This window comes from Pseudobacillus badius (assembly GCF_002189605.1).
GTDB classification, from domain to species: domain Bacteria; phylum Bacillota; class Bacilli; order Bacillales; family Domibacillaceae; genus Pseudobacillus; species Pseudobacillus badius.
Window position 1 is genome coordinate 1 of sequence record NZ_MWMM01000015.1, and the last position, 56,074, is coordinate 56,074.

At 39.8% G+C, this 56,074-nt stretch carries 73 protein-coding genes and 1 tRNA gene (1 of these 74 cut by a window edge); 61 read left to right on the forward strand and 13 right to left on the reverse strand.

Annotated features, from left to right (window positions below):
* The 3 genes from B1A98_RS20805 to B1A98_RS16685 form a co-directional block, all read left to right on the forward strand.
* Positions 1-90: hypothetical protein (locus tag B1A98_RS20805; RefSeq protein ID WP_231557211.1), on the forward strand; the 90-nt coding region annotated here is incomplete at its 5' end.
* A gap of 74 nt (positions 91-164) precedes the next feature.
* Complete coding sequence (locus B1A98_RS16680; protein WP_063385329.1) at positions 165-1,379, forward strand: ornithine--oxo-acid transaminase; 1,215 nt, start codon at positions 165-167, stop codon at positions 1,377-1,379.
* A gap of 31 nt (positions 1,380-1,410) precedes the next feature.
* Positions 1,411-2,655: a Glu/Leu/Phe/Val family dehydrogenase gene (locus B1A98_RS16685; protein WP_063385328.1), complete on the forward strand. Its 1,245-nt coding sequence runs from the start codon at positions 1,411-1,413 to the stop codon at positions 2,653-2,655.
* A 94-nt stretch (positions 2,656-2,749) separates the two neighbouring features.
* Here the strand turns inward: B1A98_RS16685 and B1A98_RS16690 are convergent, their stop codons facing one another.
* On the reverse strand, positions 2,750-2,983 hold the full coding sequence (locus B1A98_RS16690; RefSeq protein WP_041101964.1) for a DUF378 domain-containing protein: 234 nt from the start codon (positions 2,981-2,983) through the stop codon (positions 2,750-2,752).
* Positions 2,984-3,345: 362 nt separating this feature from the next.
* Between B1A98_RS16690 and B1A98_RS16695 the strand changes: the two genes are divergently transcribed.
* Together B1A98_RS16695 and B1A98_RS16700 are read left to right on the forward strand one after the other, a co-directional pair.
* A complete protein-coding gene (locus B1A98_RS16695; RefSeq protein ID WP_063385334.1) occupies positions 3,346-4,509 on the forward strand; it encodes an iron-containing alcohol dehydrogenase in 1,164 nt (387 codons plus the stop codon).
* An 85-nt stretch (positions 4,510-4,594) separates the two neighbouring features.
* A complete protein-coding gene (locus B1A98_RS16700) occupies positions 4,595-5,002 on the forward strand; it encodes a YugN-like family protein (RefSeq protein ID WP_041101966.1) in 408 nt (135 codons plus the stop codon).
* On the opposite strand, the gene B1A98_RS16705 is transcribed toward B1A98_RS16700, so the two are convergent.
* Positions 4,989-5,981 (reverse strand): potassium channel family protein, encoded by a 993-nt coding sequence (locus B1A98_RS16705; protein ID WP_063385327.1) that lies wholly within the window; start codon positions 5,979-5,981, stop codon positions 4,989-4,991. The two genes, B1A98_RS16700 and B1A98_RS16705, sit on opposite strands and share 14 nt — an antisense overlap.
* A gap of 97 nt (positions 5,982-6,078) precedes the next feature.
* On the opposite strand from B1A98_RS16705, the gene B1A98_RS16710 reads away from it, so the two are divergent.
* Positions 6,079-6,151 (forward strand) — tRNA-Ala (locus B1A98_RS16710).
* A gap of 97 nt (positions 6,152-6,248) precedes the next feature.
* On the opposite strand, the gene B1A98_RS16715 is transcribed toward B1A98_RS16710, so the two are convergent.
* From B1A98_RS16715 to B1A98_RS16750, 8 genes are all read right to left on the reverse strand, one after another.
* Positions 6,249-7,421: a tyrosine-type recombinase/integrase gene (locus B1A98_RS16715; protein ID WP_041101971.1), complete on the reverse strand. Its 1,173-nt coding sequence runs from the start codon at positions 7,419-7,421 to the stop codon at positions 6,249-6,251.
* 164 nt (positions 7,422-7,585) lie between these two features.
* The gene (locus B1A98_RS16720) at positions 7,586-7,792 is read right to left on the reverse strand and encodes a hypothetical protein (protein WP_041101973.1); all 207 of its coding nucleotides are present in this window, start codon (positions 7,790-7,792) and stop codon (positions 7,586-7,588) included.
* Between the two features lie 4 nt (positions 7,793-7,796).
* On the reverse strand, positions 7,797-8,180 hold the full coding sequence (locus B1A98_RS16725; protein WP_052475350.1) for a helix-turn-helix domain-containing protein: 384 nt from the start codon (positions 8,178-8,180) through the stop codon (positions 7,797-7,799).
* 176 nt (positions 8,181-8,356) lie between these two features.
* Positions 8,357-8,734, reverse strand: a complete 378-nt coding sequence (locus tag B1A98_RS16730) for an ImmA/IrrE family metallo-endopeptidase (protein WP_052475351.1) — start codon at positions 8,732-8,734, stop codon at positions 8,357-8,359.
* 101 nt (positions 8,735-8,835) lie between these two features.
* Complete coding sequence (locus B1A98_RS16735) at positions 8,836-9,699, reverse strand: DNA adenine methylase (RefSeq protein ID WP_041101975.1); 864 nt, start codon at positions 9,697-9,699, stop codon at positions 8,836-8,838.
* A gap of 52 nt (positions 9,700-9,751) precedes the next feature.
* On the reverse strand, positions 9,752-11,428 hold the full coding sequence (locus B1A98_RS16740; protein ID WP_041101977.1) for an AAA family ATPase: 1,677 nt from the start codon (positions 11,426-11,428) through the stop codon (positions 9,752-9,754).
* A 329-nt stretch (positions 11,429-11,757) separates the two neighbouring features.
* Positions 11,758-12,264 carry an ImmA/IrrE family metallo-endopeptidase gene (locus B1A98_RS16745; RefSeq protein ID WP_063385326.1) on the reverse strand — a complete coding sequence of 169 codons (507 nt, stop codon included), beginning with the start codon at positions 12,262-12,264 and terminating at the stop codon, positions 11,758-11,760.
* Positions 12,265-12,284: 20 nt separating this feature from the next.
* Positions 12,285-12,686, reverse strand: a complete 402-nt coding sequence (locus tag B1A98_RS16750; protein WP_063385325.1) for a helix-turn-helix domain-containing protein — start codon at positions 12,684-12,686, stop codon at positions 12,285-12,287.
* A gap of 162 nt (positions 12,687-12,848) precedes the next feature.
* On the opposite strand from B1A98_RS16750, the gene B1A98_RS16755 reads away from it, so the two are divergent.
* The 3 genes from B1A98_RS16755 to B1A98_RS20550 are packed head-to-tail and all read left to right on the forward strand — an operon-like array spanning position 12,849 to position 13,949.
* Complete coding sequence (locus B1A98_RS16755) at positions 12,849-13,091, forward strand: helix-turn-helix domain-containing protein (RefSeq protein ID WP_063385324.1); 243 nt, start codon at positions 12,849-12,851, stop codon at positions 13,089-13,091.
* Between the two features lie 12 nt (positions 13,092-13,103).
* Positions 13,104-13,781: a Rha family transcriptional regulator gene (locus B1A98_RS16760; protein WP_063385323.1), complete on the forward strand. Its 678-nt coding sequence runs from the start codon at positions 13,104-13,106 to the stop codon at positions 13,779-13,781.
* Positions 13,782-13,949 (forward strand): hypothetical protein, encoded by a 168-nt coding sequence (locus B1A98_RS20550; RefSeq protein ID WP_169713117.1) that lies wholly within the window; start codon positions 13,782-13,784, stop codon positions 13,947-13,949.
* Here B1A98_RS20550 and B1A98_RS16765 read toward each other — a convergent pair.
* Positions 13,946-14,578: a hypothetical protein gene (locus B1A98_RS16765; RefSeq protein WP_082821775.1), complete on the reverse strand. Its 633-nt coding sequence runs from the start codon at positions 14,576-14,578 to the stop codon at positions 13,946-13,948. The genes B1A98_RS20550 and B1A98_RS16765 overlap by 4 nt on opposite strands.
* Positions 14,579-14,644: 66 nt before the next feature.
* Here B1A98_RS16765 and B1A98_RS16770 point away from each other — a divergent pair, with 66 nt between their 5' ends.
* From B1A98_RS16770 to B1A98_RS16850, 24 genes are all read left to right on the forward strand, one after another.
* On the forward strand, positions 14,645-14,830 hold the full coding sequence (locus tag B1A98_RS16770; RefSeq protein ID WP_063385322.1) for a helix-turn-helix domain-containing protein: 186 nt from the start codon (positions 14,645-14,647) through the stop codon (positions 14,828-14,830).
* Positions 14,831-14,895: 65 nt separating this feature from the next.
* On the forward strand, positions 14,896-15,435 hold the full coding sequence (locus tag B1A98_RS16775) for a hypothetical protein (protein ID WP_063385321.1): 540 nt from the start codon (positions 14,896-14,898) through the stop codon (positions 15,433-15,435).
* Between the two features lie 121 nt (positions 15,436-15,556).
* Positions 15,557-15,709 (forward strand): hypothetical protein, encoded by a 153-nt coding sequence (locus B1A98_RS20555; protein ID WP_169713118.1) that lies wholly within the window; start codon positions 15,557-15,559, stop codon positions 15,707-15,709.
* A 178-nt stretch (positions 15,710-15,887) separates the two neighbouring features.
* Positions 15,888-16,028: a hypothetical protein gene (locus B1A98_RS20560; RefSeq protein WP_158286038.1), complete on the forward strand. Its 141-nt coding sequence runs from the start codon at positions 15,888-15,890 to the stop codon at positions 16,026-16,028.
* 97 nt (positions 16,029-16,125) lie between these two features.
* Entirely contained in the window at positions 16,126-16,320 is a 195-nt protein-coding gene (locus B1A98_RS20235) for a hypothetical protein (RefSeq protein ID WP_125474367.1), read from the forward strand.
* On the forward strand, positions 16,321-16,494 hold the full coding sequence (locus B1A98_RS20565) for a hypothetical protein (protein ID WP_158286039.1): 174 nt from the start codon (positions 16,321-16,323) through the stop codon (positions 16,492-16,494).
* Complete coding sequence (locus B1A98_RS16780) at positions 16,491-17,417, forward strand: hypothetical protein (protein WP_082821774.1); 927 nt, start codon at positions 16,491-16,493, stop codon at positions 17,415-17,417. Before B1A98_RS20565 ends, B1A98_RS16780 begins: the two co-directional genes overlap by 4 nt.
* The gene (locus B1A98_RS16785) at positions 17,359-18,168 is read left to right on the forward strand and encodes a PD-(D/E)XK nuclease-like domain-containing protein (RefSeq protein ID WP_082821773.1); all 810 of its coding nucleotides are present in this window, start codon (positions 17,359-17,361) and stop codon (positions 18,166-18,168) included. The genes B1A98_RS16780 and B1A98_RS16785 overlap by 59 nt, the downstream gene beginning before the upstream one ends.
* Before the next feature lie 32 nt (positions 18,169-18,200).
* Positions 18,201-18,971: a DnaD domain protein gene (locus B1A98_RS16790; protein ID WP_063385319.1), complete on the forward strand. Its 771-nt coding sequence runs from the start codon at positions 18,201-18,203 to the stop codon at positions 18,969-18,971.
* Entirely contained in the window at positions 18,856-19,761 is a 906-nt protein-coding gene (locus tag B1A98_RS16795) for an ATP-binding protein (protein WP_240492483.1), read from the forward strand. The genes B1A98_RS16790 and B1A98_RS16795 overlap by 116 nt, the downstream gene beginning before the upstream one ends.
* The gene (locus tag B1A98_RS20570) at positions 19,761-19,937 is read left to right on the forward strand and encodes a hypothetical protein (protein ID WP_158286040.1); all 177 of its coding nucleotides are present in this window, start codon (positions 19,761-19,763) and stop codon (positions 19,935-19,937) included. Before B1A98_RS16795 ends, B1A98_RS20570 begins: the two co-directional genes overlap by 1 nt.
* Positions 19,937-20,389, forward strand: a complete 453-nt coding sequence (locus B1A98_RS16800; protein ID WP_063385318.1) for a DUF1064 domain-containing protein — start codon at positions 19,937-19,939, stop codon at positions 20,387-20,389. The genes B1A98_RS20570 and B1A98_RS16800 overlap by 1 nt, the downstream gene beginning before the upstream one ends.
* Entirely contained in the window at positions 20,367-20,840 is a 474-nt protein-coding gene (locus B1A98_RS16805) for a hypothetical protein (RefSeq protein ID WP_063385317.1), read from the forward strand. Before B1A98_RS16800 ends, B1A98_RS16805 begins: the two co-directional genes overlap by 23 nt.
* Before the next feature lie 51 nt (positions 20,841-20,891).
* Positions 20,892-21,287 carry a hypothetical protein gene (locus B1A98_RS16810; protein WP_063385316.1) on the forward strand — a complete coding sequence of 132 codons (396 nt, stop codon included), beginning with the start codon at positions 20,892-20,894 and terminating at the stop codon, positions 21,285-21,287.
* 36 nt (positions 21,288-21,323) lie between these two features.
* Positions 21,324-21,512 (forward strand): hypothetical protein, encoded by a 189-nt coding sequence (locus tag B1A98_RS16815; protein ID WP_063385315.1) that lies wholly within the window; start codon positions 21,324-21,326, stop codon positions 21,510-21,512.
* Positions 21,493-21,630, forward strand: a complete 138-nt coding sequence (locus tag B1A98_RS20575) for a hypothetical protein (protein ID WP_169713119.1) — start codon at positions 21,493-21,495, stop codon at positions 21,628-21,630. The genes B1A98_RS16815 and B1A98_RS20575 overlap by 20 nt, the downstream gene beginning before the upstream one ends.
* A gap of 12 nt (positions 21,631-21,642) precedes the next feature.
* Positions 21,643-22,050 (forward strand): YopX family protein, encoded by a 408-nt coding sequence (locus tag B1A98_RS16820; protein ID WP_063385314.1) that lies wholly within the window; start codon positions 21,643-21,645, stop codon positions 22,048-22,050.
* 495 nt (positions 22,051-22,545) lie between these two features.
* Positions 22,546-22,797 carry a DUF3850 domain-containing protein gene (locus B1A98_RS16825; RefSeq protein ID WP_063385313.1) on the forward strand — a complete coding sequence of 84 codons (252 nt, stop codon included), beginning with the start codon at positions 22,546-22,548 and terminating at the stop codon, positions 22,795-22,797.
* Positions 22,798-22,877: 80 nt separating this feature from the next.
* Positions 22,878-23,060: a hypothetical protein gene (locus B1A98_RS16830; protein WP_041102005.1), complete on the forward strand. Its 183-nt coding sequence runs from the start codon at positions 22,878-22,880 to the stop codon at positions 23,058-23,060.
* A gap of 1 nt (position 23,061) precedes the next feature.
* Positions 23,062-23,229, forward strand: a complete 168-nt coding sequence (locus B1A98_RS20580; RefSeq protein WP_156136679.1) for a hypothetical protein — start codon at positions 23,062-23,064, stop codon at positions 23,227-23,229.
* Between the two features lie 464 nt (positions 23,230-23,693).
* Positions 23,694-23,888, forward strand: a complete 195-nt coding sequence (locus tag B1A98_RS16835) for an XtrA/YqaO family protein (protein WP_063385312.1) — start codon at positions 23,694-23,696, stop codon at positions 23,886-23,888.
* Positions 23,889-24,239, forward strand: a complete 351-nt coding sequence (locus B1A98_RS16840) for a hypothetical protein (RefSeq protein ID WP_063385311.1) — start codon at positions 23,889-23,891, stop codon at positions 24,237-24,239.
* A gap of 106 nt (positions 24,240-24,345) precedes the next feature.
* Positions 24,346-24,561 carry a hypothetical protein gene (locus B1A98_RS16845; RefSeq protein WP_041102010.1) on the forward strand — a complete coding sequence of 72 codons (216 nt, stop codon included), beginning with the start codon at positions 24,346-24,348 and terminating at the stop codon, positions 24,559-24,561.
* An 11-nt stretch (positions 24,562-24,572) separates the two neighbouring features.
* Positions 24,573-25,064: a sigma-70 family RNA polymerase sigma factor gene (locus B1A98_RS16850; RefSeq protein WP_041102012.1), complete on the forward strand. Its 492-nt coding sequence runs from the start codon at positions 24,573-24,575 to the stop codon at positions 25,062-25,064.
* Positions 25,065-25,474: 410 nt separating this feature from the next.
* Here B1A98_RS16850 and B1A98_RS21065 read toward each other — a convergent pair whose 3' ends face one another.
* Both B1A98_RS21065 and B1A98_RS16855 read right to left on the reverse strand, forming a co-directional pair.
* Positions 25,475-25,561, reverse strand: coding sequence for a DUF8096 family protein (locus B1A98_RS21065; RefSeq protein ID WP_478212336.1), 87 nt, complete (start codon positions 25,559-25,561; stop codon positions 25,475-25,477).
* 19 nt (positions 25,562-25,580) lie between these two features.
* Entirely contained in the window at positions 25,581-26,321 is a 741-nt protein-coding gene (locus tag B1A98_RS16855) for a MerR family transcriptional regulator (protein ID WP_041102014.1), read from the reverse strand.
* A gap of 88 nt (positions 26,322-26,409) precedes the next feature.
* Here B1A98_RS16855 and B1A98_RS16860 point away from each other — a divergent pair, with 88 nt between their 5' ends.
* From B1A98_RS16860 to B1A98_RS16995, 28 genes are all read left to right on the forward strand, one after another.
* Entirely contained in the window at positions 26,410-27,114 is a 705-nt protein-coding gene (locus B1A98_RS16860; RefSeq protein WP_063385310.1) for a CPBP family intramembrane glutamic endopeptidase, read from the forward strand.
* 246 nt (positions 27,115-27,360) lie between these two features.
* Positions 27,361-27,717, forward strand: coding sequence for a hypothetical protein (locus tag B1A98_RS16865; RefSeq protein WP_041102018.1), 357 nt, complete (start codon positions 27,361-27,363; stop codon positions 27,715-27,717).
* Between the two features lie 359 nt (positions 27,718-28,076).
* Positions 28,077-28,283 (forward strand): carbon storage regulator, encoded by a 207-nt coding sequence (locus B1A98_RS16870; protein ID WP_063385309.1) that lies wholly within the window; start codon positions 28,077-28,079, stop codon positions 28,281-28,283.
* A gap of 6 nt (positions 28,284-28,289) precedes the next feature.
* Entirely contained in the window at positions 28,290-29,486 is a 1,197-nt protein-coding gene (locus B1A98_RS16875) for a flagellin N-terminal helical domain-containing protein (protein ID WP_063385308.1), read from the forward strand.
* An 87-nt stretch (positions 29,487-29,573) separates the two neighbouring features.
* Positions 29,574-30,461 carry a terminase small subunit gene (locus B1A98_RS20935; RefSeq protein WP_063385307.1) on the forward strand — a complete coding sequence of 296 codons (888 nt, stop codon included), beginning with the start codon at positions 29,574-29,576 and terminating at the stop codon, positions 30,459-30,461.
* Complete coding sequence (locus B1A98_RS16885) at positions 30,433-31,803, forward strand: PBSX family phage terminase large subunit (protein WP_082821772.1); 1,371 nt, start codon at positions 30,433-30,435, stop codon at positions 31,801-31,803. Before B1A98_RS20935 ends, B1A98_RS16885 begins: the two co-directional genes overlap by 29 nt.
* 77 nt (positions 31,804-31,880) lie before the next feature.
* Positions 31,881-33,884 (forward strand): phage portal protein, encoded by a 2,004-nt coding sequence (locus B1A98_RS16890; protein ID WP_256682630.1) that lies wholly within the window; start codon positions 31,881-31,883, stop codon positions 33,882-33,884.
* Between the two features lie 14 nt (positions 33,885-33,898).
* Positions 33,899-34,651, forward strand: coding sequence for an HK97 family phage prohead protease (locus tag B1A98_RS16895; protein ID WP_063385305.1), 753 nt, complete (start codon positions 33,899-33,901; stop codon positions 34,649-34,651).
* A gap of 96 nt (positions 34,652-34,747) precedes the next feature.
* Positions 34,748-35,998, forward strand: coding sequence for a phage major capsid protein (locus B1A98_RS16900; RefSeq protein ID WP_052475357.1), 1,251 nt, complete (start codon positions 34,748-34,750; stop codon positions 35,996-35,998).
* Between the two features lie 46 nt (positions 35,999-36,044).
* Entirely contained in the window at positions 36,045-36,284 is a 240-nt protein-coding gene (locus tag B1A98_RS16905; RefSeq protein WP_125474366.1) for a hypothetical protein, read from the forward strand.
* Positions 36,285-36,313: 29 nt separating this feature from the next.
* Positions 36,314-36,883, forward strand: coding sequence for a hypothetical protein (locus tag B1A98_RS16910; RefSeq protein WP_063385303.1), 570 nt, complete (start codon positions 36,314-36,316; stop codon positions 36,881-36,883).
* On the forward strand, positions 36,880-37,341 hold the full coding sequence (locus B1A98_RS16915) for a hypothetical protein (protein WP_063385302.1): 462 nt from the start codon (positions 36,880-36,882) through the stop codon (positions 37,339-37,341). The genes B1A98_RS16910 and B1A98_RS16915 overlap by 4 nt, the downstream gene beginning before the upstream one ends.
* A gap of 85 nt (positions 37,342-37,426) precedes the next feature.
* The gene (locus B1A98_RS16920) at positions 37,427-37,846 is read left to right on the forward strand and encodes a hypothetical protein (RefSeq protein ID WP_125474365.1); all 420 of its coding nucleotides are present in this window, start codon (positions 37,427-37,429) and stop codon (positions 37,844-37,846) included.
* The gene (locus B1A98_RS16925) at positions 37,846-38,289 is read left to right on the forward strand and encodes a gp17 family tail completion protein (protein WP_041102033.1); all 444 of its coding nucleotides are present in this window, start codon (positions 37,846-37,848) and stop codon (positions 38,287-38,289) included. Before B1A98_RS16920 ends, B1A98_RS16925 begins: the two co-directional genes overlap by 1 nt.
* 20 nt (positions 38,290-38,309) lie before the next feature.
* A complete protein-coding gene (locus B1A98_RS16930) occupies positions 38,310-39,140 on the forward strand; it encodes a chitobiase/beta-hexosaminidase C-terminal domain-containing protein (protein ID WP_041102035.1) in 831 nt (276 codons plus the stop codon).
* A gap of 55 nt (positions 39,141-39,195) precedes the next feature.
* Positions 39,196-39,675 carry a hypothetical protein gene (locus B1A98_RS16935; RefSeq protein WP_041102037.1) on the forward strand — a complete coding sequence of 160 codons (480 nt, stop codon included), beginning with the start codon at positions 39,196-39,198 and terminating at the stop codon, positions 39,673-39,675.
* 113 nt (positions 39,676-39,788) lie between these two features.
* Positions 39,789-40,040: a hypothetical protein gene (locus B1A98_RS16940; protein ID WP_063385300.1), complete on the forward strand. Its 252-nt coding sequence runs from the start codon at positions 39,789-39,791 to the stop codon at positions 40,038-40,040.
* Between the two features lie 19 nt (positions 40,041-40,059).
* Positions 40,060-45,228, forward strand: a complete 5,169-nt coding sequence (locus B1A98_RS16945; protein ID WP_063385299.1) for a hypothetical protein — start codon at positions 40,060-40,062, stop codon at positions 45,226-45,228.
* A 9-nt stretch (positions 45,229-45,237) separates the two neighbouring features.
* On the forward strand, positions 45,238-45,927 hold the full coding sequence (locus B1A98_RS16950) for a hypothetical protein (protein ID WP_063385298.1): 690 nt from the start codon (positions 45,238-45,240) through the stop codon (positions 45,925-45,927).
* Positions 45,924-47,495, forward strand: coding sequence for a hypothetical protein (locus tag B1A98_RS16955; RefSeq protein WP_041102045.1), 1,572 nt, complete (start codon positions 45,924-45,926; stop codon positions 47,493-47,495). The genes B1A98_RS16950 and B1A98_RS16955 overlap by 4 nt, the downstream gene beginning before the upstream one ends.
* Positions 47,495-47,881, forward strand: a complete 387-nt coding sequence (locus B1A98_RS16960; RefSeq protein WP_041102047.1) for a hypothetical protein — start codon at positions 47,495-47,497, stop codon at positions 47,879-47,881. The genes B1A98_RS16955 and B1A98_RS16960 overlap by 1 nt, the downstream gene beginning before the upstream one ends.
* A gap of 108 nt (positions 47,882-47,989) precedes the next feature.
* The gene (locus tag B1A98_RS16965) at positions 47,990-48,283 is read left to right on the forward strand and encodes a hypothetical protein (RefSeq protein WP_125896169.1); all 294 of its coding nucleotides are present in this window, start codon (positions 47,990-47,992) and stop codon (positions 48,281-48,283) included.
* A 10-nt stretch (positions 48,284-48,293) separates the two neighbouring features.
* Entirely contained in the window at positions 48,294-49,676 is a 1,383-nt protein-coding gene (locus B1A98_RS16970) for a hypothetical protein (protein ID WP_052475358.1), read from the forward strand.
* Positions 49,677-49,679: 3 nt separating this feature from the next.
* The gene (locus tag B1A98_RS16975; protein ID WP_063385297.1) at positions 49,680-51,401 is read left to right on the forward strand and encodes a hypothetical protein; all 1,722 of its coding nucleotides are present in this window, start codon (positions 49,680-49,682) and stop codon (positions 51,399-51,401) included.
* 21 nt (positions 51,402-51,422) lie between these two features.
* A complete protein-coding gene (locus tag B1A98_RS16980; protein WP_063385296.1) occupies positions 51,423-53,717 on the forward strand; it encodes a hypothetical protein in 2,295 nt (764 codons plus the stop codon).
* Between the two features lie 10 nt (positions 53,718-53,727).
* A complete protein-coding gene (locus B1A98_RS16985) occupies positions 53,728-54,771 on the forward strand; it encodes a hypothetical protein (protein ID WP_041102055.1) in 1,044 nt (347 codons plus the stop codon).
* Positions 54,772-54,783: 12 nt separating this feature from the next.
* Positions 54,784-55,341: a hypothetical protein gene (locus B1A98_RS16990; protein WP_041102057.1), complete on the forward strand. Its 558-nt coding sequence runs from the start codon at positions 54,784-54,786 to the stop codon at positions 55,339-55,341.
* Positions 55,342-55,395: 54 nt separating this feature from the next.
* A protein-coding gene (locus B1A98_RS16995) for a hypothetical protein (protein ID WP_052475359.1) crosses the window boundary here: on the forward strand, positions 55,396-56,074 show its 5' portion. Its footprint extends 461 nt past the window's final position; only the first 679 of its 1,140 coding nucleotides appear in the window; the start codon lies at positions 55,396-55,398; its stop codon lies beyond the right edge, outside the window.

Below are 56,074 nucleotides of genomic sequence, written 5' to 3' on the forward strand. Positions count from 1 at the left end.
TTCAATATGTCAGGAACAGACTCTAAAGCCGGCGGTCCGGATTATTTACAGCTTCACATGCAAGCAAAAACAACATCTGAAACGTTCTAATTAAAGTTTCTATTGAGAGCCTCCGGTTGGGAGGCTCTTGAAGTGAAAATATGAAAATAAACGGGGGGAACAAGATGGCTAATACAGTCCAATCACAAGATATTATCAAGCAAACAGAAAAGTACGGAGCAAACAACTATCATCCGCTGCCGATTGTTATTTCTGAAGCAGAAGGCGTTTGGGTGAAGGATCCAGAAGGTAATAAGTATATGGATATGCTTAGTGCTTACTCTGCTGTAAACCAAGGGCATCGCCATCCGAAAATTATTCAAGCGCTAAAAGATCAAGCGGACCGTGTTACTTTAACATCCCGTGCGTTTCATAATGATCAGCTTGGACCTTGGTATGAAAAAGTTTCCAAGTTAACAAACAAAGAAATGGTATTGCCAATGAATACCGGCGCTGAGGCAGTAGAAACAGCTTTAAAAGCGGCACGACGCTGGGGATACGATGTAAAAGGAATTTCCGACAACCAAGCTGAAATTATTGCTTGCGAAGGTAACTTCCATGGTCGTACAATGGGGGCAGTATCGTTGTCATCAGATGAAGAATATAAACGCGGCTTCGGACCGATGCTTCCAGGTGTCAAACTTGTTCCTTACGGTGATCTTGAGGCTCTCAAAGCAGCTATTACTCCAAATACTGCAGCCTTTATCATTGAACCGATCCAAGGAGAAGCAGGAATCAACATTCCGCCTGCAGGCTACTTAAAAGCAGCTTACGAGCTTTGCAAAGAAAACAATGTTATGTTTATAGCAGATGAAATTCAAGCGGGACTTGCTCGTTCAGGCAAAATGTTTGCTACTGAATGGGAAGGGTTCGAGCCTGATATGTACATTCTTGGCAAAGCGCTAGGAGGCGGGGTATTCCCAATCTCTTGTGTGGCAGCAAATAAAGATATCCTTGGTGTGTTCAACCCTGGTTCACACGGTTCTACTTTCGGAGGCAACCCGATGGCTTGTGCAGTTTCATTAGCTGCTATCGAAGTGCTTGAAGAAGAAAAATTGGCTGAGCGTTCTCTCGAATTAGGCGAATATTTTGTGGGCAAACTGAAAGAAATTGATAATCCAATGATTCAAGATGTACGCGGCAGAGGCTTATTTATCGGGGTAGAACTAAATGAGCCGGCACGTAAGTATTGTGAAGCGTTAAAAGAAGAAGGACTGCTTTGTAAAGAAACTCATGACACGGTCATTCGTTTCGCTCCTCCACTCGTTATTACACAAGAAGAGCTGGATTGGGCGATCGAGCGTATTCAAAAAGTGCTTTCTGTATCTGGCACGAACTAACGATTAAATAACAAAAGAGGCGAATTTCAAAATGTCGGAAAATCTAAATTTATTCACATCAACTCAGGATGTCATTAAAGAAGCTTTGGCAAAGTTGGGTTATTCGGAGGAAATGTATGAACTCTTAAAAGAGCCATTACGTATGCTGACAGTACGTATACCTGTACGTATGGATGATGGTTCAACAAAAATCTTTACCGGTTATCGCTCACAGCACAGTGACGCGGCGGGTCCTTCTAAAGGCGGCGTGCGTTTTCATCCGGATGTGAATGAAGAAGAGGTAAAAGCATTATCAATGTGGATGACGCTTAAGGCAGGAATTGTTAACTTGCCATATGGCGGCGGTAAAGGCGGAGTCGTGTGTGATCCTCGCCAAATGTCAATGGGGGAACTAGAGCGTTTAAGCCGAGGCTACGTTCGGGCAATTAGCCAAATTGTCGGCCCTACAAAAGACATTCCAGCTCCAGACGTTTATACAAACTCTCAAATTATGGCATGGATGATGGATGAATACAGCCACATTCGTGAATTTGATTCTCCAGGCTTCATCACAGGGAAACCTCTTGTTCTGGGCGGTTCCCATGGACGCGATAAAGCAACGGCAGAAGGGGTAACCATTTGTATTAAAGAAGCAGCGAAAAAACGCGGCATCGACATTCAAGGCGCGCGCGTTGTAATTCAAGGCTTCGGAAATGCTGGAAGCTTCTTAGCGAAGTTCATGCATGATGCTGGCGCGAAAGTTATCGGGATCTCTGATGCTTACGGTGCGCTTCATGATCCAAACGGCTTAGATATCGATTATTTAATTGATCGCCGTGATAGTTTTGGTACAATCACTACTTTGTTCGAAAACACAATTACAAACCAAGAATTGTTAGAAGTAGATTGTGACATTTTAGTACCGGCTGCTATTTCTAACCAAATTACAGAAAAGAATGCTGCAAATATTAAAGCCTCTATCGTTGTAGAAGCGGCAAATGGCCCGACAACGATGGAAGCGACAAAAATCTTGACGGAAAGAGGCATTCTGCTCGTTCCTGACGTGCTAGCAAGTTCAGGAGGAGTGACTGTATCTTACTTTGAGTGGGTACAAAACAACCAAGGTTATTATTGGACAGAGGAAGAAGTGCATCAAAAACTTCATGACACTTTGATCAGTGCCTTTAATAGTATTTATGAAACAGCTCAAACTCGCGGAGTAAATATGCGTCTGGCTGCTTACATGGTCGGAGTCCGCAGAACAGCAGAAGCTTCTAAATTCAGAGGATGGGTCTAATTAGATAACAAGCAAAAAAGAACAGCCTCCATTAAATGAAGGCCGGTGGTCATCCACCGGCCTTTTTCTATCCATTTATAGTCAATTGAGAAAGCTACTCGCGACTTTCAAGTTTGCGATTCCTATTTACTTCTTCATCCGGTTTAAACAAGAGGGCAATGTTCACCAATCCTGCCAGCCCAACAAGTACGTAAATGATTCTTGAAAGTATAGAGTCTTGACCGCCGAAAATAGCTGCTACTAAATCAAATTGAAACAGTCCAATCAATCCCCAGTTGAGAGCTCCGATAATTGTCAATGCAAGTGCAAATCGTTGAAGCAGACTCATTTCTTTTCCTCCTTTCATCTATGACGATGTTTAGTATGCGCGAATTTATCGCTTACATACATGAAGCTAATGAATAAGATCAGCCAATGGGCCTTCTTTACTCCGCTTCGGCTTCTTTGCCTTTGCGTCAAGCTTCTTCTACACTCATCCTATTCCGTTCAGCCTCTTTTAGTATCTTGTCCCATCTTCTTAAACGGAATATTTGGTACATGTTGGTTATATATCCTGTTTGGAAAATTTGAAAACCTCTAATTGCAATCAACCGCCTATATATTGATGAATGGGAGTTAATTATTTTGGGGGAATTCTGAATGTATTATAAAATTAAGAAGAACAATTTTATAAAGGGAGAGCGTGATGAGATGAATCGATTTATTCAATATAATCCGGTGAAGTGGATTTTTGGAAAAGGCTCTATTAACAGGCTGCAGGCAGAGTTATCGCAGTTTGGCAAAAATATTCTGTTTGTTTATGGCGGGGGAAGCATTAAACAGTACGGGTTATATGATGAGGTGATCAAGCAACTAGAGGGAATGGAAGCAAACGTATACGAATTGTCTGGTGTGGAGCCCAATCCGAGGCTTGCTGTTGTCCATAAGGGAATAGGTATTTGCAAAGAAAAGAAAATTGATTTTATTTTAGCTGTTGGCGGCGGCAGTGTCATTGATTCAGCTAAGGCTATTGCTGCCGGTGCGAAGTATGAAGGGGACGTATGGGAGCTAATTGCAGAGGGGAAAAAGATTAGCGAAGCCCTTCCAATTGGTACGGTGCTGACGCTCGCCGCCACCGGTTCTGAAATGAATGCAGGGCTTGTCATTACGAACGCCGATACCCGCGAGAAGATTGATTGGCATAGCCAGCATGTATTTCCTCAATTTTCAATTTGTGATCCTGCTTATACGGTGACTGTTCCGCGCGATCAAACTGCCTTTGGCGTCATTGATATCATGTGCCATATTATGGAGAACTATTTCCATCAGGGAGAGGGGACAGAACTTCAAGATGGTTTTAGTGAACAACTATTGAGAATGTTAGTGGAGACTGCACCTCGGCTGTTAGAGCAGCCTGATCAATATGAATACCGGGAAAAGGTAATGTATGCAGGAACTGTTGCACTAAACGGAACATTGCAATCAGGTTATCGCGGTGATTGGACAGCCCATATCATTGAGCATGCGGTATCGGGCGTGCATGATATTCCTCATGCTGCCGGTCTTGCTATTTTGTTTCCGGCCTGGATGGAGTATGCCCTTGGCTCACGGCCGGTGCGCTTCAGCCAGTTTGCCAGCCGCGTCTTCGGGGTGAAAACTGCAGGAAGAACAGAGAGAGAAGCCGGGATGGAGGGCATTCAAGCACTCCGGAACTTTTGGAGACATCTTGGAGCACCGGCGCGCCTTTCCAATTATGGGATTAAGCATGACAGCCTGGAGGAAATAGCCGATCATGTCATGAAAAGAGGAGAGTTTGGGCGCTTTTGTCCAATGGATAGAGACGGGGTGTTATCTGTTTTGCGCGCGTCATTGTAATAAATAGCCATTAAAAATTCCGCCTGTTTGCGGAATTTTTTTTGTCGTTGGAGACACTATAAGAAAAAAGAGAGGGGATGAACATATGATTCAATTGCCTTCCTCACTAGAAGGAAAAAGCTTTAACTTGTATGATTTGGAGCTGAAGCTGAAGCCGCTCGGTTATTCGATCGGCGGCAACTGGGATTATGACCAAGGTTCCTTTGATTATAAAATCAATGATGAAGAGGGCTATCAGTTTCTGCGCCTGCCTTTTACAGCAGTGAACGGCCAGTTGGATTCTCCGGGTGCGATCGTTACATTCGGCTCTCCGTTTATTTTAGCTCATGTCTATGAGCGGGGGATTGATGAATTGGCTTCTCCAGGCAACATAGGAGGAGCATTCAATCAGTTTGCTGAACCGGAGGACAAAGATGCTGAAATCAAAGAAAAGTATGTAATAGCGGGAAAGCGGCTTCTCGAGGAAGCGGAACAAACACTCAATGCTGAATGACAAGCAGCTCATCTGACTGGCTAATTTGTAAAGAGAGCGGGGGATTGATAAAGGTTTCCCCTTCTCTTTGAATGCCGATCAGAAGAGTGCGTTCCTTTAAAAGTGTGACGGCCAACTCTCCGAAAGCAGCACCAATCCAGTCTTTTTCGGGTGTTACTGGTTTTAGAAATCCGCCGTTTGCCGGGTCCATCAGGTTCATTAAAGAAGAAGAGACGCCTTCTTGCTGAATGCTGTTCAGCATAACAGAGCTTGCATGTTTATTTGTTTGAATGATTTCATCTGCTCCTGCTCGTTCAGCATTTACGACTTGATCGTTTGTCAAAATTTCCACAATGCAATGCAGAGATGGATTGCTGCCTTTTATTGCTACGAGAGTCAGAATAGAATTCATATCTGCATGCATTTCATTTTTGTTTTGATCGGATGTAATTAAAGCAGTCGCCGCGTCTTTAATATTTGCTTTTTTTAACGTTTCGTCTTTGTACGGTGCTCCTTGGATAAAGTGAACTCTTTTCTCTGAGTAAGGATTAGCTCCCAGAGATTCATCAACAAGAACGATATGCCGTGAGAAGGAGAGCGTATGTAAATGATCAATAATCTCTTTTGTGCGCTCATTCCAGCCGACAATTACTAAATGGTTTTTATTCGTGTACATGGCCTTTCCCTCCCGTAAAGAATTTTGCAAGGTGACAGCAGAGGCGGCGAGATTGATGAAATAAGCGGATAAAAAGCCTGCTCCTGCGAAAATGAGCCCGATTCCGAGAATCCGGCCAGTTGTTGTTTTTGGGGCATAATCCCCAAAACCCACTGTTGAAGCGGTGACCACTGCCCACCAAATGCCCTCAAATACAGTCGGGAATGTAGCCGGCTCAATAATATGAACTGCTGTGCCGAAGAGTGTAATGAAAAAGACGGCAATAATAAAAATTCTAAGCAGAATAGGTGATTCAACGAATCTGTAATAGAGAGACTGCAGCATCCGGGCATCCTCCTTTTGAATTTAGAATATTCTTTCTTTTGTGAGGGGTCTTGCTATTTTGAGTGAAATCCATATAATAGTGAATATAGCAATGAACGGGGCATTAGCTCAGCTGGGAGAGCGCTACACTGGCAGTGTAGAGGTCAGCGGTTCGAGCCCGCTATGCTCCATTACTTAAACCCTTGCACAGCAAGGGTTTTTCTTATGTCTAAAAATAGTGAACCAAACAAAAATCAGCAAATGGGGTCCGATTGGGGACCGATTTTTTTAACCTTGCTTTTTTTGGTCTAAAAATAGCCCATCTAATTTGTCTGCAGCTTCTTGATCTGCTTTTTTTAATGCATGTCCATAAGTGTCCATGGTGATTCGTATATCAGCATGGCCGAGACGTTCTGAGATAATTTTTGCGTGTACACCTTGGTTAATCAATAAAGTAGCTGACGTGTGCCGCAGATCATGCAAACGGATATAACGGACACCAACTCGTTCTGTAAATCGCCGCCACCAGGTAGAAGGGGTTGTTGGATAAAAATGAGTCCCATCAATATTACAGAAGAGCCACTCATGTTCTTTTTCTACCCACCTATCTCCGGCTTTCAACCTCTCTTTTTTCAAATGAGTAATGTATTGTTTTAACTCTGCATTGACAGAAGCAGGCAAAGAAATTAGTCGTTCTGACGCTGCGCTCTTAGTGCTCTTGATAACAGGCTTTCCATTTTTCCCTCGAACAATAGCCTGATCGATAAAAATTTCTTGTTTCTCTGTATCAATTTTAGATAATTCTATGCCTAATAATTCACTTCTCCTTAATCCGGCAGCCAGAGCAAGTGAGAGAAATACACGCCAGTGCAAGGGAGCGCTTTGTGCTGCAATAAATAACTCCCGAACTTCATCTTCGTCATAGACATCAGCCCGTCTTTTTTTCTCTCCCTTTTTCGCTCTTGGTTTCTTGATTGCGGCCACTGGATTCTCTTTAATCTTCTTCCAATCCACTGCCCGTTGAAAAACATCACGAAGAATCCGGTAAAGATATTGTTTGCTGCCGGTAGAAAGCTCTCCTTGTCCGTTCACTCGTTTGGCTTCCGTTAGAAATTTCATTACATGGATCGGTTTGACATCACTTAGCCGCATAGAACCGAAAAACGGAAGAATGTGATTTTTAAGATACATACGATAACTTTCTAAAGTTTGCTCGCCAAGTTCCTTAACACCGTGGTGCTTTTGCCACTCATCTACAAAATCGGAGAAGAGCATTTTTTCCGGTGTAATGTATTCTCCGCTTTCTATTTCAGTAACAAACTTCGCAAGCTCCTTTCTAGCCTCCGTAATTCCCTTGCATTTCACTGTTTTTCGTCTTTTAATCCTGTTGCCCTCATGATCATATCCAAGCTCTACAGTGAGCCGATAGGAGCCTTTCCCGCGCTTCTCGATACTAGCCATGTGATTACCTCCCTTTGTTTTCTATCATTTCGGCTTTAATTGTATTATTCAATCCTGATGCAACTACAAAAGAGTAGCTGCATCTTCCATGAACAGCCGCCTGAAATACAGCTTTCAAATCTAGCTAAAACCAAGAATATACGTTCTGTTTATTGGTAAAAAAATTAATCCTTCTCATTGTTATCAACTGAAGCAGCATAATCGCTAAGCTTCCTAGGAATAGGATTGCCAGGGAATTCTCCATAGAGTTCACCATCTTTCATGTATACTCTTTCGAAAACAGGAATTCTAATTAATTCATGTTTAACAGAATTTTTTAAAGCTTTTTGTCTCGATTTTTCAGCTCGTTTGATTTCGAATTCAGAAAGCATATTATCAGTCCTCTATAAAATAATTTGGCTCTTCAGTTTCTGTATTGTCGAGATACCATTCTATGTAAAGGGAGTCATCGCTGGACATAAGACAAATCTTTTTTATCTCTTCTTCGGATAAATCCTGGATACCATTAATGTGAAAACCTTGAAACTCATCGGAAATATCAATAATTTCAGTAGGGTTATCTACTTTGCCTATGAGATAACATAAAGAAACCTTAAAAAAATCAGTCAGTTTTGATACTTGAGAAATATCGGGAATTCGCTTGCCTTGTTCATAGGCTTCTAAAGCATCCCTGCTCAAATTCACTTTTTGAGAAAGTTCTATCAACGAAAGTTTCTTTTGAAGTCTTAAGTCCTTTAAACGTTCTGCAAAAATAGACATTTTAAAACACCTCTTGATTATTTTTTTGATCGATAGCTTCAACTTGATAATGACAATTGAGATCAAAAACTCTCTCATAGAATAAAGAGCTCTCTTTCTGCAATATCCAGCGTTCAAGCCTCTGAACGGCAAACTCATATTCAACATTAAATGTTTTTGAAATCACTTCAATGACTTCACTTTTTCTCCAAGGGAATGACATGTGTTCCAACATGAAAGTAGGAACACAAAAGTGATACATAAAAATTATTTGCTTGCCATTCCTGCATCTTGATAAAAGGAGGAGGGAGAGTTAATTGGCTCCCAAAATGCCTTAACAAGTGTCCCAGTTCATGTCCAAAGTCCTGCCATTGTTTTTGGGAAGATAAACGCCGGTCAATAAGAATTATGGTTTCTTGTGGGGGATATAGAGTTTTACTACTGCTATCAATATATTCGATGTCTACACCTATCCTGCTAGCTATTTTTTTCATGTTCAATTGATCGGGAGTGTAGATATGTATAGATTGATATAAAGAGAAAATATAATCTTCTAACAATGTAGAATGGATCATTGACTTCACCTCAAAAATTGTTTACAAACGTATGTTCTTTGTTAGTTTACAATAAAAACCCCGTCTCATGAAAGATGGGGTAATGGAAAAATTTGTGATAATTAATCTTGAACAATCTTTAAATAATTTTCAATAGATCCTTTATTGATTTTATTAGAAAAAAACATAAATTCTTTGCCTTTACTTGGCTTGGCAATTGAGTAATTAAGGTAATATCTTTCAGGAGAATGGTTGGAATATAAAGATTCAATTTCCTCAGCGATATCATAGGTCAAAATCCAGTAACGATTTTTCATTTGTTTTTTAATCACTTCGGCCAGCTCAACGTGATCAAGGTGTTGATAAAAGTTTGTGTATAGTTCTGGCCCCTTATCATAATAAGGGGGATCAAAAAATGTAAGTGATTTACGAGTAAATTTAATTACTTTTTCTATAAACTCTTTAGCATCATAATTAAAAACCTGAATTTGATCAGACATAGAAGCTATTAGCTCTATACGCTCAATTATTTTTTCTTTATTGAATCGGCAATCTATTTTATTCTTTCCATCTTGATTTTTACCTCCAATCACCCCTGCTTTTATAATGCCAGATCTATTGGTGCGATTTAAAAACAAGGTTGAAAAAGCGAGACTTAGATCATCTGCATTTTCTTTATTTTTTTGAATTTCTTTTTGTTTATACCATTCCTCCATGTTAACTGGCGTGGAGTATATTTTTTCTATTAACTCTTTATGATTTTCAACAATTACTTTCCAAAAGCAGTAAATGCTCTTGTCAACATCATTTATTATTATCTGATCAATATCTTTGTTAACAAGCAAACGGATGGCTACTGCTGCACCACCCGCGAAAGGCTCAATATAAGTTTTAATGTTATTAAGCTGAGCCAAATGTTTTATATACTCATAGGTGCTATCTTTACCACCGGGATACCTTAATGGCGTGAGGGTAGGCCTCGGCATCTTTTATCACCTCTACTTTAGAGTAGCAGAAAAGGACTGACTTGGCCAGAAGCTATTTGTCATTTTTAATTTGATGTGTCCTTAAATATTTTATTGCTTGGTTAAAGCTAGTTATGAACTCTTGTATTTTTTCTGAGTTGTCATTCATCCAATAGGTAATAATTTTAGTTTGTTCAAATACTAGTTTGAACTCCTTAAACCATTCTTTGTAAATCTCTCTTTTTCTTTTTTCAGAATCTCGTTTGAGAAGATCCTTTATAGTTTTTAAGGTTCTATCTCTAATTGCCTGGACAGTAATAATTCCCTGATTGTCTTTCCAGTAGGGATGATCGGTGTTTTTGACTAGTTCTAATAGATACTGATGAATAGTTTCCTCTGGAGAACCGGTACCTGGTAAAACGCACAAGTTCTCATTTTCTGAAATGATTTCTCTGTAAATTTGTGAATTTAATACGTCATTATCAAGTAAGATTAAGACACTCTTAAAATAGGAGTCCTTATTTGGAAGTTTCAGCAAGGTATCGCAACTAATTTGAGCGCAGATTTTATCGAATCGTAAACCTTCAGTGTCAATCTGTTCCGTATTTTTTTTAATATTATCAAAAAAGAAGATAGCTTCCTCGTCTTCGAAATAAATCTTTACATCATGTTTGTTATCTTGATAAAGGTTAAACCTCAGAAACATATCATTCTTTATTTTTAAATATGATGGATTATCCATAACACTTGGCTTGGCAGTATCTTGGACATAAACCACATTGTAGTACAATCTATCGTCTTTTGGATTTTGGTTTGTAGTAATCTGTTTACCCAGTATTTCTTGAATTACAGTTAGCGAATGAGTAGTACAAACAATTTGTAGCTTTAAACTCTTAGAACATTGATCAATTACTCTTATTAAATTTGACTGTGCTGAAGGATGTAAACAAGCATCAATTTCATCAATTACTAAAATCCCGCCATGATAATCCTTTCCTAATTCTCTTTTTAGTTTTTTGAAAGATAAAATAGCTGTTAATATAGTACTTAAACTGTCCTGGCCTAGGGATACTGATTTGTATGAATAATCTTTGAAACTGGGACCTAGAGATCTCTTGGTGGAGTATTTTAAGTCTTGTTTCGATACTTTGTCATCTTCTAGTTCCTCGTCACCAATAATTTCTTTAAACCATAGATTTAAATCATGAATATCTTGTTCATCAATATTGCTATGAGTTAGAGAGTAGTGCTCCTCTTTCGATTCACCAATGGGTATAACTCTACTCATTCCAATGTAAAGAGTTGGAATAGGAACTTTAGCGTCTGCACCTATATCGAGAACTTGTGAACCAATTAGTTTTCCCGCAGAATTTGAATTTCTGGGAACTATTCTTAATCTATCGACATTTTGAGAGACAGTGCACATCTTGTATACATCAGTGTTCTTATACAAGTAATCAATAATTACAGAGTATTTTTCATCACTATTTTTGGTGTAATCATGATTACTATCTAAATGAAAGATTTCATTGAACTTACTTTGAAAAACCTTATTAAAGTAACTTTGGTATCCTCTTAATTCAGAAGCATTTGCAATTAATCCTAAAATTGTGGATTTTCCGATACCGTTGTGGCCAGCAATTACAGTAATTCTCTCGGCGATATCAATATCAATATCTTTTAGCTTACGAAACTTTTTAATACGTATTTTTTTTATTAAATTTTTGTTATGAGTAACCATAAAAATCATTCGCTTCCTTTTTATTTAGGTACCTTCAAGATAAACATATAATGAACTGCAGTCATAACGATTAGTTTATAAAAGAAAAACCCTCAAAAGGGCTCTTCTCTCTCATAAACAATAACATCTCTATCAAGCTTTGGGTTTACATTATAAAGAGCTGCAGATACAGCAGGTTTGCCACCTTTAAATTTCATCTTAGTATTTTTGGTTACATCACCTCTAATTAATTACATTAGTTAATTTATTATATTTCTTATAAACAAAAGCAAATTTCATGTTATCTAACTCTTTACTAGATAAGTAATACAAATAATGAAAAAAGTACCATCAAATAGCTAAAATAAAGACACGCTATTGCGTGTTGTCGATGAATAGAAGCAGCTTCTGTTTTTAATTTGTTCAATCCTTGTTTTACAGAGTTCTGTACTTACACCAAACAATTCTGCCATGTGCTGTTCTAAGTCATGCTGGTTAAAGTCAATATATTTAAATAAATGATGAGGAATAGCAGCATATTTTACAAAGTTCTGAGCATCCCACTCTTGTAAATCGCGAAAAGCCTTAGGCATAATACTTTGCTGGCCGCAATGCCTCAATATGTGGCAGAGTTCATGGAAAAACATTTCTCGCTGCTTTTCTTGTGTTGCTCTACAGTCGATTGTAATTCCCAGATAGTTGCCGACTATTTCAAAAAAAGATGGACGTGGTTTCCTATGCAGAAAGATTCTTAATTTCTTAGCAATAAACTCTTCATCAATTTGACTAGGATGGAAAATTTCTAATTTTATGTAAAGTTGAGTAACCCAATCTTCAAGAGGGGTTGTGTGGTAATTACTAAGCACAAAAACACTCCTTGCACAAGTTAGTCATCGAAATCGGATTCGTTTCGTTCCTTGGCTTTATGGGCCACCCATTCAAAGTGTTTTCTAATTTCCTCAACATCTTCCCGAGAAAGTTGCTTCCACTGTTCTATGTCAAAGAAGCCAAAGCTTTCTATCCCGTATTCTTTTACCATTCGGTTAATTTCTGCTAATGAATTGAACTCTTCATTACTAGGTTTAGGGTTATCTGATCTGCCTAGGAGGTAATCGCTGGAGCAATCAAAAATCTCAGCCAATTTCTTTACATCATCATAGTCTGGGTTAGTATATCTTCTTTCCCAATTAGAGATGACCTGTGGAGACACATTCACTTTGTCGGCTAATTCTTTTTGAGTTAGTCCACTCTTTTTTCGTAATTCACGGATTCTATTATTGATAGCCATAAAAAGGACTCCTTTCAATAAAATATTATCACCGACTAACGGAATATGATATAAAACTAACCGTTTTTGAGATTTATTTAATAGAAGTGGTTGACACTAACGGAATATGTTAGTATATTGTATGTAACGAGAAACGTTAGTTAAAGAAATGGAGGTGATTAAATGGTTAATACCAACGTTGCTAAAATAAGAGAAGCGAAAGGAGTGACCAAGACTCATATCGCTAAATCTCTGGGCTTGTCACTACAAGGTTATAGATATTTAGAATCTGGCGAAACTAAACTTGATGTAGAGAGACTTAAAATCATTGCGATTATATTAGATGTCGATGTTGCTGTTTTTTTTAATGATGAACTAACGGAATCGGTTATAAAAAGTATGCAGTTAAATAAAAAAGCTATCTAAGGAGTGATCAACTTGAATCAACTAGTCTTTATCGAAAACGGCCAGCCAGTGACAGATAGCCTAACGGTCGCGGAAGTCTTTGAAAAAAGACACGATGTTGTGTTGCGAGATATCCGAAACCTGGACTGCAGCCCTGAATTTAATCTCCACAATTTTGCGGAGATCGATTACACCGATGATCGTAACCGCACTTATAAAAAGTTTCTCATTAAAAAAGATGGACTTGCCTTCCTTGTGATGGGTTACACCGGCAAGAAGGCTGCTGAGTATAAGGAGGCCTACATCCAAGAGTTTAACCGGATGGAGCAACAGCTTCGAAGTAAAGTTCATGTACTCGATGACCGTACAGCATTGATCCAGTCAATGAAACTTACAGTGGAGACGGCCGAGAAACAGAACGAAATGCAGAATCTCCTTAACACTCATCAATCAAAGATCAACCAACTTGAAGAAAAAATCGAAGAGCAAATAACGCTCACATCCGGCGAGCAGAGACGTTTGCAAAAAGCGGTCGCTTCAAAAGTGTACGAGCTTTGTGACGATCCTGCTGAGCGGTCAAGATTGTTCCGTGAAGTATATCGGGAAATTAAAGATCGGTTTGGCGTTGCCAGCTACAAGGATGTAAAGCAGAAAGAGCTTCAATCAGCTATTCGGTACATCGAAAACTGGATTCCAAGGAGGGTTAGCTAAATGATTTACAAACTTAGACGAATAGCCACCGCGGCAACGGCGGCTATCGCTAACAGAAAATGTTCCATTTGCAAAGAACGATTAGGAGTGCTTCATTGCGAAAATGATGATTGGATTTGTGAGACATGCGGCCAAATTATAAGTGAATTAGGTAATGAACTAACTTAAAATGACTCGCCGTCCCAAATATTTCTAAAAGTAAGGGCCTCGTATTTTAAAGCCTTAAGAACAGCCGGTGATGCATTTCTTTCAACGTGTAATTTGGAATTTTTGATATTAAGCACGCATACAACCGTGTTTTCTGGACACTCATGCTCTCTAGTTGAGGTAACCATTAAATTCAAGATTGGTTTAATATTTCTCTCCGTTATTTTTTCGGTGTTTCCTTTGAAAAACAATTTCACTAAGTGAGGAACACCATCAATTATCAACCCTAGTTCAGGAGTTGAACGAACAACGATTTGATCGCTGTAATTCCAGTGTGATTTTGGTGGATCAAACCAAGAGATTTCTTTGTTCCTGACAAACTTTTTAAAAGATCTAATTGCCTCTTTGTATGAGTTCACTTTTCGCTCATGAACACTTAGAGGAAGATTGTCGAGTAAATCGAAACTTAATCCATTTTCACAACAATATCTAATCTGTTCTCGCAACTGTTTCCAGTGATCCTTAGCAGGATGATAGTCACCTTGATTTTTAATTTCTGTTACCTTATTTATCTTTGCGCTCATCGTTTGTTTAACAGTGAAATCGATAAATTGCGTGAGCCCAATAGTAGGTTTTGATGAACTACTCAATTACAATCACCTCCTTCCTATGAAAATATTACCACAGGAAGGGGAGTCAGATAAGGAGGTTAGCTAATGTCTACTCAACGTCTTACGCCAAAACAAATGGCAGATTATCTCGGTGTCACTAGAGAGACCATTTACCGCATGGTGAGGAAGAACGAAATTCCTCACTTCAAAATCCGTAGCAGAATTTTCTTTTCTAAAGAAACAATTGAAGCTTGGATTCGCGATCAAGAACAACAAGCTATCGGTATGTGATTCTAGCATACTACCAATTTATGTATTTACCAATTAAAGAAAAGATACAGAAGGGGGAGATCAGCTTGGTTTTAAAACAGGCTGCAGAAGTGGGAGAAGCAGTTAAGACGCTTCTCCTGGAAGAGGAGCTTACAGTTGAGCAAATGTCTATGGATTTGAATATTTCTAAACAGTTGGGAAGTCATATTAAGAACGACCGACGACGGATGCAACAGGATGTGGCGAAGGCTTCTATTCAAGCATACGACTGCCCGGCTTATGCAACAGACTTAATTCATGAGTTCTCTGGGGGATACACACCACCCGTTTTGAGAGGGAGGGCAGTTGACTGGGAGAACCGGCTTGCTGTAGAAGACTTTGCTATAAGAGAAGTACAAGAGGTCATCGCCATTTTAGAAAACATAAGACCAATTTTAAACAGAAAACCAGGTGAAACAACCAAAGAAGAAAGAGAGCGGATCGCTCAGGTCACCGATGAAATTTACGATGCAGAAGCTGCTTTAGCTAACCTAAAAATCACTCTAGCAAAAAACTATAATATTTCACTGAAAAAGCGGCATGAAAACAGAAAAGTTGTTTGGAAGGCAAAGGAATGGTTCGCATGAGAGCGCTAGATATAGAAGTTATCATTCAGCGTCTAACAGAGAGAGGTATACCAGTTGAGCGAGTATCAAAGATCCACAGGTTCGAGGATGAAAAACAATCCAATAATGAGGAGCGATCAAAATGTATTTCACTTTATCAGCAAGTCGTTTAATGAAGGCATCTGAAGTAAGAAAGATTTGTAAGGAAATGAGAGATAACCCGGTTTTACTTTTGTCAGTGGACTTTGAAGCTAAAAAACGTTATTTCGCTTCCAAAGAGAAAGCGGCAAGCTAATTAAGGATAGCTTACCGCACAAGGGGTTCAAATCTATTTCATTATAACACGCTATAAACGGATGGGCACGTTTGGTGCTCATCGAGCTGATCGGGAGGGCCTCCTATCTACCTTCATCCCTTCATTTTCCTCCTGGTCGGCTCGATGGACATCATCCGTCAGAAAGAAGGTGAAAAACATGAGAGATCATCCAGTGATTGAACAAATGATGTTGACTGGTTATCCATATCATCTCCATGAAGAAATTCATGAATGTGAAATGTGTGGTAGAGAACTACTTGAAGAAGGCGATACTTGTTGGAATTGTGAAGAAGAATGAAAAAGACCCCTGTGAGCAGCAGGAGTCAGAGGCTTTTCAAAATTGTTTCTTATATTGTACCGAACTATGAAAATTAAATCAAGGGGAGAGAACCTGAGTGGATATTTGTTTAGAAAGTCACTTTATTCGGACGAAGAAGAGGTTCCCGCACATGGATGAGAAAGTCGCGTTGGATTCTGTGTATATAGGCGTTAGTCAAGCAATTGCTAGTGTAGGCACACATGAGGATTTAGAGGAGCTTGTCGTGCAATATAACGCTTTACTATCAGTAATCATGGAGGAGGCCATCTAAATGCCAAAGTTCTTTATTAGCGAGGTTAAAGAAATAGTTATTGAAACAGAAGTAGAAGCGGCAGATGCTCGCACAGCTATTTCTAGATATAAACAACAGGTCGATACAAATACACTCACTATTTCAGAGGAAACTCATATTACTGTGAAAGAAACGAAGGAGGATATCCAGTGAATCAGTTAACGGAACAATTTAATCAGCAGCAACAACCAAGCGTACTTGGACAAGCATCGTCTTCCCGCGAAATGGAAGAAGTTAAGGGGCAGATTTTCATGGCCCGTCAATTCCCTAGAAATGTCTTTCAGTCTGAACAGCGCATTTTAGATGCATGCAAGCGTCCTTCGTTAGCGCAGACAGCCATTTATAGATATCCAAGAGGCGGAGCAATGGTTGAAGGGCCGTCTATCCGACTAGCGGAGGTTTTAGCCCAGAACTGGGGCAATATTGCATTTGGAGTTAAAGAACTTGAACAGCGCGAAGGCGAGTCAGTTGCGATGGCTTATGCTTGGGACTTAGAAACAAACGTACGTCAAGAAAAGGTGTTTACGGTTAAACATTCTCGTAAAGCAAAAGGGAAAATTAATAAGCTGGATGATCCGCGAGATATTTATGAATTGGTCGCTAATAACGGGGCCAGAAGACTCCGGGCATGCATACTCGGCATTATTCCTGGAGACATAGTTGAAACGGCGGTAGAAGAGTGCAACAAGACACTGGCAGGAAATAATAAAGGACCGTTGAAAGATCGTATCGCCAATGCACTGACAGCTTTTAAAAATCAATATAAGGTAACTCAGGAAATGATAGAAACTCGGTTTGGATATAATGCCGATGCTTTCACAGAGGTTGATTATGTGGATTTAATCAAGATCTTCAATTCATTGAAAGACGGGATGAGCAAGGTGGAAGACTGGTTCGATAAGAGCACTCTTAAAAAGAATAAGCAAAGTGATCTAGCTAAGTCGTTTGAAAGCGAGAACAAGGAGACAGCTGCTTCTGAAAAAGAAGAGGCAAAACCAGAAAAAGAGGTGAAGCCAAGTGCCACAGACACAGCAATGGACTTTGACCAGGGAGAACTATCATTCGAACAAAGCTGATCGAGAGTTTTTCTCTGTTTCTCAATTTAAAAGTTTCATAGAGTGCGAGGCAAAAACAATGGCGAAGTTGACAGGGGCTTATAAAGAGCCCCACTCCAACGCCTTGTTGGTAGGTTCTTATGTACACGCAGCATTTGAAAGTGATGAAGCATTCAGCCAATTCGTTGAAGAAAACAACGGAGCTATATTTAAAGCTCGCGGCGGCAAGTATTCGGACTTTGAAACAGCTGACCGGATGATCGAAACATTGAAAGCAGATCCCTTCGCCATGTTTGCTATGGAAGGCGACAAAGAAGAGATTTACACGGCTCATTTATTTGGAGCAGATTGGAAAATCAAAGTGGATAGCATTAACCATGAACGCAAATCATTCAGCGATTTGAAAACCACACAGGACCTTTATAAGCGTTACTGGTCAGTTAAATACGATAATTGGGTTTCTTTTGTGGAGGCATGGGATTATGTGCTCCAGATGGCGCTGTACAGACGGGTTTTACAAGAGGTTACCGGAAACACCTATACACCTTATATCGTTGCTGTAACAAAGGAAAATCCACCGAATAAAGCAGTGCTGCACTTCGATGTAACACGCTTTGATTTCGAGTACGAATACATCGAAATGAAAATGGAACGGCTGATTGACGTGAAGGCTGGAAAAGCAGAGCCGATCCGGTGCGAGAAATGTGATTACTGCCGAATGACTAAGCAACTGAACGACACGATAGAGATTGGCGAGTTGATCTGGCAATGAACATACAAAATTTGTGAAAGGAGGGAGTAAGCGTGAACTACATCAGAGAAATGAACGCATTCTATGATTGGCTCGAAATAAATGAACTGTCACCATCAGCAATTAATTTATGGTACGCACTCATGCACATAAATAATAAGGCTGGATGGGCAGAAACATTTACGGTGGCTGAATCGGTGCTATGCGTCAAAACAGGATTAACAGATCGCACCCTCCGAAAAGTGAGAAATGAATTGAAGCAAAAAGGTCGGATTGACTTTGCCTCCAGAAAAGGAAAAGCACCTACTTATAAGATCATTTCCTTTGAAAGAACGGAAAATAATTCCGAACTTCCTCAAAGGTCGGAAAATATTTCCGCACTTCGTTCCGCAATTAGTGCCGAGGTTAGTTCCGCACCTAGTTCCGGAGTTGGTTCCGCATTAATTAAACTAAATAAAACTAAACAAAAAGATAAAGAAGGTGATGAAGAAAATACGCGCATGTTGGTTAATCCTTTTCATTTTTACGAACAAGAAGGATTTGGCCAGCTTAGTGGATTTGTAGCAGATACGTTAGGGAGCTTGATTGACGATTACGGAGAAGCATTGGTTTTACATGCTATGGCCGAAGCAGTTCTGTATGGAGCCCGCAATCTAAAGTATGTAGAGTCCATTTTGAAGAATCCTAACAAAAAACGAGGTGAAGAGAGTGGCCAGAAAGTTTATCAGCATCGCGGAAGTCATGGCGGACCTGCAAGAAAAGGCAAGTCAACGGATGATGTCTATCGGGAGCTCGAAGAAGCCAGAAGAGCCTGGGGCGGATGAGTATGAGTGCTCTATTTGCAAGGATACGGAACTAATCTACTACCAAAAGGAATCAACGAACGACTTGATGTATACCTTCTCTAAACCTTGTGAATGCCGGGAGCGAAAAGCTTGGAAGCGACGATTTAAACAATCGATGATCCCGGAAGAATTTACTCAAGCGAACTTTGAAAACTATGAAACTACCTCGTCCATTCAGAAAGAAATGTTGGAGTTAACAAAGGAGTATCGATCACTCTTTAAGATTATTAAAAACGGTGACACGAAAGAGAAAGTGATTCCGTCTGATAACTTTGGGTTACTTGCAGTCTTTGGGGAACAGCGAATGAAAGAAATGCCTACTGCAGAACGAGCCGCCTTAAAACAAAAACATAACAATTACGGTATCGGTAAGACTCATTTACAAATTGCTTTGGCTAAGCAGCTGATCAAGGAAGGCTTTAACGTGCTGACAGTATCGGATGTAACCTTCATGGAAGAGCTTATGCAAGCAAAGAAAATGGATGACGGGGGAGAAACGTATAACCACCTCTTAAACGGTGCTTTGTCGGCAGATGTACTCATTTGGGATGACATTGGAAAAGTGAACTGGACAGAGCCGCGCGAGCGAATGTACTACACGATTATTAATGAGCGATACCGTAGGCGAAGACCCATTGTTTTTAACAGTAATGAAGATCGCGGCACTCTTGCTGACAAGATTGGACATGCAGGAGGCAGCCGGCTAATCGGGGAATGTGGAAAATATCTGCTGGATGCAGAAGGAATTGATTGGAGGCTAAAACGATAATGTGTAAATTATGCAACGGCACTTATGTTGATAAAGGCGGCAGTGGTTCTTTAAGGTTTGTCCAGCCTTGTCCGAACTGTGGACCAATGCCAGAGGCGGTTTGGGAGAAACGCCGGGCAGATTTCAAGAAACGGTTTGAAGAAGCTAAGCGTCTGGTTGGAAAGGAAGTCAGTTGATGGCAGTTAAAGGAAAAGCAAAGTACGGAAATAAAAAGGTGGAGCGAGACGGTCATGTTTTTGATAGTCTCGCAGAAGCAAAATACTATGAGCAGTTGAAATGGCTGCAAGCAAACAATCAAATTCTTTTCTTCCGGATTCAGCCGCGCTACTTGCTGCAGGAGGCGTTTAAAAAGAACGGCATCGCTCATCGGAAGATCGAATATGTAGCTGACTTTGAAGTGCATAAGAAGGACGGTAGCATTGAAGTGATTGATATCAAGGGAGTGGAAACAGAAGCATTCCGGATCAAACATAAGCTGTTTGAGTTTAAATATCCTCACACGCTTAGCTTGATTGCTTATAGCTATGATCACAAGCGTTTTATGCCATTAAAAGAATATCAGGCTTATGAGCGGAAGAAAAAGAAACTGAGAGGAGCAAGCAGACATGCTGCAAGGAAAGTGCGTTGATCCAGAGCTCGCTGGCTCTTTTCCTGAAACTGTATATCTTTTTCCGAATGGGACGGCACATTACTATGTTTCTCGTTTCCCGAATGAAGCTGCTCACATAGGATGTTTTCAGAAAGAGAAATTCGAATTGATCGATGACTGGCCTCCTGAACCGCCGGCCATCATTCCAAAGTTAAAGCATGAGCAAGTCTATAAGGCTAAATTGATTTGGTCAACCAAGTGGTATAAAAAAGCCGGAAGAGAGTGGAAGCATTACTATGTGATTGCAAAAGATCATCAAAAGAACTTCACCTTTTTTGAAGATGAACAGTTAACCAAATTGTGTGGTTGTTTTCCAGCTCATTGGTTTACGGATTATCAACCGGTTGAACCAGCCCCTATGGAGGAGTCCTTTGAAATGGAGCTTATTGAAGAAGAGTCGGCTAACTTTGAGCAGATGTCATTGTTTTAAGAAGTCATTCATATAAAACCGAAACTATCGAATAAAAAGGGGTGTTAAGTTTTGAAGGAAATCGAAATTGAGGTATCTGGACAAGCTGAAGAGTTTTATTTGTCCACTACAAAAGGGTGGGTCAAAGTAGCAGGTCATTCAATTGCTGTTGGTGGTTTCAAATTTAGTGCTGTTCCGATCAGTGGTTTTATTCTGGTTTCAGAAGTTGAATCAGGGGCAAAACTTTTCCGCGTACCTGTTTCTGAAGCGATTGAAAGCTATGAAGAAACGATGCTTTTTTTAGAACTGAATGTAGCTGTTCAGATTGTTGCAGTAATTGAAAGAATAGGTCAGGAAAAGATGAGGAACGAGATCAATCGTTTGAAAGCATATTCGCTAAATAAATTTGGCCAGAAGCCTTTCACAACAACAATAGATATCGAAAATCCTAATCCATATTTGCATTAATCAATAGTATGTCGAGAAAGCGAAGGAAGAATAGCGATGAACGAATTAACTCCTAAACAATATATGGAACAATGGCTGGATTTAAGCAGCAAGACTAATCCAAAGCCGCCGCCAGAGGAAATAGAACGTCTCAAGAAAGAATATCGGGCTCAACGTAAGCGGGCAGAGTGGAGACAATGGGCTATGAAGCAGATGGAGGTAGCGAATGAACAAAAAGAAGCGTAAAGCCGGATACTATCTGCTCTTTCGAAAAGAAGAAGGGCAGCGGGTCTGGCTGTATGAACGATTGCAACGTCATGAGCTCAACAGCCGGCTCAGAAACGGCTGGAAGATTTCTGGATAGGGAGGATGAGGAATGAGTAGAGAGATTAAGTTTCGTGCGTGGCATAAAGCGGATGGCAAAATGTACAAGGTTTACGGTTTCAGTCAAGGTAAGTGGTTTCTAAGGGGCAAAACCTTCCCGATGCCATCAGGAGCGGTAGAGGTCATGCAATACACCGGCTTGAAGGACAAAAACGGCGTAGAGATTTATGAAGGGGATATTATTTCCTTTGATTTATATGGCAACGAGGAAACAGAAAAAGGCATAATCATGTGCGATAACGGCTCCTTTGTTGCTAAGACTGGTTACAGTCCTGCTCTTGACGGTACACATCATGGTCACCCTTTAACTTATCAATTAGGGTCACTTATTAGGAATGATAAGGCTGTTGAAGTCATCGGTAACATTTACGAAAATCCGGAGTTGATCGAACGTGATTGAATACCGTTGCATCGATTGCGATAAGTCAGAAATACTGGCGGGCATCGTTCCCATGAAGGCATGCCCCCAGTGCGATTTCTTGGTGGAAACTGTTGAGGAGTAGGAAACATAAGATGCGCAATAGAAAGATCAAGAACATGGATATTGAATTGGATAAAAAAAGCATTAATCAGATTTACTGATTAACACCAAGCGTACTAAGGAAATGTGTTCGCAGATGGTGGCTCTTAACTGAGCATCTCTACATCTTTCTAATTCACTAAGTAAATGATCCAATTCCCTTAAAAAAATCTGACGTTCATTATCACTTACCATAGTGACACTCCTTTTCATAGCAAGAGAGCTATGAAAGGCAAGCTTATCAATAGTACCATTATTTTACAAGCAACAAACCTTTAATATAGAAGAATAATTTTAAGAAGGTTGGCTGATTTATTCGTTTTGATTAGATATATCTATTGCACATTCTATTAAAAATGTGAAGGAGAAAGAGGAATGGCAACACATGATTTAAAAATATGGCCTGAATATTTTCAAGAGGTTCAAAAAGGTAATAAAAACTTTGAAATCAGGAAGAAAGATCGCAATTTCAAGGTAGGGGACACCATATTCTTATGGGAATTTGACCCGAGTAAAAAGAGACTTACAGGCGAATTTTTGGAAGCGACAATTACTTTTATAACTGATTTTGAACAAAAGGAAAACTATGTGGTTTTTGGGATTAAATTATTTAATGCTACTACATAGTACGTGGAAGAAGAAAAACCTGTCTCTGCAACTAAAATACAATTTTCTTGATATTTGGCAACCAGTGAGGAGGTATTTAAATGAGTAAATGCAAGGGTTGCGGTGCAGAAGTTCAATGGATCAAGACTCCTTCCGGAAAAGCAATGCCGCTTGATATGCAAAGACAAACAATTGTTACGTTAGAGGGACAGGTAGTGAGCGGATTTACTTCTCATTTTGCTACATGTCCAAATGATAATAACTTTAGAAAAGGAGCAAATTGATATGTATTTAGTTATTACCACACAGCCAATCACAGGTTATAAAGTCGGAAAGTACGAAACTTTAGATGAAGCAAAGGAAGTCATAAAAGGGTTGGTAGCAGCTGGTCAACGCAATGTAATGATTGCTCAAGAAATCCCGATGAAATTAAAGGTAGAAGTGGAGTTTTAAAAGAAAAAAGCCAGGCTTTCGCCCAGCCAATCAAGGTGTATGTCTTTGTATAGTCAGGTGGTATGAAAGGACCTTGATTACAGATAGTATATCCAAACGATATATATGATATACAAAAAAGACCAGGAAAAATCCCAGTCGTCGAATAAATCATACACTTGGAGGGAGATTGCCAAACTTTCTTTGATCATTATGTCCAATTACAGAAAAAACATACAAAAAAATCCAGAAAAACTCTTGGTTACGCAAGTGTCTTCGTACATTTCGTAGGAGGCACCATCCGGAAAAGTGTACGAAGACGTTAGAGGTTTGCCTAGCTTATTAATCCCTTTTATAGAGTAGATAGAACCGAACATTTACAGTTTATTCAAAAAATAAAAAAGTGTGCAAAAAGCCAGGAAAGCTCCCGGCTCTTTAAAATATCGTTGGTACCTTTATTTTAACAGATCGGGGGCTTCTCTACTATGAAAGAAATCTTGATTGATCCTTCCACAATGAAATTAGAATTGGATATAATGGAAATACCGAGCAGCTGTGTGGTGGTGATCTGTGACGGCAAAGTTAAACTTAGGGAGTTACCGCCGCACGGTGAATATAAAATTGTCACGCATCAGGGGAAAGTAAAGCGGATGAGGCGGGAAGAGGGAGAGGAATTTTAGATGCATAGAGAATTAATACTTTCTTGTGGAGCTACCTTTATATTTTTAATGAATTATAGAATTTTAAATCCTATTCCACCAATGGTTATGACAGGATGCGCAATTTTTGCCGCAATGTTGGTTTTAGCTGATTATTGCAGGTATTATTCTGAATTGCCTCCTTCTGAAAGTAGGGTTTGGAACGGGATGATTCGAATCTCAAATGTTGGTTTTTTGCTGACTATTTATTTATCATTTCCGGTTGCTGTTTTTTTGCCTTTGTTTATAAATGGTAATGAGCAGAGTGTGGCAGATATATTTACCCTATTTGCTTTAGGTCTTACTTTAATTTTAATTTCTTTAAGACAATAATATTAACATTTATATTGTTCTCTCAGCTAACTGAAGGACACTGAACAGACACGGAAATTCGTGTGTTGTTTGGTGTCCTCTTTTATTTTGTAAGGGGGTAAGAGGTATGAATTCTACTTTAAAGGATCAGTTGCAGCGATGGAAGCGGAAAAATCAGGTGGTTGAGGGGAGGAAATCCAAGAGGTCGAAAAAGAAGCTGGCAAAGCGAAAAGAACAACCTGCCAGAAAGCCGGAGTCTTTGTCTGATAGCGATTTAAGGTATTTGATGGGTACAGGCAGACCGACATATAAACGCCACCGTGGATCATTTAGACAACGATAAGGAGGATCAATATGCGAACGCTAATCTTTGAATATAAACAAGCATTAAGAGAACTGAAAAGAATGAAGGCCGCTATTGAAGCTAAAGAAGAATTATCAGAGCTGGACCAACAAGACAAATCGATGATCAACAGCATGATTAGTGAAGTGGAGTTTGCCATTCAGTGGATGGTGTCTGGCCGTAATCCAGATGCCATGCGTGGAGCTGATCGAACAGGGGCATATACACTAGATCCAAAGTTGCTAGAAGCAGTTGTGCCGAATAGAGAAGTCGTGGAAGAACGGAGACTGACAGCAGATGAACAGTGGCTACTGGATGATGTGCTGGCTGATTTAACGAAGCGGGAGAAAGATGTTTTTACTCTTGCAAGGGCGGAAGGTTTGACGCTTGAACATACAGCTGAGTTGCTCGGGATCACTAAGTCATCTGTGCAGACATATTTAGAGCGAGCGAAGCGGAAAATTGAAGATCGAAAAAATGGTAGCCTTTTTCTTGTTTCATAAAAAAGAAATAGGGCTGTGATTAGATCAACATAATTTATTTGTGGTATAATGTGGAAAAGGAGAGTGGTTGATATAGCAAAAAATAGATTGAGTGAAGAAACTAGAAATGCGATGAAATTGGATTTAGGAATTGAGCCGAATAATTCAAGAAACAAATGTAGATCGTGTTACTATCATCCGTATAATGATATTTGTAACAAACATCATATAAGAACTAATGATGATGATTCCTGTAAACATTTCAAAAGAGATACCAAGTTTAAGTTTACGAACGGCGGCAGTATGTCTCCTAGATAAGAAGAAAGCATACTATTTTTGTCGTACGTCTAACATATATATGAGAAGAACAATTTTCGCCATCCTTGCGGTGGCGTTTTTTGTTAAAACAAAAATCCCATCAATTGATGGGATTAAATAATTTTCTTCATGCCACGCTGTCGGCATTCTCTAAGAAATATGCCGTCTTTCATTGAGTTTTTAAACGGTGGCGTTGCCATAATGTTTTACACTGGATGTTTATATACCTGCTCTTATCTCTGTTGCATAGGAAATACATTGTTCTATATACTCTAGTACATCATCGGAAATCGGATATAGCCCTGTTTCCTCAGTGTGCAGTTTTCTGATTTTCCAGAACTTATCCATTAATTTTGTATCTCCTTGAAAGGTGTCATTTGATATGTCCATTAATTCGAGAGCAATTTGATAACCTTCGTCTGATTTCGGTTTAATATTGTGCTTTATACACCATTTAATTCGTCGTAATAAAGAAATATATCGTTGTGTTATCTCTTCATTGCTACTAAGGTTTGGGATTGTCTTTTGCAGGAGTATCTTTTCATCATCTTCAAAATAGTCCATCCATTTTTTAGAGCTATTTTGTGAAGTTTGAACAATTCGGGAGACATGTTCCCAAGACAAACATTCTTCCAAATCGATCATATTAATTAATGAAGCTGTGTTAGAAATGCTGGTTTGAATTTTGGAAAGTTGTTCTTGTAAGTAATTATGATGAGACATCAAGATTTGTTTATAAGAGAGCTTATCTAATAAATCGCGAATATTCTTTAGTGGGAGTGAGAGTGATTTTAGAATAATAATTTTTTCTAATTTGAATAGGTCTTCTTCCGAATAATACCGTCGTCCGTTATCATCCTTATAACTTGGGTTGAGGAGATTAATCTGATCATAATAACGAAGTGTGCGAACGGAAATGTTTCGCTCCTTAGATACTTGACCTGTAGTCCATTGTTTCATTTCATTCCTCCTGAAAATAAAGATTGAAGGTGACGTTGAGTCATCTAATACAGTTAAATTATAACACATGAAGAAAGAGGGAAAGTTAATGAAAACAAATGAAGTGAATTGGAAGGAACAGGATCACTGGGGTTTAAAAGAATTTGTATTATTAATGTTACTTGAATTTGTAGTTGTAATAGGGTGTATTAAATTTGTCGTTTGGCCACTTTATTCTCAATGGCTTGATAATGATCTATATTCAGGGACTTTAATGGGACTAACAATAGCAGTTGTTCTTATTCTAGGCGTATACTTTATTGCTCTCCGTCCAAAAAAACTTTCTTGGAGTGAAGTAGGGATAAGAGCATTTTCTAAAAGCGATTGGAAAGTTATTTTCATACTGACTATTGTCTTAATGGTTGGTGCCACGATAGTTATGGTGCTTACTAGTTTTATTGGAAATACGTATGAAAACAGCAAAACAGAGGCCTTGCAGGAAAATGCAACTCTCTTTAATGTCTTAATTGCTTTTATAGTTGCAGCAATTATCTCACCAATATATGAGGAAATATTCTATCGTGGTTTTTTGTACCGCTGGTTACGTACACGCATAAGTATAGTTGGAGCCATTTTACTAAGTTCATTAATCTTCACAGTTATTCATATTCCAACTTATAATGTTATGCCTGTAAATTTTTTGAGTGGTATAATTTTTGCCTTGGCATATGAACGTACTGGTTCTATTTGGCCTTCGGTCATTATTCACGGTTTGACCAATGGAATTATGGTTTTTCTGACAGTTGCAGGATAGGGAAGGTTTTTATCAGCAGTTGAAATGTCTAAAGCTAATACGTGGTCGCATCTGACTCTTTTTTCGTTCTAAATGGTTAGCTGTATTAAAGTAGTCAGAGAAGATGAATTATTTAAAGCATCCGAATAAACGGGTGCTTTTTTCTTTGCTCTGGATCGGGAGCACTACTTGTGTAACAACATTTTTGTTTCTTTATTATCCATTGATCCCTCTTTATAATGAATTGAGTAGAGGGAGTGAAATAGAATGGATAAGATTGGGAAGCTTTATGGAGCAGTAAATTTTATTAATGAGCGTCTTGAGGAGTTTGAAAGTGAGGTTAATGATTTTGTTATAGCGACTTACGGACCAATCGAAATCTATAGTAGGTTAATAAACGATGAATTCTTTGCTAAAGTGAACATCAAAAATCGTATGCTAGCTTTTAAACGAAGCGAAGGATTAATAACTGTGTTTAAAATTATAAATGATGAAAAAGAAGTTATAGACAGTATTTATCCATCCGTTGAAGATGATGTTTGTATGAGAAGCCAGGGGGGATATTTAGATGATTTAGCTTTAGAACAATATTTTCAAGAAGTTTTTAAAGGGATTTTTAATTAAATTAGCCACTCTAAATGAGGGGCTTTTTCTTTGTTTAGAACAAAAAACACCATAACTGAGGGGATAAAATAAACTTTTTTATACCATAGTCCTGATATCTTACATTATTGCTTTATGAAATGGTTCTGTCAGATTGCTAATTGTATACCATTAGGAATCAAAGAATGAAAAGAAAAACAAGCAATTCAACAACTAATCTCCAAAGATTTGATAAAAGTATTATCATTCAAACATAGAGGGGGAACTAATGATTTAAAAATTTACTCAACTTTTTTTAAAAAAACTATTAAACATTTCAAAAGCCAGTCGATATAAGAAATAGTCAAGGATGATAGTACATAACCAAGGAGTGGATAAGAGTGGGACTAGTTGTAGGAAGAAAGCCAGGAGAGGGATTTGTGGTAATCAGTCCAACTGGTGAAGAAATCAAAATTCATGTTGTTAAGCGCGAAGATGGACTTCTTCGCATTAACATAGATGCCCCAAAAGAGTACCAAATCTTGCGGAGCGAACTTATTGGTGGCACGGATGCTGCCAAAAGTACAAAAACAAACACACGGAGGTAGATTCACATGAGAATCAATCACAACATTGCGGCACTTAACACGTACCGCCAACTAAACAGTGCAAATGGTGCACAAGGTAAATCAATGGAGAAATTATCTTCAGGTCTTCGTATCAACCGTGCAGGAGATGACGCAGCTGGTCTTGCAATCTCTGAAAAAATGCGTGGACAAATTCGTGGATTAGATATGGCTTCTAAGAACTCTCAAGATGGTATTTCTTTAATCCAAACAGCTGAAGGTGCATTAAACGAAACGCATGATATCCTTCAACGTATGCGTGAATTAGCTGTACAAGCAGCAAATGGTACCAATACTACTAATGACCGTGAAGAAATCCAAAAAGAAATCAATCAAATGACATCTGAGATCAACCGTATCGGTAATACTACTGAGTTCAATACTCAGAAATTGTTGAATGGTGATAAGAATGGTGCAGCAGCAGTTACTGCAGTTGCTGGTGAATACAAGGTAACTGTGGGTACAAGTAATATCACTATTGATGGTAAAACTTTCACTTATGATGCCGTGGGTGGTGGAACTACAAACTTTAAGGATGCTGCGGAACTTGCAGCGTTAATTGCTGCAGATACCGACCTAAAAGATAAATATACTGCCTCTAATGATGCTGGCGCTTTAAAATTGGTTCAAAAAGCAGGCAAAGAAACTGCAACTGAACCTACAGTTGCAGGTGGAACGCTTTCTACTACTAAAGCAGGTGTTGAAGGTAAAGCAGCAGGTGCAGGAGAGAGTCTGAAATTCCAAATTGGAGCTAATGAAAACCAAAGCTTAACACTAGATATTTCTGATATGAGAGCAGTAGCTTTAGGTATTTCAACTGATACTAATACAGATGCTAAATTAGCTGTAACAAATGGTACTGATAGCACAGCATCAGAAACAGCACTTAGTGTGTTAACACATGCTGATGCTGCAGCAACTGTAACAAAAATTCAAACAGCAATCGATAAAGTTTCTGCTGAACGTTCTAAACTTGGTGCGAACCAAAACCGTTTAGAGCACACAATCAACAACTTGAGCACATCTTCTGAAAACCTAACTGCTGCGGAATCTCGTATCCGTGACGTAGACATGGCGAAAGAAATGATGAACCAAACTAAGAACTCTATTCTTTCTCAAGCTGCTCAAGCTATGCTTGCTCAAGCTAACCAACAGCCACAAGGCGTTCTTCAATTATTACGTTAATCTTGGCAAAAAAGCCTTCCTTTACAGGGAGGCTTTTTAATTTGTTTTCAAAAGTTCTATTGTTAGTGGGAGGTAGGTGCCATGTAAATGAATTGGGACAAGATAAAACAGGAATATGAATCTACTGACATTACATTAAAAGCATTAGCTGAAAAGCATAATATAAAGCTTGGCACATTGAAGAGTAGAAAGAGCCGGGAGAGTTGGTCGAGGGGATCGCCTAAAAAGGATGCAACCCCAAAACAGAAGGTTGCAACCAAAAAACGAATAGAAGAACCAACACTTGAGCCTGTTGTGGAGTCGGATGAATTAACCGATAGACAGCGGCTTTTTTGTATTTATTATGTGAAAAGCTTTAATCAAACAATGGCAGCTATAAAGGCAGGGTATTCTCCTGACAGAGCACATGTAACAGGGAGTGAATTAGTAAGGAATCGTAAGGTGGCGGAGGAAATAAAGCGTCTGAAAAGCAGGATGACAAGTGAAGTTTTCTTAGATGCAATGGACGTGCTTAATAAGTACATCAAAATAGCCTTCGCTGATATAACCGACTATGCAACGTTTGGTAAAAAAGAGATTCAAGTTATCGGTATGGACGGACCTATTGAAGATGAAGATGGCAACCCAGTTATGCAAGAAGTTAACTATGTAGACTTCAACGAGTCATCCACTGTTGACGGCACAATTATAACTGAAGTAAAACAGGGAAAAGACGGTATATCTATAAAGCTCGCTGATAAGATGAAGGCGCTGGAAATGCTAACAAAATATTTTGATCTTCTATCTGATAATGATAAAAAGCGGCTGCAAGAGGAGAAAATCAAAGCAGAAATCACGAAAAAGCATGCGGAAATCGCTAAAATTCGTGGTGAAGATGATAACGAAGATTATGAAGATGATGGTTTTGAAGCCGCTCTTGATAGCGTGACAGAAGAGGTGTGGGCTGATGAAGACAACGACACAACGGAAGAGTGAACAACTAGAAAAAGAATTAAACGTACTCATTCCAGCTGATCCGAAGCGTAAAAAGAAGCGGGCTCCATTTAAGTTCAAACCGTTTTCAATAAAACAAAAGAAAGTTCTGACCTGGTGGCGTGATAAGTCTCCTTACAAAGACAAGGACGGCATCATCTGTGATGGCTCTGTACGTGCTGGTAAAACCGTTGTTATGTCACTTTCTTACGTTATGTGGGCGATGGATCGCTTTGACGATGAAAACTTAGGAATGGCTGGTAAAACAATCGGCTCTTTTCGTCGTAACGTGATACGTCCACTCAAACGCATGTTAAAGGCTAGGGGCTACAAGGTGAAGGATCATCGAGCGGATAACATGCTAACCATTACCTATAAAGGTCGAACCAATTACTTTTATGTTTTCGGTGGAAAAGATGAGTCCTCACAAGACTTGATTCAAGGTATTACCCTTGCCGGAATGTTCTTCGATGAAGTAGCACTTATGCCGGAGTCATTCGTCTCACAGGCGACCGCTCGTTGCTCAGTTAAAGGGGCAAAATTTTGGTTCAACTGTAACCCTGCTGGACCATACCACTGGTTTAAAGAGAAATGGTTAGATCAGAAGAAAGAAAAGAACATGCTGCATCTCCATTTCACAATGGATGACAATCTTTCGCTTGATGAAGAAACAAAAGAACGCTATCGCCGGATGTATACAGGAGTATTCTATAAACGGTATATTCTTGGTCTATGGGTGCTTGCAGAGGGTGTCATTTACGACATGTTTCATGATGGTGAGGATGGTCATGTTATCGATGAAGTGCCAGGTAATATCGCTGAATACCAAGTGGTTATTGACTATGGAACCAAAAACCCTACTGCTTTTGTTTTACAAGGTATTACCTATGATGAAAACGGCAAGCGGACATATTATGACTTGAAAGAATATTATTACGATGGTCGCAAAGAAGGACGACAAAAAACTGATGAGCAGTATTATAAAGATTTACTTGAGTTTTGCGGCGATAAAACAACGGAAGTGATTATTGATCCATCCGCTGCATCTCTCATAGCTGTAATTGAACAAGATGGAAAACTAAGTGTAACCCCAGCAGTAAACGATGTAGTTGATGGTATTCGCACAGTAGCTTCCACACTTTCTGAAATGCGACATTTCGTACACCGATCATGTAAAAATTTATTAAGAGAGTTTGCATCTTATGTGTGGGATGAAAAAGCGGCCCAACGAGGCGAGGATAAACCAGTGAAGCAATTTGATCACGCCCTTGATGCTATAAGATATGGTATTTTTACACGCGAGTCAGTAGCAGTACCCACTATTCGCAATCCTTTCGATGATTAAAGGAGGTGAGGAACATAAGTAAAAACTTTTGGCTTAACATGAGCTACAAAGCGTCGATGGTCTCTAGCGCCATTATGATGCTTCACAACGGTCAGCCTGCTCAAACCCCTGCTAGGTTCGATAAGCTAGCCAAAGAGGGATTTGAGCGGAATGTGTGGGTCTATCAGTGCGTCATGAAAACAGCTCGTGCCGCTGCTTCTATCCCAATTGTTTTGTATCAAAAGAAGGGAAAAGAGCTCATTGAAATTGAAAAGCATCCGCTTCTCGATCTCTTAAACAAACCGAATAACCATGAATCTGCAATTGACTTCAGAGAAAAGTTAATTGCTTTTTTGTTGTTATCGGGAAACACGTATCAAGAAATGAATGGTCCAAATCGTGGCGCACCAACTGAGTTGTGGACCTGGCGACCTGATCGGGTAACAATCATGCCAGGCGGCGAGTATATCAAGGCATTCAGATATTCAGTAAGTGGTAAAGACGTGGATGCACCATATGAAAAAATTATCCACAGCAAGTTCTTTTCTCCGCTAGATGATTTTTATGGGTTAGGTCCAATACAAGTGGCTAGGCAGACTGTGGACATGGATAATGCTACATCTGAGTGGAATACGTCACTTACGCAAAACTATGCTGCACCTAGTGGGTTTTTAGTGACAGACAAATCATTAGCAGAACCTCAATACAACCGTTTCAAAGCGGCCATGCGCAAAATGTTTGGAGGGGTAAAAAACGCCGGAAAGCCTCATTTACTTGAAGGTGGCCTTCAGTGGCAACAGTTAGGTTTGTCACCTAAAGACATGGATTTCATTCAGTCTCGTAAAATGACGCGGGAAGAAATATGTGCTGTCTTTGGTGTGCCACCTCAGATTATGGGAATACAGGACAGTTCAACTTATAACAACTACAAGGAAGCAAGAGCAGCTTTTTACATGGAAACTGTACTGCCTACGCTGGATAAGATCATCAGCGGGTGGAATCACAAGCTTGCGCCGCTTTTTGGAGAGAATTTGGTTGTCGGTTATGACACTGATCAAATTGAAGCGTTGCAAGAAACCTCAGATACAAAGTGGGCTCGCTTAAAAGACATGAAAGATATCTTATCTATTAATGAAATTCGTCAGGCTTTAGGATATGAGGATATCGAGGGTGGTAATGTACGCTATGTACCGTTAAACGTCTATCCAGAAGGGGAGGACGCTCCAGACAATACACGAAATCAAGAGGAGTCTAGTGCTAGTGGCGATCCGTTGAAGAAAGCACAGGCTTTTTTTATGAAAGCCGCCGCTGAGATTGAAAGCAAGTCATTAGGTGATGAGTATATAGCTGAGTTTGAAAAACAACGTGCGGGATATCAAAAATCCGGTGAACGACTTATCCGCAAACGATTTGAAGCAGAGGGCAAGGCAGTAGTGGCAGCTTATCTGAAAGATGGCGAAAAGGGCTTATTAAAAGAGCTTAAATCACAGGAAAAAGAATGGGTAAAGACCATGACTGCTGTTTATTACGGCACAATGGAGCATTTCGGGCAATGGAATTATGACCGCTTAAAAGCTGAATATGAAGGCAAAGGTACATTCCCGGGTGAAAAGAAATTCTTTCAAAGCCTTTTTACAATGGCCAAAAGGAGAATCAAGAAGTTCATTGGAGAGACAGCTGTTTTTCTTGTAACTAAAATCAGTGAATTTACCCGCGAAACACTACGCATGGAGATTAGCGAAGGTGTAGAGAATGGGGAATCAATTCAACAAATCGCTAAACGTATTGAGAATATATACGGTGATGATTTTGGGCCTAAACGTGCGATGAATATTGCTCGTACAGAGGTTGTTTCTGCATCGAATGCCGGAGCAAGAGAAGGGGCTATTGCCACAGGGCTGGATCTCGAAAAACAATGGGTAACTACCACTGATGGTCGAGAAAGAGGAAGCCATTCTGAATGCAATGGACAAACACGCGATATGGATGAGCCATATGATGTTGGCGGTAGTGAAGGGATGTTTCCTGGTGACCCCAAATTGCCAGCTAAAGAACGCATTAAATGCAGATGTGCCGAAAAACACACACCAAAGGATTGGTGAGAAAGGAGCAAAAGATGAGATCGTTTATTGTAAAGCATCCGGATTTTATTGAAACGAAGTCAGCGGCTGCACCAGTTGATATTGAACAAAAAGCATTAACATTTGAAATCAAAGCTGTAGACGATGAAACAAATATCGTTGAAGGTTATGCTAGCACCTTCGGTGGAGAGCCTGATGCTTATGATGATGTGATTGTAAAAGGAGCCTTTTCTAAAACGATTCAAGAGCGTGGCGATCGTGTGAAATATTTATGGCAGCATGATTGGAACAAACCGATCGGTAAAGTCATCGAGCTTCGAGAGGATGAGATCGGTCTTTACTTTAAGGCAAAGATCAGTGAAACAGCCAAAGGAAAAGAAGCAATGCAACTCATGAAAGACCGGGTCATTGATCGTGTTTCGATTGGCTATAGCACTGTTAAAGCGGAGTATGATAGCGAAACAGGCATCCGCTATTTGAAAGAAATTCGCTTATTCGAAATCAGTGCGGTTACATTCCCTGCTAATGACCGGGCTATTATCACATCAGCCAAGCATGCACCGGAACAAAAGGCAGGTCGTGTGCTATCAAAGCAAAGTGAAAAAGCTGTTCGAAGTGCAGTTGAGGCTATGAAAGCCGCCGTGGAATCACTTGAATCATTATTATCTGCTGTAGAGTCTGATGATCCAGAAGAAGATAACGAAGGTAAAAGCTTTACAGAAGATGAGCAAAAAGAGATTGCTAGTCTTGTTGAGGAAATGAAAAACTTTGCAAACATAGATGGATAGCATGCCAAAAGAATTCGCTCTATCGGATATACACTTTAAGTCTCTTAATAAGAGGCTATTTTTTATGCCACAAAAAACAATTTCAGGAGGAACAACATGGCAAAATTTAAAATGATTCAATCACAAAAGGAACTTTTACGCTTAAATATTCAATTCTTTGGTGACGGAGATGATCCCAAATCTTTAGCTGCTCAAATCCAATCAGGGTTTGAAGAACTTAAAAAAGCGGCAGAAAAACAAGAAACAGAGGTCAAAAAGTTCGGCCAGGCAACACAAGAAACAAAAGATGAAATGAAAAAAATCAATGAGGCAATGAATGAAGCTAAAAAGCGTTTGGATGAGCTTGAGGCAAAAGCAAACCGTGTCTATCAAACTGGACAAGGAAATGGAGAACTAGACAAAGAGGCGAAAGCAAAGAATGCTGCTTTCTATGAATTCATGCGCAAAGGCCGTGCAGATATGAACCCGGATCAACGTAAAGCACTTGTTGCTGATCAAGACGGACAAATCCTTATTCCAGAAGAACTTGACCGGGAAATCCAACGTCAATTGCCTGAGACAGCTATTTTCCGCTCTCTTGTAAATACCCGAAATACGTCGGCTGATCGTATTCGTAAACGCCGTATGAATGAAGTAACAGTCGGATGGGGAAAAATCGAGGTCAATACCAAAACTTTAGCTGACTATGAATCAGAATTAAATCCGGCTGATTACTATATCTACATTGAAAATTTAAATGGATTGACAAAGATCGGTACAGATGAGCTTGAAGATACAGACGTTCAATTGCAACAATACCTTTCTTCCTCATTTGCTCAGGCTGCTGCAGAAGAAGAAGATAAAGCAGTACTCGTTGGGCGTGGCCACACACAAGAAGAACCAGAGGGCATCCTAACTGCAGCTAACGTTGAACGTATTATGTCTGCCAATGTAGGGGCAGTTGAATCAGATGACTTAATCAAGTTAATGTATGCTCTTAAATCAGCACATCGGAAAAATGGTGTCTGGGTAATGCCTTCCTTCATGGAAATGACTATTCGTACATTTAAAAACAGCAATGGAGATTACATTTGGCAGCCGGCATTAACAGCAGGAACACCGAACCAATTATTAGGCTTTGCAACTTACACTCAGGATGACTTCCCTGATTTTGCGGCTGGCGCTGATCAGGTTGTATTTGGGGACTTTAAACGAGGTTATACAATTGCTGATCGCTCTGGTTCTACTATCCAACGTTTAAACGAACTTTATATTGAAGAGGATTTGATTGGATTCAAGTTCAAGAAGCGTGTGGGTGGCGGTGTAGATCGTCCAGAAGCATTTAAAGTATTGAAAATTAAAGCCTAACTTGAAGGGAGGAAGCGGCATCTAGAGATGGATGCCGCGCATTTACATGAAAGTAAAAATGTTACGTAGTGTTGGCAGTGTCAAAGGTGTTCATCAGCCTGGGCACATTGTTGATTTAGAACAAAACATGGCAGTCGCTTGGATTAAAGCGGGTTTAGCTGAAGAAGTAAGAGAAAAAGAATCAAAAGTAAAGCCCTCACATGAAACGAAAATAGTGGCACCGGAGGAAAAGAAAACGGCCAGTCGTTCTGCAAAAAAGAAAACAGATAAGGACGTTACTGAATAACAGTTTTCCTTATTACATGAGGTGAGCACATGCTAGCAGATAATGCATTAACAACCGTTGAAAAGGCACGAAAAACATTAGAGTTAGCTAGTGAAGATAAAGACATCTATGTTATCGATGCCATAAACATGGCTAGTGCTATTATTGAGCGTTACTGCAACCGTCAGTTTAAACGTGACGAATATACTGATTTGATTATTGAATCAACAGATGAGATTATTCTTTCTCAATTTCCCGTACACCGCATTATTAGTGTAAACGGTAAGAGTGTTAAACCTTGTTTATTAGATGAAGAGGCAGGCGTGCTTTATCAGCACATCTCTAGTCGTTCTAAAATCGTTTTTGAAGCAGGCTACACTTTGCCCAAAGACGCCACAATAGATTCGCCAAGAACCCTTCCTCTGGATATAGAAGGTGCGTGTTTAAAGCTCGTGCGTCATTTATATGAAGATGATGAACAAGTAGCTGCTATTGATATGGCTGACCTTAAATCTATTGATATGGGAGATATGAAGGTTCAACTCGCTGGAGTGTCCACCGAGTCAATACCGACAGATGTACAGCAGTTGCTTATTTCTTACAGGAAGATGAATCCATGAATACAATATTAAGAAAGAAATTAAAGCAAATCGCCCGAGCGAACATAAAAGATGATGTGATGGTTTTTCGTAACAAACGTGTGCGTGTAGGATTTGAGTGGAAAGAGTGCTTTATTCTTGTCGCAACGAGTAAGGCGCACTTTTATATGGTGGATTCCTCTGATACGAAGCTTCAGTTCATTGAGAGTGGAAAAGAGAGTTCGGAACCTATCATGAAAGGGATGTTTCTAGATAACATTGTGAAAAATGGTGACCGCCTTGTTCCTGTCATTGATGGGAAAGTCGGTGGCTTGGAGGGTGACATGCTCTTAGAAGTTATGGCTAAACCTTTATCACCTTCCATGAAAGGAATCCATTATGAAGCTCCACTGAAGGCGATGGATCTTTCCTATGAAATCGTGGATCTTGAAGGTTCACCTTATTTGGAAATAAAGGGGGGAGAGTATGTTCAGAAGTGAGGTGCGGTTCAAGTCTAATTTGCCTGAAATAATGGCAGAACTTCGAGCACGGTCTCAGCGAAACGTACAAGCAGCCACGCTCCATATGAGAAATGAGCTGATTGATAAGGTCAACAGTGTCGGAACTGGTCAGGAATATCCGATACGACCAGAAACAGGGCGTATCGAGGAAGTAGAGATCATTAACAAGTTAGGAAGGAGCCAAAAAGTAAAAAAAATTATGGATGCTAAAATTCATAAGGCATCTAGTCCTGGAGATCCGCCGGCAGTTCTCCGGGCTCAGTTGAAAACTTCTTTTCAGGTTGAATTTGAAGAGGATGGAGATACGTACCGAGGCTATATTGGCCCTGTAAACGTTCCTTATGCTAAAGCCCTTGAGTTTGGTTTTGTGGGCAAAGACAGGAATGGAAAACAGCACAATCTATTACCACGTCCTTATATGTTTCCAACATATCATGAACAGCGTGAAAATTTGATGGACATTTTGAAAAGAGGAAAGGTTTAATGAGTGCTGAACCGTTGGATATTATTCAGCAGATTATCGAGGTGAATTCGAGTATCACAAACCTATTAGGGACTACTGTATCCGGAGATGGAGAGGTCTATCCCAATGTAGCCCAAGAGGACGTTCCAGATGACATGGAGCGTCCTTATATTGTTTTACGCCTTGAATCTGATGGAATGGAGCAAAATGATTTGCTGGGAAGTGCCCTCGTCTCAGCAGATATTTTTACGGAGGGTGACAGAACATTGGCAAGGCAAATCGCGCGGAACTTAGAGAGGGCTGTTCACAACAAGGTCTACACACCAAGTAATGAGCAGGTGGCAGGGGAAGCGGTGCAAACATTTCGTCGTTTCAAATATGAGCCGCCTCAACCTGATCCGAGTGTGAAATGTGTGAACATTAAAATCTTCCTACGTTATTACCGCGACGATTTACTTGAATAATTTATGAAGGAGGAAACAGCATGTACCAAATGCTAAACGGTGCGCGTCCTGGATCATCTAGGAACTTAATGATTGGCCCGGGGCTTATTACGAAAAACTTTGATTTATCCGTTTTTAAACCGGAAGATCGTTCTACCTGGGGGGAATTGCTGGGGGCAACCAAAGGAGGCAATGAAGTATCAGTCGATACAGAGTGGCACAAAGTAGAAGTTGACGGCGCACTTGGAAGTGTTGAAGGGATGGAATGGTTAACTAAAGCAGAGGCTAAGTTATCAACAAATATTCTTGAAATGACGCCTGAGAACCTACAGTTGAAATTGCCGGCATTTGATATTACGAGTCACGATGAGAATTATAATATAATTCGTCACACAGGTTCTATTGCACCGACTGGTTCTACTACTCTAGCCCTCTTTGGAGCGATCACGGGCAAATCTATCCCTGTTGTCATCGTGCTTGAAAATGCAAGATGCACAGATTCATTTAATTTACCGCTTAACAACGGTAAGGATGATGTGGTGTTAAAAGCGGAATTTGAGGCAAGGTATGCTGAAGAAAATATGACACGTATTCCGTTTTATATTCTGTATCCGAAGGGCGGTTCAAATGTGGTAGCCCCAGTTGCTTCACCAGCACCAGGTACTTATGAGGCACCACAAAGTATTGTATTAACAGCAACAGCCGGCCATGAGATTTATTACACAACAGATGGATCATATCCAACGCCTATTAACGGAACAAAGTACACAGGTCCAATTAATGTGGATGCGACTGTAACAATTAAAGCGGTAGCTGTGAAGGGACAGGATACATCGGCTCCTGTTTCATTTGCTTACACGATTAATCCATAATTTACTCCCCCTAAATAAGGGGGTTTTTCATTTTATCTTTTAGGAGGAATTATACATGGAAGCACTTATTCGTGATGAAAAGAAAGTTGTTGTTAATGGGGAAGAAATCAAGGTCAAAGCTTTGGGCCTTCAGCATTTATTTAAGTTTATCAAGATTCTAAAGCGGGCAGGAGTTGTCAGCTATTTCTTAAAGCTTATGCGAGATTTTCAGGAGGCAGAGCCTTCGGAAGGAGCAGAAACAGATCAAGAGGCAAAAGCTGAGGAAAGACAAGGAAAGCTACTTGGCATTGTCTTTGATTTGGTATTTTCTCTCGTAGAATCAGAAACAGAAATCTACGATCTGATTGCTATGTTAATAGGTAAAGATGAACAAGTAGTAAAAGACCTTCCTCTAGATTCATTTGTGGATATTGTGGAAATGATCTTCACTTCGAAGGACTTAAAGGCTTTTTTCAAGGCAGTCCAGAGAATTCTGGGCAAACAAGATCAAGTAACCAAAGAAGCAGCAACCCCAATGGCCAATCCAATTCGATAAACCCGCTAGAAGATGAAGCGGGTTTCTATAAAGCTATTGATCGTGTGCAGCGTCGTTATAGTTGGACAGATGAATACATCCTTCAATTACCTTACATGAGGCTGAAGCAGTTAATGATCGATTCAGCCCAGTGGGAAGCAGATGAAAACCGAGAGTCCTTCCGGCAGCATGCTTTTGTTGCTTGGCATCACTCAAATTCTATCAATGGTTTATTTGGTGGAGGGAAAACAGAACCTCCTACTTTTATTGAGTTTCTTGATGCTATGGGATTGGGTGAAGGCACAACAGAAGAACCTGACTTCGAAACGGCAGATGAAGTGGTTGAATACATTGATAGCCTATTTGGGAACCAATCAGAAGAATGATAGAGAAAGGAGGTAGAACATGGCTAGTAACGACATTTTAGAGTTATTTGAAATGGTAGGAACTATTGCTGTAGATGTGGCTAAATCGCTTCAAGATTTAAGCCTTTTGGAGCGTAAAGGGCAAGAAACGGCTGATTCACTTCAAAATAAATTTGAAAGAGCTTTTCAAGCAATTGACAGAATGAGCATAGAGCCAGATATTTCGGTTAATAATGATCAGGCACTTCGAGACGTACAAGAATTTAAGCAAATATTTTCGTCTATGCTCAATGACTTGAAAGCCAATGCACAAATTGATTTTGATACGGATCCGGCTGTGCAAGAATTACGCGAGCTAAGCAGGCAGGCTGAATCTCTTGAACAGGCTTTTTCAGGTTCGGAAGGTTCTTTAGAAGTAGATGGAGTGGTTGCCAGACAAACGCTTTTAGAAATGAATCAAAAGGCTTTAAATCTTCGGTCTACCTTATCCGGTCAACAATACAAAGTGAACATAGAAACAGGACAAGCTCAGGCAGCTTTGCAAAAGCTACTTGATATGATTGAGCGAGCAGGTCAGTCATTAGAAAATCTATCAAGACGCTTTGGAAATCTTCATCTTACCCAAACGCTAGATTCTGTAGTGAATCGAGTGATTCGGACCACTTATGACAATGTGGGGGCTAATGGAACGATGGGGCCACAACATACGCCAAGCGGTGACGCTCAATCTAATGGCCCTCCCCCCACTGGCGGTGATTTTCTAACAGAAGCTTCAGCCTTTGCAAGTGCGGGACTAGGAGCAGTTGGGGCGGCTGGGTATCAAGCTGGTCGAAGGGTGAACTTATTTGGACATGATCTTAACCGCACTCAAAAAGCTTTAGAATCCTATCATCGTCGGATGATGCAATACGCGATGCGGTTGAATCCTCAAAACGTCTTGCAGCGTGCGACGATGCGCTTAGACTTTTCCAATCAAATGTTCCCTCACTTTCTTGATTCAAAAAATATGATTCAATTGCAAGCGAGTTTTTCTGCCATTGAATCTGGAATAAAGAATGCTAGAACTCAATTGTCCCAACTAGGATTCGGTCGAACTAAAGCAGAGATCAAGGCCATTGAAGGACAGATGCATTCGATGGCCAATATTCGATTAGATACTTTGAAAGACCAGATAAAGTTAACTGAAAAAGCCTTATCGGATATGAAGAAAAGTGCCAATGCCGATGAATTTAAAGATGAAATGAAGGAAATGGAAGAGGCGCTTGCTAGGTATAAGAATGAGTTAGCTAAAAGTAATCCAGTAGATACAATTGCAAAAGCGAACGGTTATAAGGCTGACAAACTATTCGGTAAGGATGTCATTTACAAACCCTTTTCTAGTGCATTAGATAAAGTAGGCGGTCGAATAGTTGAATTTACAAACAAGGACTTAGCCTACTTGCAAAACAAGACGTATGAAGCATTAGATAAAGCAGCAAAAGCAATTATTGGGCCACAAACGAGCAAAGCAGAGGAAAAAGCTAAGATCGGCCAGCTAATGACCAAATACCAAACATTTGGCACTATGTTAACTGGAACTCTTACACCTGCTGTTCTAGGTTTAGCGGCAGCTTTCGGAATGGTAGGGGCAAATGCTGAAAAAGGTTGGGGGAAATTTGAGGCTCAAACATTGCAAGCGAATGAATCAATGGGCGAGTTCAAAAACCTCATGGCTGATACAGCAGCAGAAACAGGCACATCCATTGATGAGGTTGGGGATCTATTCTCTGTACTTCATAACCAAATGGGGCGAACGAAAGACAATATTCAAGAATCTGCTACGCTCGGTTTAAACTTTGCTAAAGTTTGGGGCGTCGATGCAGTCGATGCTGTTAGTACAGTAGATGAGATTTCTAAAAAGCTTGGTGTATCACAAAAAGAGGCGGCTGATATTTTAGCCTTATCCTTAAAGAAACATCAAGGAGACATTCAGGCAGCGACCAAAGACGTTATGTCTAACGAGCAGGCATGGAAAAAGCAATCTAAAACCATGGTTGATGGCATGTCAGCTTATGAAAAAATGGTTGACGGCATGGAAAATAACGGGGTGGCGAAGTCTGAAAGAGCTTTCCGTAAATTAGGAAATTCCCTATTAGAATTGTGGAAAGCAATAGAACCGACCGTGATTAAAGTGGCTGATGCTATTTCTAGTGCAGCAGACAACATCACAGAATTTCTTAGAAATAATCCTGGGATGGCTAAATTTGTGGCACACTTTGGAGCCTTCGCTGTTATTGTGCTCGGTTTATTAGGGCCTTTGTCGGCGGTAGCTGGTTTTCTATTGATGAACCGTAACTTGTTTCAAGCGTTAGGACAAGCAATAGGTTTTGCTGGCAGAGGTATGGTTGTTATGTCTCCGGCAGCACGGGCACTATATGATAATTTGATGCTAACTCGTAACGCTGTGGCGGGGTTACCGCGTATGTTTCGCTCATTTGTTCCGGCAATTTTATCTTTCTTACGTGGATTGCCGGGCATGGTAAGTGGGTTTATTGTTCAATTTGTTAAAATGAATCCTATTCTTACAGGGATTGCAGCCATATCATGGGTCATCTATAAAAATTGGGATCGATTTGAACCTGTTCTTAAACGTATTTGGAACAGTTTGAAACGGATTGGAAACTCAATTCTTGAAGCTTTTGTAGGACCAGGCAAAACAGGAGCAGAGGGCTTTGGTTTATTAATGGATAAGGTGGCGAAAATAGCGGGAGATGTGCTTTTACCTGCTTTCGAAGCCCTAGCGGATATTCTTGAAGTAGTTGCAGGGGCTATGGAAGGCGGTGGCGGAAAGTTCATCGCTTATGCTGTGGCGGCCACTTTTGCACTCTCAGTAATAGGAAAGCTTATTCCTAGCCTTGGCATCGTCGGAAATCTCTTTGGATTAGTAGGTGGTCGAGCAAAAAAAGGAGGCGCCTTAGTTAAAGGGTTTGGATTGGTGTTTAGTGGTCTACCAGGCATGATTTCTAAGGCTGGTCCTTCTATAGTACGGGCAACAACAGGACTCTTTAGCTTTATTCCTCGTTTGTTTACGGGGCTAGGTGGCACGATTGCCCGTTTTGGTGCTATGTTGGTTCCTTTGCTTAGCAATCCCTTTGTTCTGCTAGGAGCAGCCATTGTAGCAGCCCTTGCAGGTGTAGGTTACCTTATTTATAGCCAATGGGATAAAATTGAATCTTTCTTTAAAAAGATGGATTGGAGTGGCATTGGCAAGGGGATCATTGAAGGATTAATCAAAGGGCTGGAATTTATATTTAATTGGTCGCCGATCGGATTGATTTGGAACTATCTAGTTAAGCCGATTATGGAACTCTTAGAAATAAACAGTCCTTCTAAACTGTTTATCCGTTTTGGACAATGGCTGTTAGAAGGTCTTGCTATTGGTGTTAAAAATGGCTTTAAGTTTCTAACGGGCATATTTGATCCACTTGTCGATTTATTCAAGGGAGATTTTGATTCTTTATTGTCTAAAGTTGCAAATCCTAAAAAGCTAGCAGGGCTTGCTGAAGCTTTTTCTGGATTAACAGGTGGCTTTTCAAATAAGAAGGACAAGAAGGATAACGGGAATGATGAAGCCGAAGATTCAGCTAGTTCACTTGGCATACTCGGTAATGCAATAGGTATGTTTGTTCCTCAGTTAGACGGATTAGGTGACAAGTTTGATGAAGTGATGGAGGTAGTAGGGGCCTCTAAGGAAGTATTCGATCAAACGAAAGAGAAACTTCAGCAATATCCAAATGTGATGAACAAAGTCTCAACAGCAACGGATAAAGTGAAAGGATCAATGGATAAGACAAAAACAAAAGCATCTTCACTTGGCGGAGTCATCAAGTCCTTATCATCCCGTATATTAAGGGCAATTCCACAGTTATTTAGTGGGATCGGCGGTTTAATGGCTCGTCTAGGTCCTATGCTCATTCCATTACTAACAAATCCATTTGTTTTAGCAGGTGCAGCTATTGTAGCGACTATTGTTGGAATTGGCTATTTGATTTATAAAAATTGGGATTCTATAAAAAATGGGACAGTTCGGGCCATTAAACGAGTGGGTTCAGCAATTCAATCAGGAATAAAAGTAATTGGCTCAGGGTTCAAAAGTGCAGGGCGTATAATCGGGAATGTTTTATCTTCAATAGGTCGAGTAGTCACTGGGAGTTTAGCGAGAATTCGCCGATCCTTTAGCTCAGCGGGAGCTTTTATTCGTCAAGTCGCTGTTAGGATATTTGGCTCTATAGGACGAACAATTGCTAATTCTATGAATAGGGCGGCTCGTTTTGTTTCCTCTGCTTGGGCGAAAATTCGTCAGGTATTTAATGCAGGGGCAAATTTTATCAGGCAAAAGGTTGCCAATTCTTTTCGGGCGATTTGGCAAAGCATTTCTACACGGAAGAGACAAGCTGCCAACCTTGTCTCTTCAATTTGGGCCAGAATTAAGAGGATTTTTTCTTCCACTCTTCAATACATTTGGAGAATTGTATCTTCGACGTTCACAAGAATTTACAACAAAATTAAAACAACGCTAACCAATGCCTACATCTTTATCAAGAATATCTTTGGAAAAATCGGCAGGTTCTTTGCTGGCTTAGCTAAAAAAGCATGGAGTTGGGGAGCGAATGTTGTAGACGGTATTGTTAATGGGATTAAAGATAAAGCGGCTGATGCCATTGCCATGATTAAAAAATTGGGTAACGATATTGCTGATGCATTCCAAAAAGCAATGGCTATTTTCTCTCCTTCTAGACGTATGAGAGCTATCGCAAAATGGATTCCAGTTGGAGCAGCTGTAGGGATCGATGATGGAAGGAAGGACGTTATAAAGGCGACTCATAATATGGCTGATGCTATTGAAGATGAATTTAATCCGGATATAGACAATCTTTCTGCCAACAGCACCTTATTCTACGATACAAAAATAAATGAAGATCCATTGGATGCTATGCGTCAAGTGATGCAAACATCTTTGCAGCCAGTTTTTGATGTAGCACCGGTATTTAGGGGCGGAGACGCACGGACAACGATTGATAAAAGCAATAAAGCGCAAATTACTAAAATTGATAAAGTTGAGGTTCATGTACAAAAGCTGCAAAGTGATCAAGATTTCGAAAATATGAAGCAAAGGCTTCAAAATATCGCAACAGATACATTCTTTACACGGGCAACACAAATGGAGTAGGTGATATGAATGGCAAAGTTATATAGGCGTGGCACTAACTTTTATACACAGAGCGGCTCAGTTTTAGTTGGTCCCGGTCCTAATCAATCTTATACTGTTAGGCAAACTTTTGAGCGGCCCGGATGGGTCGCTTTTGATTTTCTTACCAACGTTGCTTTTACAAGCTATGGGGAGATTGGAATGGGAAAGTTCGTTGTAGAGATAAACGGTAGAGCACGGTTTAGTGCTCGGGCCTCTTACACTTGGACACGCCACTATATCTTTGTAGATGAAGGGGAAAATATAATTACCTTCAAAACGGATGCAAACTATCAAAGCGGTGATACAGCCTATATAAGACACTTAGTTTGTACAGTTTTTCATGAGCAAAGTTACATTGATGGTATCGGAAGCATTACACCGCCAAAGCCTTTGCAGGAGATTCAAAGTTTTAATATCCTTGACGGTTATACACGTTATCAACGGACAGGACCTTCTGGTTCAACCATTGAATTTGAGGTTGTTTTAACAAAAACCCAATCGTTTAATCAATTTATGTCGGACATTGATAATTTTACTATTATAAAATATAGCGATGGTGTTTTTGGTGGGGTTATCATCCCCCAAGACACGGAACCAACAAGAAAAGGGCCACTTTATATTGTAAAGTGCCGCATGCATAGTTCGGAAAGGTCAGGAGTAGGAGTAAACGGCATATGAGGTACATCAGTGATAGGCTATTTCAAGCGATAACAAACCAATTTCAGATTGATTCTCACGGCCGACAACCGATGCAATATGTTATGGTTAAAAATCGCTTTTGGGGGCAGCCTACTCCGCCTAATAGTGATTTCAACATTGAGTGGGCTCGGCTGCCGAATGTTATATCTATTGAGCTAGATGAAACGGTTGAAAGTCCAGCTAAATCATTTTCTATTACCTTAGAAAATAAGGATGGCTTATTTTCTCCTGATTATGCAAAAAACAAACGACCTACTAGCTTTGTTTGGCGTGGGAATGCTGATAGTTCATGGTTTAGGCAATTATATCCTAATACAGAAATTCAAATTCATTTAGGATATGGTGATGACATTCAAAAGGTTCTTACGGGCTACATTGACAATGTTAGAATCAATGCTGAAGCACAAACAATTATAATTACTGGACGTTCTAAATATAAAAAAGCGATTACGAATACTATTTTCCCGCCAAAAGGCAGGGAGTTTTTTATAGAAAGAAAAGACATCAATATTTATCATGCTGTGAAAGCCCTCTTGGAGGATGTTGGATTAGAAGTAGAAGGAGCGCCAGTGCGTGTTCCGATTACCGGTGAACTGTATGAAACAGGAGTGAAGCTGGGGAAACGCACGCAAACCTACGATGAAGTTGTGCGAGAAGTAGTTAATAGTTTGTTCCATACGTTAACTGAGAATGCTCATGGGGTGATCCGGTTTCGCCATTTGCCGCAATACTCCCGTTCAGATCCAGCCGACTTTATTGTTGATGATTTTCTGCATATCAAAGAATTAGAATATGAGTTAGATGATGTGGAGCTTTATGGCAGAGCCCTTGTTAAATATGATAAATACGCTAGTTCTTTTATTTCGGGCTATATTGAGCGAGATATTTTGCTTGGACAAAGAAGGGAAATAGAAATTGAAGTTCCTTGGGCTAATACTCCTTCAAAAAGACATTTGGCAGCTAAAACACATTTCACTCAGATGTTATATAAGTGGCGCCGGTCATCAATTGCTATTCCTGCTAATCCAGCCATTGAGCTATGGGATATTGTAGGAATACGCGAGAAGATTTCAACAGCTACACAAAATTATCATGTGCGAGCTATCAGAACCAGCTTTTCAGAAGCTGGTTTTTTTCAGATTTTAGAGGTGTCATCTAACATTGGCTTTTCACCGCAGAAAACACCGCCGCCGCCCTCTGATTATCCTGTGATTACTAGGAAGGCCGGCACCGGTTACTTTACTGTGAGTGGCACAGTTGGAGACCGTATTGCTTTAATTATCAACGGTCAACGGACAGATGAAATTAAACTAGGTACGAGCTTTAATATACCTGCTAACCTTAAGATGGGAACAAACATTATTATCGTTGAAGGGATCTCAGCAGGCCCTAAAGATGGGGTGTCAGCTAATATACGTTTCACAGATTCGGCAGGAACGACCACAACAGTACAAACCGTTAAATACGAGCGCGAAGAGGTGGATGAACCAACAGGGTTTTATAGGGTTAGGCCACGCTCAACATGGGTGATTGAAGGGGTGTCTTGATGAGTGGAGTCATTGTACGTAATTTATATGATCCTGTCCTTTACATGCTTAAACGTCAAAAGCGACGCATTACCGGTAGTGCTGGAATCGGCGGAGACATTAATTTAATTAAACAAGATAATGTTAAAGAAGGCGGACAACTGATCCGGCAAGGAAATTTTCTTGTTGCAGTGGAGGGCGATGAAGTATATAGATATGAGCTTTACTACAATGAGAAAGGGATTTTGCATTACTTTATTGTAATTAATCGAAAAACAGGGAGGATTGAAAAATGGTCGCTTGAATGGGCACCCAATTTTACGATGTTAGTAAGGTACAATTACGATTTAATCTATGATGGAAATGACTCCCCTGATATAGATGAGGATATAGATGAAGATTTATAAAGGAGTGGTTCTGTGTCACAGGGTTTACAAGTTAATTATGTAGGTGGCGGCCGCTTCGATGCACCGTTTTATCCAACAAAACCCACCCCTTATATTAAAGGAGTAAGAATGGAGGTAATTGCAGGCGCACCGGCTGCTATTAACATGCACACTGTAGACCGGGAATCTGAGTTAATCAGCGTAGCAATTGCTTGCTCACGTTATGATGATAAGGATAATTGGGATTTAGCCATTAATGGACGTTTGATCGTCGAAACAGTTTACACGAAGGAGCTCCCAGAGGGGCTTTTTTTTATGGTTGCGCATCAGTTAGTACCGGGGGACAAGATTGAATTGCGATACAAAAATGAATCAGCGCGTGCCAAAAGTGTATGGGTTAATTATCAATTTTTAACAGACTAGGAGTGAGGGTATGCCACATGTCAAAACGATGTTTACAGAGGAAACTCTTCAAACAGATTTCATTGAATTAGCTGTTGCTAATGGTTGGACATTAGTTAAAAGATTTAAGAAAGCCTCTTTTAGATTTGGAGATATTTATTATTCGGGAGTCGGAACAGTATTAGATCCTGCTAGTACAACTATTCGATTAAAACTAGCTGACCATGCACTTATTAAAAATAGCACAAATGATATCTATGGGATAGCTAGGATTTGTGAACCGAAGCTGACTTGGGGGGAGATTCCGGCAGAGTTTAAAACTGGTCAATATCCTAATAGAGAAGCACTTACTGATGATAGCAATCTACGTGAGCAGTTTCACGAATGGCTGTTAACGAAGTGGGATGAAAACAACGTCGATACTTCAAAAATATACTTTTACATGCTGAAAAGCGCCCCAGACATTCCAGAAGATTTTGAAGTGGTGTATCCGACGATGGATAATTTAGGGGCCCGAGATGTGTTGGATATTGAGTTGCTAAGTTATACGCCAATCAAAAAATCTGCCAATGAGACATATGAATTCTCACCTTCTAATGCCCAACATCTAATTATGCAATCGCCTATGGTTCCAGTTTCTACTAGAAATATAGGAACAGCGGATAATGGTTGGCTAACAAATTGGTGGCCTGACTCTAAGGTAAAAGTTGAAGGATTCATTGATGATGAAACAGTGGTGTTGCTTATCCGAGCGGATAGCACAGCGGCTTATAATGAAAACCAAGTGCCGTTAATTCCGATATACTTTGGCTCTTTAATTCCTTTAAATTCTAATGATACTGGTCATGCTTCTCTTTTTGCAGGAAGTGCAACTCCTAATGGGAATTATAAGTATGATTCTAGTACGCCTTTTATCAGTGGTTCATCAATATTGATGCCTTTGCAAAAAAAGTATCCGCAGAATCCCGGGAATGGCATTGATAACATTATTGTAAAGCGCGGCCTTCAAGGGGCGTATTATCAAGCCTATTATTTATCTGCTCATACAGGACCTGAAAAGATGCCACCAAACCGTCAAGATAATACGGGTAGACAGTTTCCGTCTGCATGGAAAAATGCCGGGAATGACGAATATAACTATCCACCAATAAGCTCTTACAGTAATAAAGCTGCAGTAAGCAGAGCTATGGTGATGCATCCAGAGGAAAGACAGCGAGGGTATTTGAAAAATATTATTTTAGCTGAATCTGTAGGACCACGTAACAATACACGCTTAAAAGTCAAAAAGGCGGCATGTCCAAACGTATTTGAGTTCTATAAATATTTCGTTGTTGATGCAGTGTCGCCAATTACTAAGCGTCCAGCAGTCGCTTATCGACCGATGGCAATTGGTATTTTTGAGAAGGAGGAATGATGAATGACAACGCGATGGATTGATGAAAAAATCATGCTACAGCAGTTTCCAACCAGGTTCGCTACTATTCTGAAAGGCGTTGGATGGAGTGAGTTTGCTAAGTATCGAGCGAAGAGTGGAAAACAGTTTGCGGAGGTACGTTTGTTTCAATCTGTTGGATCAGATAAAGCTAGAAGGCAATTCGGGATTATAAATGCATACGATTTGGAAAGCCCTACGTTTTTAGACAATCGCTATGTATCTGATATGTCAAATCTTGCCGTCATCGGCGTTGGCGATGGCAAGCAGACACAGTTTGATCTTCCGTCGGAATATATTTTGCCGGGAACAGAAACGGTCACTGTGAATGATGCACCGGTTGCCAATACAGAATACACAATTGATTCTAAAGGGAAAACGATTACTTTTAAGGAGGCTCCAACTGGGTTAATTAAATCTTCGTATTATTTATCATCTAAAGCTTTTGAACCAACCAATACGTTTGGGATATTTTTGTTTGATTCAGTTACATTTGACTCTACAAGTAAAAATGTCTCTATTGGTACTGGTGACGGTTCAACAAAAACTTTTGAGACTGGTCAAACTAATATTAACCCTGGTTCAGTTACTGTATATATAGATAGACAAGAAGTGGACGACTTATCCTACGTAGTTAATTACACTACAGGAATCATCACATTTCATGAAGCACCGAAATCAGGAGCAATAACAGTAGATTATTCACGCTCATCGGAACCTATCGAAGGAAATGATTACGGTGATTTAACTGTGACAACATCGGGTGTATTAAATACAGCAGAAGGAATGGGAGAACTTGCTTTTTCAGCTGCTAATTTTGCTAAGGTCGCGATTCCTACTGTGATGACTCTCACAAATGAAGCTAACTTTAACGCGTCATTCAGCCGTGATTCGTTATTGCATTTATGGGGGTCTATTAACAAAGACAGACTGGCACTATTTATGCGTGTAGACGCATCTTCTAACACTGATGATGTCTATTACGTGCCGCTTTATCTAGGGCGTGTCAATAACAGTGGAAAAAAACCTCGACAGAATACGGTGCTAATTGGCGGAGCTAAAACGGGATCTACAGGCAAATGGGCGAAAGGTAAAATGATAGGTGGCACGAATGTTGACTATGGAGTGAATACATCAAACGGAAATGAGTTTGTTTCACTTCATCAAACAATCGGTGGGTCGTATTATCAAAAACATTATCTTTCGTTTATTACGCATGATCACTCAATAGATAAAGTAGAATCGGGTGATGGTCCTTCTGTCTATTCAGATAAGTATCATCACTCTTTTATGTACGTAAAGCACCCTTTTGACAAGGAAGTCGGCGTGTTGGATGGGATTTACGCAGTACATCCCAAAGGGCTTGAGCAGGATGCCGAATTAGAAGTTGAAAAAGCGGTAGTCCATGAAGTGATCGGTGTCGGGGATGGTCAGACGAAAGTCTTCCACCTTTACCATCGATGCCAAGAAGCAAGCCCGCAAGTCTACGTTGATTGTATGGAGAAAACTGATTTTGCCTATGATACAGATTATAAAGCAGTGGAGTTCTCTACAGCGCCAGCACCAGGCGTGGAAATTACGGCTTCTTATACAGTACATGAATTGTATCAGTTTAATCTGGCTATGACACCGCAGACGCCAATGAGACTGGAAGAAGCAACCCCTTACAATCCGATCGGCTGGGGCATTTATAAAGAAAATTTATGATGAATGAAATGAGGTGTTAGCATGAAACGTATATATTCTTTTAGAGTCGGCCAACATCCTAAAGCAAAAAAGGTTTATACGTTTTTCGCTAAACACTCCATTTCAAGAAGCAACGAATATCCTTTCAAGGTCTCTATGTCAGAGACTATTGAAGCTACTGTCATTCTTGATAATACTCAACAGCTTTTTTCTGTGATCGTCGAAGTAGAGGATGTTACGTGCTATCCCTTAGATAAAGCAGATATAGTGGAAGCTTATCGAGTAGATGATACAAGTATAAAAGGGTTAAGTGTGTTATCAACGCATGAAATAGCGATTGAAAATGCCAAAGCTGCGCTTGATATTAGCACACAACTCCTACATGATGACTCAGTAGTAAGCAAATCTACAAGTGATACTGTTTTTATTCATGATGATAATTTAATCGCTAATGACTTTTTGAAAGTTGGTCAATATGCAAGTGTTGATGCAATCAGCGTTAGAAACGCACAGAGAGCAATGTTAATAGATCAAGGCCAATCTGTAGAGTTGCGAAATATCCTTGATGTTGATTTGTACGTTAAAGGCGAATCAAAGCACATCATACCGATTTATGATGCAAGAGTTACGTGGAGAGATTCAAGTCACGAACTGCCATTTATGTACGATTCTTCTATGGTTAAACAGACAGCTATCCTTCTTCACTCTGAAGTTATCTATGGTGCGGAGGAAACCGATGTAGCGTCATCACAAGCAGAAACAGTCACTGAGTCATCAGCCATAATGAAGATAGATACTTCTTCTTTGGGTGGAATTCCGTTGCTTGCTGATGTAGTTAAAGATGAGAGATTCATGTTATATGCTTGTACTGCTGATGAAATAAAAATGGATGATTTCGCTAGTTTATTGACTATCAAAGCGGCTCAATTTAGCTCTGATTTACTCTTAGATACCGCAGATATGTTGCTAGCGTCAGAAGTGCTAAAAGATGATCATGAGAAGAGAGGAGCACTTATTTTAACGTCTGCAAAGAGTGCAGGTTTATCTCATTCAGTGGTCAGTGTTTTAGATGTAGAAGATAGATCACTAGATCACCACTTACACACTGAAAAGGATTTATACACTGAAAGTATTGTTATTGGTGATGCTGGCATTCATGGTGAATCTGTTAATGTTACAACTATGATGGATCTCGATGGTGACATAATTAAAAATAACACTATAGACGCAGCGAATTTACTACTTAACGACATTGATTACACATCCAATGAAGTTCAGGTTCATTGCGTTAACGACTATGATTCGGAAGAAGTGAACATTGACATAGAAACAGTTGGCTCTTCAGGTGATAGCTTTAATCATCATGAGGATACTCAAATAGCCGGATTAGTTAAAGTTGATACTACAGTTGATAAAGGTGGGATGAAGGACGCTCTTTTACATGATGCAACTTCCTCTACCAAGTTAGATGCACCAATCGATTCAGAAATTACAATAATCGATGGTAATAATCAATACGCAATTGATGCTGACGAAATTAAAGAGACTTTATCAAAGGCGCATATTGTTGACTGGGAGGCGAAAGATCACGAAGAGCAGCCATTTGATGGATCAGACTATATTTTTATTACATCCAATGTTTGCATTGCTGATGATTTTGCATCGTTAAGATCCGATGTAAAAGCTGCCGTTTTGGATATTGCTGATATTAGATTGATTGAGCATGACATAATTGCTTCTACTGCAAGTCCAGATCATTCAAATACTGAATTTTTGATCGAAGCAAGTGGCGTTAATTTTGTTGAAGGATCAAGTAAGGTGGACCTGCAAGCTGAAGAAATCACAAATATTCAAGTAACCTCGGAAGCTATTGAATCAGCTGATGTAATGCTTGATAAAAGTTTTGTTTCAACTTCAACTGTCGAAACTTCCACTTTATCTATTGATAACTCGACAGCATTGCCATTGGTTTTCGCAGAAACAATAGATATAACAGGGACTACGAACAAGCTGGAAATGGGTGTTGTTATAAATGATCCTGATAACATTTCTAGCGAAGCGGTCTTATTCACTGAACTAAACAGCCCTAATAGTATCGTAGTCAACGCTGTTCACCATACAGATCTAATAGTTGATGATGTAATAAAATCCGCACCTGTTATTGGAACAGAAGCTATCAAGCTGACTGAAGCTGAATGGTTAACGGATTTACCAGCTTACGTAATTGATGCAGCCACAAGCGATAAAGTCGAAGAAATAGAAAACAAAAAACGCATATGGCTCATATCAGCTAGAGCTAACTGGTATAGTAAATGGTTTAACAAGAAAACTCGATAGGAGGGGGAATATGCGTATATATCAGTATTCAAGTGGGCTGATATTAGATGAACAATTTAATTCGCTTGGCCCTGAATGGAGTAGTACTGATCCAGCTAACACAACAATCGAAAATGGTTCTCTCCAGCTGACACACTCATTTTTGCGAGATGTGTCTTTTTTGCGTGAAATACCAGCCGGAGCTGGAGCTTTTGAAGCGGTTGTTAACTACACGCCTACAGCTGTCAATGATAGAGCGGGATTGATACTCTTTAAATCGTCAATTGAGACAGCGGAGCTGCTGGAAAGTGAAGATGCGAATCAATCAAAGCTTGAAAATATCAAAGTAATAAAAAATGATGATGTTTTCGACCTTTACATGAAAAGGAATGGTTCCTTTGAGTTTATTGATTCGGTCACCTACTCTTTTTCCAAAATCGGATTCGTCGTTAAACAGGGTAGTGGGAGTGGCTTTGTACCGTTTAGAGTTGACCAGTTTATTATCACTAAAAATGACAGGTTAGAAGTGGTTAATTTATATGAGGGGTTCAAGGTAGAGCTAACAATAGATTCCACTCTTTTAAGGGCAACGGCAGATATTACGGGCAAAGTTACATTCGCTCTGCCACATTTAATTACATCTGGAACGTTAAAAATATACGATCAACAATCGAATTTAATAGGCGAAATAACAACGGAGTTTGTTGGTGGTGATGTTTACTATTATGGCTCTTTTTTAGAACTGAGAAAAGATGGTGTGTCACTTTCCGACTTGAACCCTAATGACATAGGAAATATAGCTACTGGCAAGCTGGAAGAAAAATTGGAGGTTTATAACCCTACTGCTACAGAATTGGACGATGTAAAAATACAAGTCAAGCAGTACTCAGGGGACAACGGTTATCAGTGGATTGATGTTGCATCTGATATATATGGTACACCCGGTTCATACAGCGATATGTTGACTATAGAAAATCTGCCTGGACAGACATCTAGCTTTTTTTGGATAAAGGTAGAAAAACAAGAAGAGATAATGGATGAAGAAATATTTTTCTCTATTGAAATTGATCATTAAAAGGGTGATGACATGACAAAAGCAAACCTCTATTTAAATTTGCCTGGTATCAATCAAGTTATCTTTGTTCAGAGTCGTTATCTGTTACCTCAACAAGGTCGAAAGTCAACACTTTATGTAGTGGAAAAGGATGAGTTAAATGGTCAACAACCTACCATATATCACTATAACGGTTCTGAATACGTCATGATGAGCGGTGGTTCTGGTAGCGGAGAAATGCAAGGTTATCAACAGCTAACAAAACTAGGAGTCGTTGCTTCACCTTCTAATCCTAGAAGGTATGATATGACAATCATCTATACCACTAATTTTTTAAGGGCTCCCGTTGAGGTCTTACGATTAACAGCTGGAGAACAGGATGTTATTAAAACAGAAATTGGATTTGATAACTCGGATGCATCTGATTTTATAAGTACAAAGTTAATTGAATTCGATGGAGCTATGAAGTTGAAAATGAATTACATGGAGCCGCTAATACAAGACCTTTCATGGGCAGAAACGGGAACGCTTTTAAGAAAGAGAATGGACTTAAGTCAATTTAAAAAAGTTAAAGCGATGAGAGTGAGATAATAAACGACCATAGTAAAGAAACAGTATATAAGTGTTTTAGAAAGGTGGGGTTTTATGCCAGTACCAGCGACTACAGGTCAGCTGCAAACAAATGTAAAAGATATGGAAGTTGGTGATTATATTAAAGCTAAGTATGCTGTTCCTCAATCAGCAGGAACTTTTAGCAGGTATTTTACAGGCTCTCCTATAAATATTACTAACGCCACAGGTTCAGATGAACTTCCTATTACTGGAATGTCTTCAATTTCTGATATTGGAGGAAAAGCTTCAGCTTATTTTTACCTTATAAAAGTAGCAAAGGGATTACTTGTTAGTGATCGTGTTTGTCAACATTCTATATCGTGGGGTACTTTAAATAGCAATAAATATGTTCAAGGGACACCCCATAATCAAGAAAGCGTCATTCCCCTCATGACAAGTAACACTTCTCCTAGTGGAGTGGCAAGTGCAAGTAGTGCATCTATAGGTTTTGAGGAATACCGAGCTTTTGAAAGAAATACTTTCGACACATCAATGTGGTTTACAAATATAACCCCAACATCTAGTACGCCGCAATGGTTGGCTTATGATTTCACTATTAATAAATCCATAAGGGGTTATTCATTAAGAGCTAGAAGTAATGAAATGACTAACCAAAGTCCAAAAGATTGGACTTTTGAAGGATGGGATGGAACTAAGTGGATTGTTTTGCAAACTATTTTCAACCAAACAGGTTGGACTAAAAACGAAAAAA

Coding starts and splice junctions, on each gene's coding strand:
- B1A98_RS16915 (WP_063385302.1), top strand. CDS start 36,880: ATGAATACAATATTAAGAAAGAAATTAAAGCAAATCGCCCGAGCGAAC.
- B1A98_RS16955 (WP_041102045.1), top strand. CDS start 45,924: ATGAGGTACATCAGTGATAGGCTATTTCAAGCGATAACAAACCAATTT.
- B1A98_RS21065 (WP_478212336.1), bottom strand. CDS start 25,561: ATGGCAACGCCACCGTTTAAAAACTCAATGAAAGACGGCATATTTCTT.
- B1A98_RS16905 (WP_125474366.1), top strand. CDS start 36,045: ATGAAAGTAAAAATGTTACGTAGTGTTGGCAGTGTCAAAGGTGTTCAT.
- B1A98_RS20570 (WP_158286040.1), top strand. CDS start 19,761: ATGTGTAAATTATGCAACGGCACTTATGTTGATAAAGGCGGCAGTGGT.
- B1A98_RS16840 (WP_063385311.1), top strand. CDS start 23,889: ATGCATAGAGAATTAATACTTTCTTGTGGAGCTACCTTTATATTTTTA.
- B1A98_RS16705 (WP_063385327.1), bottom strand. CDS start 5,981: ATGCTGCAGTCTCTCTATTACAGATTCGTTGAATCACCTATTCTGCTT.
- B1A98_RS16830 (WP_041102005.1), top strand. CDS start 22,878: ATGAGTAAATGCAAGGGTTGCGGTGCAGAAGTTCAATGGATCAAGACT.
- B1A98_RS16800 (WP_063385318.1), top strand. CDS start 19,937: ATGGCAGTTAAAGGAAAAGCAAAGTACGGAAATAAAAAGGTGGAGCGA.
- B1A98_RS16690 (WP_041101964.1), bottom strand. CDS start 2,983: ATGAGTCTGCTTCAACGATTTGCACTTGCATTGACAATTATCGGAGCT.
- B1A98_RS16720 (WP_041101973.1), bottom strand. CDS start 7,792: ATGCTTTCTGAATTCGAAATCAAACGAGCTGAAAAATCGAGACAAAAA.
- B1A98_RS16700 (WP_041101966.1), top strand. CDS start 4,595: ATGATTCAATTGCCTTCCTCACTAGAAGGAAAAAGCTTTAACTTGTAT.
- B1A98_RS16730 (WP_052475351.1), bottom strand. CDS start 8,734: ATGATCCATTCTACATTGTTAGAAGATTATATTTTCTCTTTATATCAA.
- B1A98_RS16885 (WP_082821772.1), top strand. CDS start 30,433: ATGAAGACAACGACACAACGGAAGAGTGAACAACTAGAAAAAGAATTA.
- B1A98_RS20550 (WP_169713117.1), top strand. CDS start 13,782: ATGATTTACAAACTTAGACGAATAGCCACCGCGGCAACGGCGGCTATC.
- B1A98_RS16685 (WP_063385328.1), top strand. CDS start 1,411: ATGTCGGAAAATCTAAATTTATTCACATCAACTCAGGATGTCATTAAA.
- B1A98_RS16735 (WP_041101975.1), bottom strand. CDS start 9,699: ATGCCGAGGCCTACCCTCACGCCATTAAGGTATCCCGGTGGTAAAGAT.
- B1A98_RS16985 (WP_041102055.1), top strand. CDS start 53,728: ATGCGTATATATCAGTATTCAAGTGGGCTGATATTAGATGAACAATTT.
- B1A98_RS16715 (WP_041101971.1), bottom strand. CDS start 7,421: ATGGCTAGTATCGAGAAGCGCGGGAAAGGCTCCTATCGGCTCACTGTA.
- B1A98_RS16820 (WP_063385314.1), top strand. CDS start 21,643: ATGAGTAGAGAGATTAAGTTTCGTGCGTGGCATAAAGCGGATGGCAAA.
- B1A98_RS16960 (WP_041102047.1), top strand. CDS start 47,495: ATGAGTGGAGTCATTGTACGTAATTTATATGATCCTGTCCTTTACATG.
- B1A98_RS20565 (WP_158286039.1), top strand. CDS start 16,321: ATGCCAAAGTTCTTTATTAGCGAGGTTAAAGAAATAGTTATTGAAACA.
- B1A98_RS20575 (WP_169713119.1), top strand. CDS start 21,493: ATGAACAAAAAGAAGCGTAAAGCCGGATACTATCTGCTCTTTCGAAAA.
- B1A98_RS16970 (WP_052475358.1), top strand. CDS start 48,294: ATGCCACATGTCAAAACGATGTTTACAGAGGAAACTCTTCAAACAGAT.
- B1A98_RS16850 (WP_041102012.1), top strand. CDS start 24,573: ATGCGAACGCTAATCTTTGAATATAAACAAGCATTAAGAGAACTGAAA.
- B1A98_RS16900 (WP_052475357.1), top strand. CDS start 34,748: ATGGCAAAATTTAAAATGATTCAATCACAAAAGGAACTTTTACGCTTA.
- B1A98_RS16835 (WP_063385312.1), top strand. CDS start 23,694: ATGAAAGAAATCTTGATTGATCCTTCCACAATGAAATTAGAATTGGAT.
- B1A98_RS16940 (WP_063385300.1), top strand. CDS start 39,789: ATGATCGATTCAGCCCAGTGGGAAGCAGATGAAAACCGAGAGTCCTTC.
- B1A98_RS16875 (WP_063385308.1), top strand. CDS start 28,290: ATGAGAATCAATCACAACATTGCGGCACTTAACACGTACCGCCAACTA.
- B1A98_RS16980 (WP_063385296.1), top strand. CDS start 51,423: ATGAAACGTATATATTCTTTTAGAGTCGGCCAACATCCTAAAGCAAAA.
- B1A98_RS16975 (WP_063385297.1), top strand. CDS start 49,680: ATGACAACGCGATGGATTGATGAAAAAATCATGCTACAGCAGTTTCCA.
- B1A98_RS20580 (WP_156136679.1), top strand. CDS start 23,062: ATGTATTTAGTTATTACCACACAGCCAATCACAGGTTATAAAGTCGGA.
- B1A98_RS16750 (WP_063385325.1), bottom strand. CDS start 12,686: ATGGCTATCAATAATAGAATCCGTGAATTACGAAAAAAGAGTGGACTA.
- B1A98_RS16725 (WP_052475350.1), bottom strand. CDS start 8,180: ATGTCTATTTTTGCAGAACGTTTAAAGGACTTAAGACTTCAAAAGAAA.
- B1A98_RS16950 (WP_063385298.1), top strand. CDS start 45,238: ATGGCAAAGTTATATAGGCGTGGCACTAACTTTTATACACAGAGCGGC.
- B1A98_RS16965 (WP_125896169.1), top strand. CDS start 47,990: ATGGAGGTAATTGCAGGCGCACCGGCTGCTATTAACATGCACACTGTA.
- B1A98_RS16695 (WP_063385334.1), top strand. CDS start 3,346: ATGAATCGATTTATTCAATATAATCCGGTGAAGTGGATTTTTGGAAAA.
- B1A98_RS16845 (WP_041102010.1), top strand. CDS start 24,346: ATGAATTCTACTTTAAAGGATCAGTTGCAGCGATGGAAGCGGAAAAAT.
- B1A98_RS16925 (WP_041102033.1), top strand. CDS start 37,846: ATGAGTGCTGAACCGTTGGATATTATTCAGCAGATTATCGAGGTGAAT.
- B1A98_RS16990 (WP_041102057.1), top strand. CDS start 54,784: ATGACAAAAGCAAACCTCTATTTAAATTTGCCTGGTATCAATCAAGTT.
- B1A98_RS16930 (WP_041102035.1), top strand. CDS start 38,310: ATGTACCAAATGCTAAACGGTGCGCGTCCTGGATCATCTAGGAACTTA.
- B1A98_RS16755 (WP_063385324.1), top strand. CDS start 12,849: ATGGTTAATACCAACGTTGCTAAAATAAGAGAAGCGAAAGGAGTGACC.
- B1A98_RS20555 (WP_169713118.1), top strand. CDS start 15,557: ATGTATTTCACTTTATCAGCAAGTCGTTTAATGAAGGCATCTGAAGTA.
- B1A98_RS16740 (WP_041101977.1), bottom strand. CDS start 11,428: ATGATTTTTATGGTTACTCATAACAAAAATTTAATAAAAAAAATACGT.
- B1A98_RS16815 (WP_063385315.1), top strand. CDS start 21,324: ATGAACGAATTAACTCCTAAACAATATATGGAACAATGGCTGGATTTA.
- B1A98_RS16920 (WP_125474365.1), top strand. CDS start 37,427: ATGAGAAATGAGCTGATTGATAAGGTCAACAGTGTCGGAACTGGTCAG.
- B1A98_RS16865 (WP_041102018.1), top strand. CDS start 27,361: ATGGATAAGATTGGGAAGCTTTATGGAGCAGTAAATTTTATTAATGAG.
- B1A98_RS20560 (WP_158286038.1), top strand. CDS start 15,888: ATGAGAGATCATCCAGTGATTGAACAAATGATGTTGACTGGTTATCCA.
- B1A98_RS16945 (WP_063385299.1), top strand. CDS start 40,060: ATGGCTAGTAACGACATTTTAGAGTTATTTGAAATGGTAGGAACTATT.
- B1A98_RS16910 (WP_063385303.1), top strand. CDS start 36,314: ATGCTAGCAGATAATGCATTAACAACCGTTGAAAAGGCACGAAAAACA.
- B1A98_RS16770 (WP_063385322.1), top strand. CDS start 14,645: ATGTCTACTCAACGTCTTACGCCAAAACAAATGGCAGATTATCTCGGT.
- B1A98_RS16805 (WP_063385317.1), top strand. CDS start 20,367: ATGCTGCAAGGAAAGTGCGTTGATCCAGAGCTCGCTGGCTCTTTTCCT.
- B1A98_RS16895 (WP_063385305.1), top strand. CDS start 33,899: ATGAGATCGTTTATTGTAAAGCATCCGGATTTTATTGAAACGAAGTCA.
- B1A98_RS16855 (WP_041102014.1), bottom strand. CDS start 26,321: ATGAAACAATGGACTACAGGTCAAGTATCTAAGGAGCGAAACATTTCC.
- B1A98_RS16860 (WP_063385310.1), top strand. CDS start 26,410: ATGAAAACAAATGAAGTGAATTGGAAGGAACAGGATCACTGGGGTTTA.
- B1A98_RS16935 (WP_041102037.1), top strand. CDS start 39,196: ATGGAAGCACTTATTCGTGATGAAAAGAAAGTTGTTGTTAATGGGGAA.
- B1A98_RS16890 (WP_256682630.1), top strand. CDS start 31,881: ATGCTTCACAACGGTCAGCCTGCTCAAACCCCTGCTAGGTTCGATAAG.
- B1A98_RS16680 (WP_063385329.1), top strand. CDS start 165: ATGGCTAATACAGTCCAATCACAAGATATTATCAAGCAAACAGAAAAG.
- B1A98_RS20935 (WP_063385307.1), top strand. CDS start 29,574: ATGAATTGGGACAAGATAAAACAGGAATATGAATCTACTGACATTACA.
- B1A98_RS16825 (WP_063385313.1), top strand. CDS start 22,546: ATGGCAACACATGATTTAAAAATATGGCCTGAATATTTTCAAGAGGTT.